The sequence below is a fragment of the Cupriavidus necator N-1 genome (genome assembly GCF_000219215.1).
GTDB classification, from domain to species: Bacteria; Pseudomonadota; Gammaproteobacteria; order Burkholderiales; family Burkholderiaceae; genus Cupriavidus; species Cupriavidus necator.
Window position 1 is genome coordinate 1638856 of sequence record NC_015723.1, and the last position, 57671, is coordinate 1696526.

Here is a 57671-nt window from a genome sequence, read left to right on the forward strand (position 1 = left end):
GCTATACCGGCGACTGAAGCGCGGCAAACCGATCATGACCATCCGCAATACCCTCTTCATCATGTGCGACCAGCTCCGGCGCGACCACCTGGGTTGCTACGGGCATCCGGCGCTGCGCACGCGCAATATCGATGCGCTGGCCGCGCGCGGCGTTCGATTCGACCGTGCCTTCGTCACTTCCGGGGTCTGCGGCCCGAGCCGCATGAGCTTCTATACCGGCCGCCATGTCAGCAGCCACGGCGCAACCTGGAACCGCGTGCCGCTGTCGGTCGGCGAAGTCACGCTGGGCGAATACCTGAAGCACAGCGGCCGCGCGCTGGCGCTGGCGGGCAAGACCCATATGATGCCGGACAACGCCAACCTGAAGCGGCTGCACCTGGATGGCGGCACCGAGCTGGAAACGCTGCTGCGCAGCGGCCACTTCACCGAAGTCGACCGCCATGACGGCCACCACGCCGAGCCGCACAGCGCCTACGCCGACTGGCTGCGCCAGCAAGGCTACGATAGCGCGGATCCGTGGACCGACTACGTGATCAGCGCCGAGAACGAACGCGGCGAGATCGTCTCCGGCTGGCACATGCGCAACGCCGGCCTGCCCGCGCGCGTGGCCGAGCCGCATTCCGAGACCGCGTACACGGTGGACCAGGCGATGCAGTACATCGCCACGCGCGGCGATGATCCATGGGTGCTGCACCTGTCGCTGGTGAAGCCACACTGGCCCTACCTGGCGCCCGCGCCCTACCACGCCGCGTATTCGCTCGACGACTGCCTGCCGCTGCAGCGCCACGAGGCCGAGCTGGAAGACCCGCACCCGGTGCTGTCGGCCTACCGCACTCAGGAAGAATGCGCCAACTTCATGCGCCAGGAAGTGTCGGACACGGTGCGCCCCGCCTACCAGGGCCTGATCCAGCAGATCGACGACCGGCTCGGCCAGCTATGGGAGCAACTCGAACGCCTGGGCCGCTGGCAGGACACGCTGATCGTCTTCACCGCCGACCATGGCGATTTCCTGGGCGACCACTGGCTGGGCGAGAAGGAGCAGTTCTATGACACCGTGCAGAACATCCCGCTGATCGTCTACGATCCCTCGCCGCAGGCGGATGCCACGCGCGGCACCGCGCAGGCCAGCATGGTCAGCGCGGTCGACGTGGTGCCTACGGTGCTGGACGCACTAGGCCTGCCGCCGGCCGACCACCGCATCGAGGGCCGCTCGTTGCTGGACCTGACGCGCGCGGGCGAGCGTGCCGATGCCGGTAGCTGGCGCGATTTCGTCGTATCCGAACTGGACTACGCCTATCGCGGCGCTCGCGTGGCGCTGGGCCGCCATCCTGGCGAGTGCCGCGCCTGGATGGTGCGCGACGCGCGCTGGAAATATGTGCACTGGCAAGGGTTCCGGCCACAGCTGTTCGACCTGCAGAACGATCCGCAGGAATATTTCGACCTGGGCAGCGACCCCGGCCACGAAGCCGTGCGCAGCGCCATGCGCTTGCGGCTGCTGGAGTGGTTCTGCACGCTCAAGCCGCGCGTGACGGTGACCAACGAAGAGGTGGCGGCCAAGACCAATGTGTACAAGCAGGCGGGCGTGTTCTTTGGCGTGTGGTGACTACGCGCCGCGCCACCTGCGGTCCGGCGACGTGCCCCTGCCCGGATGGCGTATCCTTTGAAGCGAGGGATGGGGGGGCCGTTGTTCGGACCGGCAACCGGAGCGATCATGAAAATCACCTGGATCCTTGTGGCGGACGAATCCCTCGCCCGCATCTTCGCCTCGCACGCCTCAACCGCGCCAATGGCGCTGGTTGAGGAAATCACTGACGCGGCAGCACATGGCGACCGCGCGGACCTGCGCCGCGACGCCTACGGCCGGCGCGGCCACGCCGCGGTACAGGGCGACGCCGGGCACCCCGGTGCCCACCAGGCCGGGCCGTCCACCGTCACATCCTCGGCCGGCGAGGATGAACTGCACCAGGAAGCACAGCTGTTTGCCCGTCGCGTGGCGGACTATCTTGCCGATGCGCGCAACAAGCAGCGCTTTGACTCCCTGGCGCTGATCGCGGCGCCGCGCTTCCTGGGCCTGCTGCGCAAAGCCCTTCCCGCCGGCGTCACGGACGTCGTCACGAAGGAAATTGGCAAGGACTTCACCCACGTGCCCAACAACGACCTGCAACAACGGCTGGCCGACGAAAACATCATTCCCGCGCGCCGCGATGCGCGCGTCATTACCGGCCGGGACCGGTCGTGAAGCCTCGCAGCCGCCGGTGCCAGGCCACTGGCGGCTGCGTCGGCGTCGGCGTCAGCGGGCCGTGCCCGAACCGCTGGCTGCACCGCTGCTGCCGCTGGATGTGCCGCTCGGGCTGGTCGTACTGGTCGCGCCGGACGTGCCGGTAGAAGTGCTGGAGCCAGGCGTGCCGTAGCCGCTGCGGCTGCGGTTCTGTTCCGTGACCGAGCCCGAGCCGGACAGCGAGCCGGAACCGGTGGTGCTGCCGGTGGCGGTGCAACCCGCCAGGATGCCAAGTGCGAGCAGGGCAGTGCCGATGCCTAGGGTTGTTTTCATGTCTTCCTCCATCTAGCAGGTTGGCGGCAAGCCTTGCTGCACGGCGCAGGCTGCCGGCGAGCGCGCCGGAACGCAGCTCTGCAGCGGAAGACGCAACTGACGTACCAGTGGGGCTATGCGGCCATCGGCGCCGACTGTGTTAGCAACGCAGCGCCCGGCAATGCAGGAAAGTGACATGACTGCGACCCGGCCGCAGTAATAAGTGCGCGCCGCGGATAAAAGTTACCGCGCCGGCGCAGTTCAGTATCGCCTAAGATGCCAGGCATCTGCCCTATCGCGTCAGTGTCCACTTGTAGGCATAGCGGTCCGGACGGAACATCAGTTCGCCGCAGAACAACGGTGTGTCGTCGATGTCACGCGGCGTGCTGCGCAGGCGCAGCAGCGGTTCGCCCTCGGCAACACCGAGCCGGCGCGCCACGTCCGCGGGCGCGGCAACGGCGGTGGCTTCCATCGCCACTTCCTTGAACCGGTATCCCAGCCGGCTTTCAAACAGCGACATGGCGTCGTTGGTTTCCAGGTCCTCCTGCACCAGGCGGCGCATCAGCGGCTCAGGACCCATCAGGGTGAAATGCGCGACGGCCGCGTCGTCCCAGTACCGCACAGTGGCCACGCTCAGCACCTTCTCGCCCGGCTGCAGACGCAGCGCCGCGGCCACATGGGCCGGCGCGCGCACCAGCCGTACCGACACCAGCTTGCCGTAGGCAAGCTGGCCACGGGCGCGTCCGGTTTCATAGAAGCCGGTCAGCGCGCCAAGGCTGGGCGTGTCTGAGGGACGGGTCACGAAACTGCCCTTGCCGTTGACCTTCTCGATCAGGCCGGCGTTGTGCAGCCCGGACAAGGCCTGGCGCACGGTGATCCGGCTGACCGCGAATTCCGTCACCAGCTCCGCCTCGGAAGGCAGCTTGGCACCGGGCGCCCATGTGTTGCTGGCAATCCGCTGGCGAATCTCGTTTTCGATCTCTTTGAACCTGGGCAGCGCCACATGTGTTCCGCCCTGGGCGGCTCCAAATTCTGGGTGGAACGGATTATACCTATCATGACAGGCCGCGGCGCGACCCTATTGACCTGTCATAACAGGTAATGGCAGTATCACCCATCGGCAATTGCGTGCGTCCCCAGGAAAGCACCGCCACAAGGCCGCTCAGGAGACACAGAAATTGAAACCCAACGCATTGCAAAGCACCGCCAGCCCCGCGGCCGAATTCGACGACATCGTGATCGGCGCCGGGTCTGCCGGGTGCGCCGTTGCTGGGCTCCTGGCCGAGGACACGGACGCAACGGTGGCGCTGCTCGAGGCCGGGCCGCAACTACGCCTACTAACCGTACCGCAACCGGGCCTGAACGGCCGCCGCTCCTACCAGCCGCGCGGTCGCGGCCTGGCGGAAGAGAAGTCCTGACCGACGCTTTCGGCCCCGACAGCAGCAATGAAGCCGCCATCCGCGACTTCGTGCGCGCGCATGCGGACACGGTCTACCACCCGGTCGGCACCTGCAAGATGGGCGTCGACAGCATGGCGGTGGTCGACCCGGATCTGCGCGTGCATGGCGTGGAGGGCCTGCGCGTCGCAGACGCATCGATCATGCCGACGCTGATCGGCGGCAACACCAACGCCCCCGCCGTCATGATCGGCGAAAAGGCGGCGGACCTGATCAAGGCCTCGCTCCGCTGAGCCGGCTATCCCCCTGCATTGGCAACCACAACACCGAGGAGACACCCCATGCAAGCCACTGCCGCAACCACCATCAGCCCGGAAGCCTACCGGGCGCTGGACAACGAAGCCTTTCCCTTTACCGTGCGCCGCTGCACGCCGACGATCGGCGCCGATGTCGAGGGCATCGATTTCCGCGAGCCGCTGGACGAGGAGAACTACCTCTCGCTGCGCCGCGCGCTGCTGAAGTACAAGGTGCTGTTCTTCCGCAAGCAAGCCATTACGCCCGCCCAGCACGTAGCCGTGGCGCGCCGATTCGGCGAGCTGGAAGTGCATCCCATGCTTACCAACCACCCGGAACATCCCGAACTGGTTGTATTCGGGCGCGATGGCAAGACGCGTGGCCGCGAGAACCTTTACCACTCGGACGTTACCTGGCGCGAGGTCCCGTCGATGGGTTCGATGCTGCGCTGCCTGGAATGCCCGGAAGTCGGCGGCGACACCATCTGGATAAACATGGCCGCCGCCTACGAGAACCTGCCTGAAGACATGAAGGCGCGCATCGCCAACCTGAAGGCCGTGCACGACGCGATGCCGACCTTCGGCTCGGCGCTGAACGAAGCGAAATATGCGGAGATGCGCGCCAAGTTTCCGCCGATGGTGCACCCGGTGGTACGCACGCACCCGGAAACCGGCGAGAAGATCCTGTTCGTCAACGAAGCCTTCACCACGCATTTCGCCAACTTCGCCAAGGAACAGCCGTATCGCATCGGTTCTGACTACCGGCCCGCGGAGCTGGACATGATGCAGTACCTGTACCGCCAGGCCGCCGCGCCGGAGTACCAGGTGCGCCTGCGCTGGCAACCCGACACCATCGCGCTCTGGGACAACCGCTCGACGCAACATTACGCGGTGCAGGACTACTTCCCGGCCGTGCGCCATATGAACCGCGCCACCATCATTGGCGACCGTCCGGTCTGACCGTATCCACCCACAAACATCCGAGGCAACCGGCATGAACGTCATCGACAAGTTCTATATCAACGGCAAGTGGGTGCAGCCCGCAGCGGGCGCGACCCAGGCCGACATCATCGACCCGGCCACCGAAGCGGTCGCCGGCAAGCTCGCCATGGGCACCGCGGCAGACGTGGACCACGCCGTGGCCGCAGCGCGCGCGGCCTTCCCGGCGTGGTCGGTGTCCACGCGTGAAACGCGCATCGCCCTGCTCGAACGCATCATCGCCGCCTACCAGGCGCGCACGGGCGACCTGGCGCAGGCGGTGCGCCAGGAGATCGGCGCACCGATCACGCTGGCCACCAACCTGCAGGCCGCGATCGGCCTGGCACAGTTGCAGGCAACGCTGCAGGCGCTGCGCGACTTCGAGTTCGAAACCACGCGCGGCATGAGCTGCATCCGGCGCGAGGCCATCGGCGTGGCGGCGCTGATCACGCCGTGGAACTGGCCGCTGAACCAGATCGCGGCCAAGGTGGCGCCGGCGCTGGCGGCGGGCTGCACCGTGGTGCTCAAGCCATCCGAGATTGCGCCGCTGGACGCCCGGATCTTCGCGGAGATCATGGATGCCGCGGATACGCCGCCGGGCGTCTTCAACATGATCTATGGTGGGCGCCGCGCTGTCGTCGCATCGCGACGTCGACATGGTCTCCATCACCGGCTCGACCCGCGCCGGCGTGGAAGTGGCCATCAGCGCCGCGCCCACGGTCAAGCGCGTGGCGCAAGAACTGGGCGGCAAGTCGCCGATGATCATCCTGGACGATGCCGACCTGCAGGCAGCGGTGACCAGCGGCGTGGCGCAGTGCATGGCCAACACCGGACAGACCTGCATCGCGCCGACGCGCATGCTGGTGCCGCGCTCGCGCTATGAACAGGCCGTGCAGATCGCCGCCGCCGTGGCCAACGCGGTCAAGGTAGGTGACCCGTCCGACCCCGAAACCAAGATGGGCCCGATCTCCAACCGCGGCCAGTACGACAAGGTGCAGCGCCTGATCGGAGTGGGCATCGAGGAAGGCGCGCGCGTGGCCGCAGGCGGCCCCGGCCGCCCCGACGGGCTGGAACGCGGCTTCTATGCGCGCCCGACCATCTTTGCCGACGTGCGCAATGACATGACCATCGCACGCGAAGAGATCTTCGGGCCGGTGATGTGCCTGCTGCCGTACGACACCGAAGACGAGGCCGTGGCCATCGCCAATGACACCGAGTTCGGCCTGGCCGCCTACATCGCGTCGTCCGACCCGGCGTGCGCGCGCAGGCTGGCCGCCCGCCTGCGCGCCGGCAGCGTGCGCATCAACGGCGCGACGATGGACCTCACCGCACCGTTCGGCGGCTACAAGACGTCCGGCAACGGGCGTGAATACGGCCCCGAAGGCATTGCCGAGTTCCTTGAAACCAAGACGGTGACTGGCTGAGCCTGCACGCTCCCAGCCTGCAGTCTCCGGACCGCCCGGTCGTGCGGCGACACGCTGCCGGCCGGCGGTGTCGCTTGTAAGGCACCTCACTACCGCGCTTGTCTGACATGCGCAGGCGGCGGCGTCCGACAGCCGCCACTTGTCGGCCAGCTATCTTCATAGCAGCGCCAGGCCTTTTGCCGGGGCGCCCGGCCATGTCGACCATCCCCGATTCCGCGGCTCCTTCGCTGCCCCCTGCCCCGCCCGTTCCGTTGCCCGCCGACGGTACCCCGCATGCTGGCGCCGACGCGCCTGGCACCGTGGCTGCAATGCCTGACACTGTCGTGCCAGGTGACGCCGTCACCGCCTCGCTGCAGCGCGCCAGCATCGCGCTGGTGGTGCTGGCCACGCTCTTTTCGCTGTACGCCGTGCATATCGCACGCGACTTTCTCATTCCGGTCGTGCTCGCGATCGTTCTGGCCTACCTGCTGGACCCGCTGGTGTGCGCGTTGCAGCGGCTGGGCCTGCCGCGCGCGCTGGCAGGCACCGTGGTGCTGCTGGCCGTGCTGGGCGTCCTGCTAAGCGGCGCCTACCTGTTGCAGGGGCAAGTGGAATCGATCGTCAACAGCCTGCCCGATACGGCCAGAAAGCTGTCGCGCTCGGTGGGCGCGCTGATGAGCGGCGACGATTCCATGTGGCAGAAGGTACGCCGCGCCGCCACCATCCTCAGCGGTACCGGCCAGCCCCCGCCCGCGCGCGGCACGCAGGTGGTGGTGGAGCAAACGCCCGCCCAGGTCCACAACATGCTGCTGGCCGGCTCGGTCAGCATCTTCACCATGGCCGGACAGGCGGTGGTGGTGGTCTTCCTGCTGTACTTCCTGCTGCTGGCCGGCGATACCTTCAAGCGCAAGTTCATCAAGATGGCCGGGACCACCATTTCCGAGAAGAAGATCAGCGTGCATATGCTGGACGAGGTCAACCTCGCCATCCGCCGCTATATGGGCATGCTGCTGGTGACCAATGCGGCTCTGGGCGCCTGTACCTGGCTGCTATTGAAGTGGCTCGGCGTGCACAACGCCGGCAGTTGGGCGATTGCGGCTGCGGCGCTGCACCTGGTGCCCTACTTCGGCGCCATGGCGATCGCGGTCTGCCTGGGAGTGGTGACGCTCATGCAGTTCGGCACGCTCGGCATGGCGGCCGCGGCGGCGGTCGGATCGCTGCTGATCGCCACGCTGATCGGGTCGGTCGTCACCACCTGGATGACCGGCCGCATGGCGCGGATGAACGCGGTGGCCGTGTTTGTTGCACTGCTCCTGTTCACCTGGCTCTGGGGCGCGTGGGGCATGTTGCTCGCCATCCCGCTGATCACAATCGCCAAGGTGGTTGCCGATCACATTGAAGGACTGGAAGTGGTGGCAGAATTCCTTGGTGAATAGCCGTTACGCCGCCGCCCAACGGCACTATCGTTCCGCCGCTATACTGGAAAAGCGAATGCTGCACCACAGCATTCTTGCTACGCCGGGGATAGTGCGGAGGAAAACAATGATGTCTTTATGCGACCTGTGCGAGTCGCAGCTGGACCGGCCTGGCCACGTGCCACCGCATCCCAGGCTGGTGAAGTCGGCGACCTTGCGCACCGCCAGTGGCCAGAATGCGTTTGTGTACCGTTGCGAGCACTGCGGCCAGACCCTGCTGCTGGCCTCGCCCGATGGCGAGGCGCCCGACCGCTGGACCCGGCTGGATGCCGACGGATGGAACTGAGCGGGATAGCCCCCGGCCTGACTTGCGCTCGCGCAAATCAACGGCTTGCGTATGTGGACATAATTCCCCCAGCATCTCCCAACCTCAAGCCATGGCCAAGAAATTTCCCCTGCATCCCCGCCACCCCGAGCGCATCTGCTGGGGCTGCGACAAGTACTGCTCCGTAGACGACATGGGCTGCGGCAACGGCTCCAGCCGCACGCAGCACCCCATTGAACTGCTCGGCGACGACTGGCTTGAATGCGGCGACTGGGGTATCGAGGCACCGTCCGCGGCCTCACCTGCCGGCCCGCCCAAGACTTCCACCTAGTCAGCCGGACTACAATCGTTGTCTCAAGCATCCACAAGACGCCCGGCATCGCCGGCATCCACCGAGACAACCATGCTGAACCTCCAGGACTCCTCTCTGCTGCGGCAGCAGTGCTATATCGACGGCCGCTGGGTCGACGGCGAGCGCCGCATCGACGTCACCAACCCAGCCACCGGCGAGCGCGTGGGACAGGTCCCGCAACTGGGCGCCGAGGAAACCCGCCAGGCCATCGAGGCTGCCAACCGCGCGCTGCCGGCCTGGCGCGCCCGCACCGCCAAGGAGCGCTCGGCGCTGCTGCGCAAATGGTTCGAACTGATCATGGCCAGCCAGGAAGACCTGGCGCGCATCATGACCGCCGAACAGGGCAAGCCGATCGCCGAAGCGCGTGGCGAAATCGCCTACGCGGCCTCGTTTATCGAATGGTTTGCCGAGGAAGGCAAGCGCGTCTATGGCGACACCATTCCGGCGCCGGTCAGCAACCAGCGCATTGTCGTGACCAAGGAACCGGTGGGGGTATGCGCGGCCATCACGCCGTGGAATTTTCCCGCTGCCATGATCACGCGCAAGGCCGGCCCGGCCCTGGCGGTGGGTTGCACCATGGTGCTCAAGCCGGCATCGCAAACCCCGCTGACAGCGCTGGCGCTGGTGGCCCTGGCCGAGCGCGCGGGCATCCCGGCCGGGGTGCTGTCGGTGGTGACCGGCTCGGCCGGCGCCATCGGCGGCGAGATGAGCAGCAACCCGCTGGTGCGCAAGCTCACCTTCACCGGGTCGACCGAGGTTGGCCGCATGCTGATGGCCCAGACCGCGTCGACGATCAAGAAGGTGTCGATGGAACTGGGCGGCAATGCGCCCTTTATCGTGTTCGACGATGCCGACCTGGACGCGGCGGTGGAAGGCGCGATCGTGTCCAAGTACCGCAATGCCGGCCAGACCTGCGTCTGCGCCAACCGCATCTACGTGCAGGCGGGCGTGTATGAGGCGTTTGCGCAGAAGCTGGTGGCGGCAGTGGCGGCCCTGAAGGTCGGCAACGGCATGGACGATGGCGTGCGCATCGGCCCGCTGATCGACGACAAGGCCGTGGCCAAGGTGGAAGAGCATATCGCCGACGCGCTCGGCAAGGGCGCGCGCCTGCTGCAGGGCGGCCAGCGCCATGCGCTGGGGCATTCTTTCTTCCAGCCGACCGTACTGGCCGACGTCGGCCCCGGCATGCTGGTCGCGCACGAGGAAACCTTCGGCCCGCTGGCGCCGCTGTTCCGCTTCGAAACCGAGGATGATGTCGTCGCCATGGCCAACGACACCGAGTTCGGCCTGGCCAGCTACTTCTATGCCCGCGACCTGGGCCGCGTCTGGCGCGTCTCCGAACGCCTGGAATACGGCATGGTGGGCGTCAATACCGGCCTGATCTCCAACGAGGTGGCACCGTTCGGCGGCGTCAAGCAGTCTGGCGTGGGCCGCGAGGGCTCGCACTACGGCATCGAGGATTATCTGGTCATCAAGTACACCTGCATGGCCGGTATCTGACCTGGCCGCGCCTTAGAACCTCTTAGCACGCCGTGTCCGCGCACACGGCGCGCCGGGGCTCGGGGCACCTCCGGCAGGTGTCGCGAAAGCACGCGATCCGGTCATGGACACGCTACATCTGCTCCAGCTGGTAGCTGGCGCGCAGCGCTGTAGCAGGTGCCGAACTCATACAGGGCGCCATCCGCCGCGCGAGACAGTCCTTCCAATGCCTGCGCCAGCTCCCGCCCTTCCACGCTGCGGTGGCGGCGCAGGCGCCAGGACAGAGGCTCCTGGCCCTGCGCAAGCAGGCTCTGCTCAAGATAGCCAAGCTGCTCGGCAACGGCCTGCGCGCCATGCAGCGCCGACAGGTAGGCACACACCACCGCGAGCCGCTGGTTCATCTCACCGCCCCGGCCCAGCAGTTCGCGCGCACAGGTACGCAGGGTATCCGCGTCGAACGATTTGCCTTCGTCGGCGGCCTCCTGCGCATAGGCGGCCAGCGGCAGCACCGTGACTGCCAGCCCTGGCGGCAGCACGCTGGTGAAACGGCTGGCGATGGCGTGCTGCAACGTGCTGTCCAGTTCGCAGCAGGTCGGCACAGCGGCATCGACATAGAATTCCAGCGCCGGCAGCCGCCCGTGGCCCATCGACACCACGGCACGCGCAGGCGGGTGCCCGGCCATCGCAAGCACCTCGAGGCCGGCCTCGACACAGCGCTGCTCATCGGGCTCTGCCCCCAGTGCCTGGACAATATCCTGCATCTGCAGCGTGCCCGTGATTTCCATGCGGGTAGCCCCGGGCAGGTGGTCCCCCTGCGGCCGGGGTCGGTCGCCATTCGCTTCCATTCGACTTGCGTCATCGCATTGCCCGTCATACAGCCTCCGATTTTGGTTCCACTACCCGCGCTGCGCGGCCATCACGATTGCCGCGTGCATGTTCTGCAGGGCATGCAATGGTTCGGCGCCGGTCAGCGCGGCCAGCAGCATGCTGTCTTCCAGCCGGAAACGGCACAGCACCAGGTACAGGCACTGGCCTTTGCGCAGGCGCACCGTGCGCTGGATGCCCTGGGCGCCGCCCGGCAGCCCCCGTGCGCCTCCCAGGCAGAAGCGGGCCAGATGGCAACCTGCGCTGCACGGCATGCCGTCGCACGGCAGGTGGCATTCGTCTAACTGTGTCATTGGCGCCCCTGGACGGAAGACCTGAAAGCCCTTCTGCCACCATTCTATGGAGCCAGCTTCTGCGGGCAATCCGCACATTCTGATTTGCCGTACGGAAGCTTCCGATCCTGAGCCGCGCCCGGGGCGCCTCCTGCCGCACCGGCATCCCGGCGATTCGCCCTGCCAGGCTGCGGGCGGGGGTATCCTTGCTGCAATACCAGGACCGGATGCGCTGGCGGCCACGCCGGCAGGACGCGTTCAGGACATGCCATGACAAGACACCCCGACGACCCGCAGCAACCTGCCGGAAGCGCACCTCGCCCCGACGCTGGCGAGCCATCGGGCGGGCGTTCGCACGACATCCGGGCCGACCTGCTGCCGGATGTGCCTTACCAGACCCTGGTGGACTCCGTTCAGGACTACGCCATCTTCACGCTTGACGTCGGCGGCCATGTCTCCAGCTGGAACAAGGGCGCGGCGCGCATCAAGGGCTATGCCCGCGAGGAGATCCTGGGCAAGCACTTCTCGCAGTTCTACACGCCGGATGCGATCGCCCGGAACTGGCCGCAAGCCGAGCTGAAGGCCGCGGCCGAACTGGGCCGGTTCGAGGACGAGGGGTGGCGCGTGCGCAAGGACGGCAGCCGCTTCTGGGCCAACGTCGTCATCACCGCCCTGAAGGACGCCGAGGGCCGGCTGATCGGCTTCGCCAAGGTCACGCGGGACATGACCGAGCGGCGCCGTGCCGCCGAGGCCCTGCGCCAGAGCGAAGAGACCCTGCGGCTGCTGGTGGAGGGGGTCAAGGATTACGCCATCTTCATGCTCGATCCCGACGGCCATATCGTCAGCTGGAATTCCGGTGCTTCTTATATCAAGGGCTACCGCCGCGACGAGATCATCGGCCGTCATTTCTCGGTGTTCTATCCGCAGGAGGATGTCGCCGCCGGCAAGCCGTCACGGCACCTGGCGCTGGCGCGGCGGGTCGGGCGCGTGGAGGACGAAGGCTGGCGCGTGCGCAAGGATGGCTCGCTGTTCTGGGCCAATGTCACCCTGACAGCGGTTTACGACGAGTCACGCACGCTGCGCGGCTTTGCCAAGGTGACGCGGGACATGAGCGAGCGCCGCCGCCGCGAAGAGCTGGAACGCTCCAGCCAGCGCATGAATGAGTTCCTTGCCACGCTTTCGCACGAACTGCGCAATCCGCTGGCGCCGGTGCACAGCGCGCTGGCGGCGATGCGGCTGGCGCCGCAGGACGCGGCGCTGGCAAACCGGAGCCTGGCCATGATCGAGCGCCAGGTGACCCACCTGAGCCGGTTGGTGGACGACCTGCTCGACATCGGGCGCATCACCTCCGGCCGGATCGAGCTGCGCATGGAGCCGGTCGAGTTCAACGAGATCATCGCGCTGGGCATCGAGGCAGCGCGGCCGGCGCTGGATGCCAAGTTGCAGTGCGTCGACGTGCAGACCCATGCCGGCTCGATCCCGATGCACGCCGACAAGACGCGGCTGGTGCAGGTCATGCAGAACCTGGTGCTCAATGCGTCGAAGTTCTCGCCGCCCGGGTCGTCGGTGACGATCGCCACCACGATCCAGAACCGCACACTGCAGGTCCAGGTGAAGGACCAGGGCCGCGGCATCGGGCCACACGCCATCGACGACATCTTCAACCTGTTCATGCAGGAAAGCCGCCCGGGCGCCGACGTGCAGGGAGGGCTGGGCATCGGCCTGTCGCTGTGCCGGTCGCTGGTAGAGCTGCACGGCGGCACCATCGATGCCGCCAGTGCCGGGCCGGGACAAGGCAGCACCTTCACGCTGCGCCTGCCGCTGCCGGCCTCGCGCAAGGAAGACGCCCGCCCGGGCGCAGCACTGCCGGCCCAGGCTCCGGTTGCGCCCGAGCTGCAGGCGCAGCGCATCCTGCTGGTCGACGACAACCGCGACGCCGCCGACAGCCTGGCCATGCTGCTGGAACTGTGCGGCCACGAGGTGACCATTGCCTATGACGGCGCCGAGGCCCTGCACGTGGCGCCGCGCTGCCGCCCGCATATCGCGCTGATCGACCTGGCCATGCCCGGCATGGACGGCTTCGAGGTGGTGCGCGCCATGCGCGGCCTGGCCGGCACCGAGCTGACCCGCTTCGTGGCGCTGACCGGCTTCGGCCAGCCGGCGGACCGGCAGCACACCGAGGCAGCCGGCTTCGACGCGCACCTGGTCAAGCCGGTGGAGCTGGAAACGCTGTTCGGCACCATCGCCCGGCTGCGCCAGCCGGAGTGACCCGCTCCGGCACCGAACCCGACCTTCGCCAATCCCAAACACGCGCCTGCCGGCACTGCGACACACTGACGGCCATTCCATCGCACCAGATCACAGAAAGGAGACAGCGATGCAAGGTTGGATCAGGCGTGCAGCCGCGGGGCTGGTATTTGCGTTCACGGCCACGGCCGCCGGTACCGCGCTGGCGGACTATCCCGACAAGCCAGTGCGGCTGGTGGTGCCCTTCCCGCCGGGCGGCGCCACCGACCTGCTGGCGCGCGAGATCGGCAACGCGCTGTCGGCGCGGCTGCACCAGCCGGTGGTGATCGACAACCGGCCCGGCGCCGGCGGCAACCTGGCGGCCATTGCGGTGGCGCGGGCCCCGGCCGACGGCTATACGTTGCTGTTCGGCACCTTTGGCTCGCTGGCGGTCAACAAGAGCCTCTATGACAAGCCTGGCTACGATCCGCTGAAGGATTTCGCACCGGTGGCTTCGGTCGCCTACCTGCCCAACGTGCTGGTGGTGCATCCCAGCGTGCCGGCGCGCACTGTGCAGGAGCTGCTGGCGCTGGCGCGCAAGGAGCCGGGCAAGCTGACCTACGGCTCGTTCGGCAACGGCTCGTCGTCGCACCTGGCGGGCGAGCTGTTCACCCACCTGGCGGGTGTCAATATCACGCACATTCCTTACAAGGGCAGCGCCGCGTCGATGACCGACCTGATCGGCGGGCGCATTACCATGATGTTCGACAGCGTCTCGACCGCGCTGCCGTATATCCGCGACAACCGCGTGCGCGCGCTGGCGGTGACCACGCAGAAGCCCTCTGACCAGCTCCCCGGCGTGCCCACGCTGGCCGCCGCCGGCGTGCCCGGGTACGAGCTGACCGCGTGGTTTGGCGTGGTCGCGCCGGCCGGCACGCCCAAAGCCGTGATCGACCGCCTCAACGGCGAGATCGTGGCGGCGCTGAAGCAGCCGGACCTGGCCGCCAGGCTCGCCAGCCAGGGCACCGTGCCCTTCCCCGCCACGCCGGCCCAGTTCGGCAGCTATATCCGCGCGCAGTACGAGAAGTGGGACAGCCTGATCAAGTCGGCCAATATCAAGCTGGACAACTGATGGCCTGAGTTCAGGCCGTGTCCGGCGCGCCGAAGCGCCACGACAGCCGCCGCGCCGCCTGCCCCACCAGCGCGGCAGTGGCGCCTTCGGTGCGGCTGTCAAAGCTGCCGCTCGACCCCATCACGGCAATCACCAGCGCCAGGCTGCCGGTGTGATCGAACACCGGCGCCGCCAGCGTGTCGATGCCCGGCACCGGGTGGCTCAGCGCATTGTCGAGCCGGGCCGCGCGCACCTGTGCCAGGCGCCCGGCGTAGGCCGGTGCCAGCTTGCCGCCGGGTTCAAGCACTTCCGCCGCGGCGGCGCCGGCCATGCGCAATTCGTCCTTTTCCAGCAGGCCCGCCAGCACGTTGGCTGGCAGGTATGCCGCGGCGGTGCGGCCGATCGCGGTATGGACCAGCGACAGCACCGTGCCCACCCGCAGGCTCACGTGCTGCGGCCGCGCCGATTCCTCCAGCCGGACCACCGTGGGCCCCAGCGGCCCCAGCACCGCCATGGCCACGCTCAGGCCCGTGGCGCCGGCCAGCTCGACCACCTCCGGTTCCGCCTCGCGCGTCGGCGACAGCCGCTGCAGCGCGATCAGTCCCAGCTCCAGCGCCAGCGGTCCGCACAGGTAGTTGCCCGCGGCGTCGCGCGCCAGCAGGCCGGTCTTCTGCAGGCTGACCAGGTGCGGGAACGCCTTGGCCGGCGGCATGCCCGCGGCCAGCGCCAGGTCGCGCAGCGCCAGCGGCCGGCCGGCAGCCACCAGCGCTGCCAGCAGCTGGCCGGTGCTGTCCAGCGACTGGATGCCGCGCTGCGGCTTGCTGCCTTCCAGGTCTTGTTGGGCTTCTGTCGCGCGGGTCATGCCGTGCGCTCCTGTTCATCGCGCAGCGCGGCGCCGATGTCCGTCGCCGCGGCCAGCAGGGCCTGCGCCGCCGCGCCGCGCCAGTCCACGTCGATGGCACCGGTCGATCCCACCAGCGTCAGCACCAGTCGCAGCACGCCAGCGGCGTCGAGCACCGGCACGCTGAGGCTGCTGACGGCCGGGCTGGGCGTGTCGATGCTGCGCTCGATGCCGCGCTCTCGGATCTCTCCCAGGCTGGCGCTGAAGGCGGCCAGGTCGGACCCGGTCGCGCCCGGCTGCTGCGCGCGCCACAGCGGCTGCCACAGTGCCGGCGGCTGGAAGGCACAGAACACGCGCCCGGTGGCCGTGGCGGCCAGTGCCATCACCGTGCCCACGTGCAGGTTGACATGCAGCGGCGCGCTGGCCGGCACATAGCGCACGATGGTCGGGCCCTGCGGCCCGGCAATACTGATTGCCACGCTGAAGCCAGACGCCTGCGCCAGCGCATCCACCCGGGGCTGCGCGGCGCGCCAGGCGGCGTCCTGCTCCAGGTGCAGCATGCCCAGCTGCAGCGACAGCGGACCGGGCTCGTAGCGGCCGGAGAGGTGGTCGCGCTTGATCAGGCCGAGGCGCGTCAGGCTGACCAGGTAGGCATGCGCCTGGGCCGGCGCCAGCTGCGCCGCCTCGGCCAGCGCGGCCAGCGGCATTGGCGCGCGCGCGGCGGCCAGCGCCGCCAGCAGGCGCCCGCCCACCTCCACGCTCTGGATGCCGCGCTGCGCCTTGTCTGCGCGCGCAGCGGGCTCGCCCGCCTGCGTTCCTGCTTCCCCAGCCTTGCGCCTGGCCATTGCCATCCTGTGTGATCGGAAAACCCGGATATTAATCGAACGCCTCCCCTTGCCGTGCACACAGGGGTTTACCCGCATGACTCTGACCTGCTTCCGATGGCGCTCGCGGCACGTCCAAGTAATTTGTCATAGGCTAATCATTTAGCTATTGATTAATTTTCCAACGTTTCCTAAGATGGCACTACCCCGTCCGAACACGGCGACCCACGTCGTGAGACATCCATAGAAACGGGGGCGAGACAGCCCGCGCGGCCAGCGCAACGCAGCCACGTGCCCCGACCGGTGCCGTCTCGCCTCCCCACACAAAGGAAAGACGCCATGTCCAAGGCATTCGCATCGCAGGCCGACCTGGAAGCCAAGCAGGTCACCTTCACCCAGCTGTCAGAGAACGCCTGGGCCTACACCGCCGAAGGCGATCCCAATTCGGGCGTGGTCATTGGCGACGACGGCGTGCTGATCGTCGACACCACCGCCACGCCGGCCATGGCGCAGGACCTGATCGCCCGCATCCGCACCATCACCGACAAGCCCATCAAGTACGTGGTGCTGTCGCACTACCACGCGGTGCGCGTGCTGGGCGCGTCGGCCTACTTTGCCGAGGGCGCGCAGCAGGTCATCGCCAGCCGCGGCACCTACGAGATGATCGTCGAGCGCGGCGAGGCCGACATGAAGTCCGAGATCGAACGCTTCCCGCGCCTGTTCGCCGGCGTCGAAACCGTGCCCGGCCTGACCTGGCCGACGCTGGTGTTCGAGAAGGAAATCACGCTGTTCCTGGGCAAGCTGGAAGTGCGCATCGCCCACCTGGGCTCGGGCCATACCAAAGGCGATACCGTGGTCTGGCTGCCGCAGCAGAAGGTGCTGTTCTCCGGCGACCTGGTCGAATACGACGCTGCCTGCTACTGCGGCGACGCCCAGCTGGAAGACTGGCCGGCCACGCTGGACGCGCTGCAGGCACTCAAGCCGGAAAAGCTGGTGCCCGGCCGCGGCCCCGCGCTGACCACGCCGGAGGAAGTGAAGAAGGGCATCGCCTACACCAAGGACTTCGTCACCACGCTGTTCCAGGCCGGCAAGGAAGCCGTGGCCGAGAAGCTCGACCTGAAGGCCGCGATGGCGCACACCCGGCGCGCGATGGACCCCAAGTTTGGCCAGGTCTTTATCTACGAGCACTGCCTGCCCTTCGACGTCTCGCGCGCCTATGACGAGGCCAGCGGTGTCCGCCACCCGCGCATCTGGACCGCCCAGCGCGACCAGGAAATGTGGGCCGCACTGCAGGACTGACCTCCAAAAAGAATAAGTCGGGCAACAAGCTATGGATGGAGACACAGGCATGAGCAGCATCGATTACCAGCGGCTGTCGTTCGAGTACCAGCCCTGCGCCGAGCAACAGAAAGGGGCCGATCCGGCCATCCACCCGGTCGTCGTGGTCGGCGCCGGGCCGATCGGCCTGGCCACCGCCATCGACCTGGCACAGCGCGGCGTGCGCGTGGTGCTGGTGGATGACGACTGCACGCTGTCCACCGGTTCGCGCGCAATCTGTTTTTCCAAGCGCACGCTGGACATCTTCGACCGGCTGGGCTGCGGCGAGCGCATGGTCGACAAGGGTGTGCGCTGGCACGTCGGCAAGGTGTTCCTGCGCGACCAGCAGGTCTACAGCTTCGACCTGCTGCCCGAGAGCGGCCACCGCCGCCCGGCCTTCATCAACCTGCAGCAGTACTACGTCGAAGGCTACCTGCTGGAGCGCGCGCAGGCGCTGCCCAATATCGAGATCCGCTGGCGCAACAAGGTGGTCGGGCTGGAGCAGCGCGGCACGCCAGAGGCCGGCGTGGTGCTGACCATCGAGACGCCTGAAGGCTGCTACCCGCTGGGGGCGCGCTACGTGGTGGCCGCCGACGGTTCGCGCAGCCCGATGCGCAAGCTGCTGGGCCTGGACAGCAAGGGCCGCACCTTCCACGACCGCTTCCTGATTGCCGACGTGAAGATGGAAGCGGATTTCCCGAGCGAGCGCTGGTTCTGGTTCGACCCGCCCTTCCACCCCAACCAGTCGGTGCTGCTGCACCGCCAGCCGGACAACGTCTGGCGCATCGACTTCCAGCTCGGCTGGGACGCCGACCCGGTGCTGGAGAAAACACCTGAGCGCGTGATCCCGCGGGTGCAGGCGCTGCTGGGCAAGGACGTGAAGTTCGAGCTGGAATGGGTCAGCGTCTATACCTTCTCCTGCCTGCGCATGGACAGCTTCCGCCACGGCAACATCCTGTTCGCCGGCGATGCCGCGCATGGCGTGTCGCCGTTCGGCGCGCGTGGCGCCAACAGCGGCATCCAGGACGCCGAGAACCTGGCCTGGAAGCTGGCCTATGTGCTGCAGGGCCATGCCTGCGACAAGCTGCTGGACACCTACGCCAGCGAGCGCGAATACGCCGCCGACGAGAACCTGCGCAACTCCACCCGTTCCACCGACTTCATCACGCCCAAGAGCGCGGTCAGCCGCGTGTTCCGCGATGCGGTGCTGACGCTGTCCAGGCGCCATGCGTTTGCGCGCACCCTGGTCAACAGCGGGCGGCTGTCGGTGCCCGCGGTGCTGCAGGACTCGCCGCTGAACACCGCTGACGACGCCCAGGGCTATGCCTGCAAGCTGGTGCCCGGCACGGTCTGCTGCGACGCGCCGGTATCCGGGGCGCAGGGCGCGGGCTGGCTGCTGTCGCACCTGGGCGGGGACTTCACGGTGCTGCTGTTCGGCAACCCTGACGCCATCGACGCGGGCACGCTCGCCGACCTCGCCGCGCTGAAAGACAGCGGCGTGCCGCTGCAGCTGGTCTACGTGACCGACGCCGCGCAGCCGGCGGTGACCTGCACCAATGCCACCGTGCTGCGCGACGACAAGGGCCTGGCCGCCGCGCGCTACGGTGCCACGCCCGGCACCTGCTACCTGATCCGCCCGGACCAGCATGTCTGCGCCCGCTGGCACCGCCCCGACCCGGCCGCGATCCGCGCCGCGCTGGCGCGCGCCACCGGCGCCGACCTGCGCGCCCCGCAGCCCGGCCGCATGGCCGCCTGAGACCGGCCAGACCTGCACCGCGGAGACTCCCATGCCCAATACGCTCAACACCCAACCCAACCTGGCGCGGCCCGACGACTTCTACGAAGCGCTGATCGAGATGCACCGCGACCTCGACGAGGCGCAAAGCCAGGCCGCCAATGCGCAGCTGATCCTGCTGCTGGCCAACCATATCGGCGACCACGATGTGCTGCTGGCCGCCATGGCCGCCGCGCGCGAAGGCGTGACTGAAATGCCGGCCGCCACGCCCGCCTGACCTGATACAGGCGCGGCACCGCCGCGCCTGTCCTGCTCTTTTCCCAGCACCATCCCGGGCCAACGCGCGCAAGACGCTGCCCGCTGGCGGAACCCTCCGGCTGCCCGCCGCCGCAGCCACCACTGTACGGAGACAACGTTCATGAGCCATCCGGTCTCAGGGGATCTTTCGTCCCTATCCAGCCTGACGTCCCCCACCCTGCCCCCCGCCGCACTGGCTGCGCACGATGAAGATGCGCTCTACCGCAAGGTCTGGCTGCGCATCATCCCGTTCCTGTTCATCTGCTACGTGGTGTCGTTCCTGGACCGCATCAACATCGGCTTCGCCCAGTTGCAGATGAAGCACGACCTGGGCTTCAGCGACGCCATGTACGGCTTGGGCGCCGCTGTCTTCTACGTCGGCTACGTGCTGTGCGAAGTGCCCAGCAACATGCTGCTGGCGCGCTTTGGCGCGCGGCGCACGTTCACGCGCATCATGGTGCTGTGGGGCCTGGCCTCGGTGGCGATGATGGCCGTCTCCACCCCAACGCAGTTCTATACGCTGCGCTTCCTGCTGGGCGTGTTCGAAGCCGGCTTCTTCCCCGGCATCGTGCTCTACCTGACCTACTGGTTCCCGGCGCGCCGCCGTGCCGCGGTGATGGCGATCTTCTTTGCCGGCGTGGCGGTGGCGGGTGTGCTGGGCGGGCTGGTGTCCGGCTGGATCATGCGCGACATGGCCGGCGTGCTCGGCCTGCAGGGCTGGAAGTGGATGTTTGCGATCGAGGGCGCGCCCGCAGTGCTGCTGGGCCTGGTGGCCGCGCGCTACCTGGTGGATGGCCCGCAGCAGGCCAGCTGGCTAACCGACGGCGAACGCGCCCACCTGGCGCGCGACACCGCCGCGCAGGCACATGCCGGCGGCCATTCGCTGCACGCGTTGCGGCAGGTGCTGAGCAACCCGCGCGTGTACCTGTTCGCCTTTATCTATTTTTCGCTGACCTGTGGTTCGCTGGCGCTGAGCTTCTGGATGCCGCTGATGATCCGCGACTTCGGCATCACCGACGTGATGTCGATCAGCCTGTATTCGGTAGTGCCCAATGCCGTGGGCGCGGTCGGCCTGATCCTGATCGCGCGCCATTCCGACCGCACCGGCGAGCGCCACCGCCACTTCCTGCTGTGCACGGCAGGCGGCGCGCTGGCCCTGGCGGCGCTGACGCTGCACCTGCCCAGCCTGGCGGTCATGCTGGCCATCCTGTCGGTGGCCGCGGTGCTGATCTTTGCCGCGCTGCCGGTGTTCTGGTCGCTGCCGCCCAGCTACCTGCCGGGCGCGGGCACGGCCGCCGGCATCGCCTTCATCAGCAGCATTGGCATCACCAGCGGCATCGTCAGCCCGTGGGTGATCGGACAGATCAAGACCCAGACCGGAAGCCTGGACAATGCCCTCTACCTGCTCGCGGCGCTGCTGCTTGCCAGCGGACTGGCCATGTGGCTGGGTGTGCCAAGGCAGCCCGCGCGGCCGGCCTGAACCGGGCCGCAGGCGTCTTCAAAACCGGAATGTCCGCACCCGCGGGGTGCGGCGTTCAGTGGGATCGGCCGCAGGGGATGACGGAGGCGATTTCCTCGCGCATCACCTCAACCACGTCGTCGATCTCCAGCCCTTCGGCCGTCACCAGCACGTCCTGTCCGCGGCCGATCGCGTAGACCACGCCGCGCCAGCGGCCGGGCTCGACGGCCTCGCACAGGCGGATATTGAATTCGGTGTCCTGATCCTGGCTATACACCGTCACCAGGTCGCCCACCTGGGGAGTGCGCACCGCTTCTCCGTCGAACGCCCGGGCCACCACGGTCACCGGCGACTGCGTCAGCCCCCTGGCAAATCTTGCACGCATGGTCCGCTCCTCTTTTTGCGATCCAAGTCCAGCTTACAAGAGGCCGCACAAATAACCAGGGATTTCCATCGAAAAGTGGAACCTGATGCCCTTTGCGGCTGTCAGACGGCGCCGGATAGACAGCGCGAACAGATGCGCCACAATGAAAGCACCGAGTGTCGAGGAGACCCAACATGGGCAGCAACATACACGTCGTGCCGCATGACGAAGGCTGGGATGTGATCCACGAGGGTGCGCGCTATGCGGAATCGCACCACGCCACCCAGGAAGAAGCCGTTGCGGCCGGTACCACGAAGGCGCAGAGCGAGCATGTCGAGCTGCTGATCCACGGCCGCGACGGCCAGATCCGCTCGCGCAGCAGCTTCGGCCACGATCCGCGCACCATTCCGGGCTGATCCCCGGCCACCCCGTCAGGCCCCGCAGAGGACTCCGGCGCTGTTATCCCGGATACCGATGCGACATGCCACACCACCGGGCTGACCCCCACGCCGCCGCCGCGATTGCGGCTGCGGCGGTTCCGTTACCGCCCATCGACGACCCGGCGGCGAGCCCATTCTGCGGTCCGTTTGCCAATGCCACCGGCGTGCTGGCCGATATGCTGGCCCGACACCGCGTGGTGCTGCTGGGCGAGAGAACGCATGGCACCAGCGATTTCTATCACGCCCGCGCTGCGCTGACGGCGCACCTGGTGGCCCGGCACGGCTTCCGCATCATCGCGGTCGAGGCAGACTGGCCAGATGCCGCGGCAGTCGACCGCCACGTGCGCGGCCGCCCGCCACTGCCAGCCGAATCGCCCGGCGCAGCCTTTACACGCTTCCCGGTCTGGATGTGGCGCAACCTGGAGGTGGCGCGCTTTATCCGCTGGCTGCACACGCACAATGAAGCGTTGGCGCCTGCGCAGCGCGCTGGATTCTTCGGCCTGGATATCTACAGCCTGCGCGCTTCCATGGCCGCAGTGCTGGCCTACCTGGAGGGCGTAGATCCGCAGGCCGCCCGAGCGGCGCGCGAGCGCTATAGCTGCCTGGAACCGTGGGGCAGGGATCCGGCGCGCTATGGGCGCGCCGTGCTGCACGGCACGCATGCCGACTGCGAGGATGCCGTCGTCGCACAGTTGCAGGCGCTGCTGGACAAGCGGCTGGCCTATGCCCGGGCGGGCCACGAGGACTTTCTCGATGCCGCGCAGAACGCGCGCCTGGTCGCCTCAGCCGAGCGCTACTACCGTGTGATGTACCACGGCAGCGACGACAGCTGGAACCTGCGCGACACACCTCAGTAGATGCGCATGCCGTGGCCCGGATGCGCTTGCGCTGCGGCCGTCCGCGCCACGTGCAAGTGGTTGACCAGATCCTTCACGCCGAAGATCTCGTCGGCAATATCCTCGATCCGATACTTCTGCAGCCGGTCCGGCACACTGCCCTCCAGCGTCACCACGCCCTGCTCGACCCGGACTTCGACATCGCTCAGGTCCAGCCGCGCGCTGCGCGAGAGCTGCTCGCACAGGTCTTCGAGAATGCGCTCGTCCGTGCGCTGGTAGTTGCGCGGCCCCACCGGCCGCGCCCGCTGCGGCCCGCCCCGGTAGAGATCCATACGCTCGTTGTAGCCAGTGAACTGGCGGTAGGGATCGGCCAGGCCCCGCGTGCGCGGCGCCGGCGCGTCCGGCGGCATGCGCTCCGGCCGCCATTCCCGCGCCCCGCGGCGCCCGCCAGACTCGCCCGGATCCACTGGCTGGTCATAGTCGTAGACCCCGTAGGCGCCCATATAGTGGCTGCGCATATCGGCTTCAGGCACGGCGCTCTCATGCCATGGCTGGCCGCGCCAGTTGTCTCTGCGATCCATCGTCGTCTCCGCTAGCCCCGATTCGTCAGTCCGTCTGCATCCCGCTACTTCTGCCGCGGCGGCACCAGCCCGCGGTCCGGCGCGCGCAATTCGCCCTTGCGCAACTGCCGCACCGCACACGCGAGCGCGCGCGCCACGTTGTCCACTTCGCCCTGTACGCCAGGGTCTTCGTCCAGTGCCACGTGGCTGGTGGCATAGGGCTCGTAGTAGCCGATATACCGGTCCAGCCGCGCCTGCGGGCCCGCATCGATCAGGCCCATCCAGTCCAGCCAGTCGGCCAGCGCGCGGCGCACGCCCTCGGTGCCGGCCACGTCGCCGTGCACCACCAGCCCGTAGGCGCGCCCGGACAGGTGCTTGGGATAGTCCCAGCCGGACAGCTCCAACGCCTTGGCGCGCACCACGTCCTTGCCATGCGTGCTGGTGGGGTCGGGATTGCCGCCGTCGGCACAGACCAGCCGGTCCATCATCAGCTTCAGCGGACTGGCAGCCTGGTACCAGTACACGGGCGTCACGATCAGCACGCCGTGGCAGGCCGCCCAGCGCGGATAGATTTCGTTCATCCAGTCGTTGACCTGGCCCAGCGCATGGTTGGGATAGCAGCTGCACGGCCAGTGGCATAACGGCATTGCCGTCGACACGCACGCCTTGCACGGATGGATGCGCAGGTCGGCATCTGAAGCGAGCAGGCTCAGGTCGAGCAGATCGACCTCGATGCCGTCCGCCTCCAGCCGTTCCCGTGCGCGCCCGGCCAGGCGCCAGGATTTCGACATCTCGCCCGGGCAGGTGTAGTCGTTGCGCGCCGCGGCGCACACCAGCAGCACGCGCGATGGCGTGGCGGGATCGGCCTGGCGCTGCTGAGCGCTGCGCACGGCCTCGCTGGCGGCGCGCCACTCGTCGGAGAGTTCATAGTCCGGATCGGCATGGCCAGGCCCGGCCTTATGTGTCCGGGGTGCCTTGCGGCCTTCCTGATAGGCATACCAGGCGATGCGTTCGAGACGGTCCAGCGCCTCATCCTCCTGCCGGTATGCGGGATCCGTGAAGCGCGCAAGAAAGCGCTGGCGGAAAGTGTCGCGCGGCAGCGGGGTGGTCACCTGTCCCTTGCGCACATCTTTCGGGTTGCCGTGATGGCGCGGCGCACGCGGCGCATCCTGCGATGGCCGGGCTGGCTTGGGCGGCTGCTCGGGCATGACGGTCTCCGTACGGGATGCATGTCCCGCAGACATGCAAGATGAGCGCCATCCCCGGGCGGCATGCATTGCGCGCGGCGCCCTGCGTGGCGGCCGGCCGCGCGTGCAATTCGTTCGTTGCCTTGTAAGAAATGCGGTCTCGGGCCGGCGGCTACGGGCTTGCCGGCGGCGTCCGGTACTGCTGCTGCAGCACGCGAAACAGCTCGTGGCTGACCTGCACCCCACGGTACTGGCGGCGCACCACGGCGCGCAGGCGCGCGCCCAGCACCTGCGCGCGCAGGGCCCGCGCATAGCGCCGCTGCACGGCGTGCTCGCGCTTGCTGACCGCTTGCAGGATGGACCGGTCCGAGCCGTGCTTGCCGATGGCGCGTCCGGCCGACGCAGCCGAAGCTGCCGTCATGTCGGGCAGCTGCCCCAGGTCAAGCAGGCACGCCTGCAGTTCCCGCGCCGCTTGCGCAAACGCATTGGCGCGGCTGGTGAGCAGCGATTTCAGGTGGGGATTGGCGGCGGCCAGCGCTGCGCCGCGGCAGCCAAGCTCGCCTTCGCGCGATGCCGCAATCAGCGCATTGAGCAACAGGATCTTCTTCTTCGCCATGACACACCTGCCCTGGTCCGCGCGCGGACCCGTGAAGTCACCGATCGGGGCCGGCTGCCGCCGGCGGTTGCTCGCTCGCGCCGGACGTGCGCCGCACACCGGGCTCGTGCAAGGATAGCGGCTCGTCCCGCGCGCCGCCAGTGGCGGCAAGCGCGCGGTGCGAGGCGGGCGGCCACGCCTTGCGGGCCTCGCGCGTGCCGCGCAGGTTCATCGCGATCAGCGCCAGCTGCAGGACGACCAGCGCGTAGGCGCCGCCGTGCCAGCCCCAGGCAATCCACAGCACGTTGCTGGCAAGGAAGACCCAGAAGCCGGCCCGCCGGCGCGCGGTCCGGCGTGAGCCGACCAGCCAGGTGGCCACCACCGTCACCACCATCGCCGGCCATTGCGCTGCCTCCAGCCACCAGTCCATGCGTCTCCTTCCGCGGCCTTCCCACCGTGCCGGGAACCACACGCGCTGCCCAACAGGGGCAAGAAGCGTACCGGCGGGGACACCGCGCTTCATCGGCCCCACTGCCCTGCGCGTTCTTTCCATCGGCACGGCGCGCACCGGTAGTTTTTACAAGCAGTACGGCATCGCGCACATGAGGTGCCGCGGCGCTTGCCCTTGAGGGGCCTTGGCCGGGCGCGCAATGGCGACTGGCCGGGCGCGCTGGCACGCACTTCGCATGGCTGTGCCATCCCGCCGGCGTGCCGCGAGGTGCCGGACCGGGATTTTTGTTGCTCCGTCGGAGCGAAACACCGGGAGGACTTTGTGCGGATCTGCCAGATCGACCTGACCGGAACGCCCGATGCCGATGAACACGCGCTCCAGCGCGTGGCGGCACTGGGCTTCGACCACGTACTGATCGGCGGCTGGCCGCACCTGCCCGGCGAAGACGCTTTCGCAGCTTGCGCCCGGCACGGGCTGGCCCCGCTGCTCGACATTTCACTGGACCGCTATGCGGCCGACCCCGCCGACGGCGCCGGGCCAGCACCCGACCTTGCCTGGATCGACAGTGCGACGCCAGCCTTCGCCCCACACGAGACCGACAGCCACATCCCCGGCGCGCGCCTGCGCTGGCGTGACCAGCGCGCGTCCGACGCGTTGGTGCAGTGGTGGGCGGCACGGCTGCGCCAGGCCTGGGAGGCAGGCGCGGCGGGCTTCTGCTGCCGTGCGCCGGCACGAGTGCCCGGCCGGCATTGGGCCGCGCTGACCGGCACGTTGCGCAGCGATGCGGTGCCGGCACAGGCGCGCGGTGCACCGTGCTTCCTGGCGTGGACGCCAGGCCTGACGCCGGCGCAACTGGATGACCTGGCGCCCGCCGGCTTCGACGCTGCCTTCTGCTCGCTGCCATGGTGGGATTTTCGCAGCCCCTGGCTGACCGAGGAGTTCGCGCGGCTGCGCCCGTTTGGCCGGGTGCTTGCCGCCCCCGCGCTGACGCCGGCAAGCCATGACGCGCTCAGCGCGCGGCGTGCGCTGTGGACCGCCGCGGCGATCGGCGACGGCATCCTGGTGCCGGCCGGCTTCGAGACCGGCGGCGCGCTGGCACGCGACCCGCTGGCCGCGGATGGCGCCGTGCATCAGGGTGCGCCGTACGACATCACCCATGAGCTTCTGGAAACCAATACCTGGCTGGCTGCGCGCGATCCGACACCGGCCCTCGCCGTGCGGCTGCTGAGCGGACCCGACGCGCCGCTGACGGTGCTGGCACGGCTGCCTGTGCCGAACGGCGCCTGCGCCCCGCCCGACGCGGCAGGCAACCGTAGCGACCCTGCGGTACCCGATGGCGCCGCCGCCCTGGCAGTGGTACTCAATCCGGATCCCGCAGCGCCGGGCACGCTGGGCGCCGACCGCGTGCTGAGCGCGCTGCCGCACGCCAGCGCACACCTGGAATCGTCACTGGGTGGCCCGGGCGGGACGCTCGATGCCAACCACCGGCTCGATGCGCTGGCCAGCATCACGCTGGCGCCCGCCGATATCCGCCTCTATGAAGTGCCGCCGGTGCCCCTGACGCGGCCCGGCATGCCGGCCGCCGACGCGCGCGCGCCGCACGGCCATGAAACGCTGGCCGCCACCGGCCTGGGCAGCGTGGTGGCGGCGATGGAGGCCCCGCGTATCGCCATCGAGCACGTCGAGCCCGCCTGCAACGAAGGCCGCTTCGCCGTGCGGCGCGTGGTGGGCGAGCGCGTGACCGTCAGTGCCGATATCTGGATGGATGGCCACGACAAGCTTGCCGCCGCGGTGTTGTGGCGTGCGCCGGGCGAGACTGGCTGGCACGAAGCGCCGATGCAGCCCGTGATCAACGACCGCTGGGAAGGCAGCTTCCCGCTGGTAGCGCTGGGCCGGCATGAATTCACGGTCGAGGCCTGGCGCGACACCTTCGCCAGCTGGCTCGACGAGATCGGCAAGAAGCGCGCGGCCGGCCTCAACGTGGCACTGGAGATCGAGGAAGGCGCGCGGCTGGTGGCCGATGCGCTGCTGCAGCCTGCCAGGAACGGGAAGCAGGGCAATGGCAGCAAGGACAACCGGAAAGTACCCACGAACAGCGAGCTCTCAGCCATCGTCGACGAACTGACCACCGCTGCCGGCGATGACGCCCGCCGGCAGGAGATCCTGCTGTCGCCACGCACGGCGGCCACGATGCAGGCAGTGATGGCAACCCCGGCGGGGCGCCCGTTTGCCTCGCGTCATCCGGTGGCCATGCCGGTTGAGGCCGATCGCCTGGCCGCGCGCTACGCCAGCTGGTACGAGCTGTTCCCGCGTTCGCAAAGCAACGACGAGACCCGCCACGGCACCTTCGACGATGTCATCGCCAGGCTGCCCGCCATTCGCGCGATGGGCTTCGACGTGCTTTACTTCACGCCGATCCACCCGATCGGACGCACCCACCGCAAGGGCCGCAACAACAGCCTGCGTGCCGAGCCGGGCGATCACGGCAGCCCCTACGCCATCGGCGGCAAGGAAGGCGGCCACGATGCGCTGCATCCCGAGCTCGGCACCTTTGAAGACTTCCGCCGCCTGCGCGACGCGGCGGCCAGACATGGCCTGGAGCTAGCACTGGACTTCGCCATCCAGTGCTCGCCCGACCATCCGTGGCTGCGCGACCACCCGGAATGGTTCGCACACCGCCCCGACGGTTCGCTGCGCTATGCCGAGAACCCGCCCAAGAAATACGAGGACATCGTCAACGTCGACTTCTACGCCGCCCCGCCGGCGGGCGCCGCGCTATGGCAGGCCCTGCGCGACGTGGTGATGTTCTGGGCCGACCAGGGCGTGCGCATCTTCCGCGTGGACAACCCGCACACCAAGCCGCTGCCGTTCTGGGAGTGGATGATCGCCGACGTGCGCGCGCGCCACCCCGACACCATCTTCCTGGCCGAGGCCTTCACCCGGCCGAAGATGATGGCGCGGCTGGCCAAGCTGGGCTTCAGCCAGTCGTACACGTACTTCACCTGGCGCAATGCCAAGTGGGAGCTGACCGAATACCTGACCGAGCTGACGCAAAGCCCGCTTCGCGACTTCTTCCGGCCGCACTTCTTCGTCAACACACCTGACATCAACCCCTACTTCCTGCACCAGGGCGGTCGCCCCGCGTTCCTGATCCGCGCGGCGCTGGCCACGCTGCTGTCGGGGCTGTGGGGCATGTACAGCGGCTTCGAGCTGTGCGAGAGCGCGCCCTTTGTGCTGAACGGCAAGGTGCGCGAGGAATACCTTGATTCCGAGAAATACCAGCTGCGCGTGCGCGACTGGCAGCAGCCCGGCAATATCGTTGCGGAAATCTCACGGCTCAACGAGATCCGCGCCGGGCACCCGGCGTTGCAGAACCACCTGGGGCTGCGCTTCTACCATGCCGGCAGCGACGCGGTGCTGTGGTTCGCGCGCTTCATGCCGGGCACCGACTACCTGTTCGGCGACGACGTGCTGCTGGCCGCAATCAACCTGGACCCGCACACGGCGCACGAGGCCGATATCGAAATCCCGTTGTGGGAATGGGGGCTGCCCGACCAGGCCGGCCTGGCGGTGCACGACCTGATGCAGGGCCGGCGCTTCGAGCTGCGCGGCAAGCTCCAGCGCATCCGGCTGGATCCGGCGCAACTGCCCTTCACGGTCTGGCATGTGCGCCCGCTGGAGCGTCCCGCTCCCCGCCCACCCGTAGCGCCGGCCTCGACCGACCCGCACGGCGCCTGACAGGGATACGTGGAGACACGGATGAAACGCCTTACCGAAACCGGCAGTGCCGCCCTGCTCAACGCCGATCCGCTCTGGTACAAGGACGCGATCATCTACCAGCTCCACATCAAGTCCTTCTACGACGCCAACGGCGACGGCGTGGGCGATTTTGCCGGGCTGCTGGCCAAGCTCGACTACCTGGTCAACCTGGGTGTGGACACGGTCTGGCTGCTGCCGTTCTATCCGTCGCCGCGACGCGACGACGGCTACGACATCGCCGACTACCGCAACGTCCACCCCGACTACGGCACGCTGGCCGAGGCGCGCCGCTTTATCGCCGCGGCGCACGCGCGCGGACTGCGCGTGATCACCGAGCTGGTGATCAACCACACCTCCGACCAGCATCCATGGTTCCAGCGCGCGCGCAACGCCAAGCCCGGCTCGGCGGCGCGGCGCTACTACGTGTGGTCGGACCATGACCAGGCCTACGCCGGCACCCGCATCATCTTCTGTGACACCGAGAAGTCCAACTGGAGCTGGGACCCGGTGGCGGGCGCCTACTTCTGGCACCGCTTCTACTCGCACCAGCCGGACCTGAACTTCGACAACCCGCAGGTGCTCAACGAGGTGCTGTCGGTGATGCGCTACTGGCTCGACATGGGCGTCGACGGGCTGCGCCTGGACGCGGTGCCCTACCTGGTCGAGCGAGAAGGCACCAGCAACGAGAACCTGCCCGAGACCCATGCCGTCATCCGCCATATCCGCGCCCACCTGGACGCGCGCTTCCCCGGCCGCATGCTGCTGGCAGAAGCCAATATGTGGCCTGAGGACGCGCAGCAGTACTTCGGCCTGACCGGCCCGGAGCCGGAAGGCGACGAATGCCACATGGCCTTCCACTTCCCGCTGATGCCGCGCATGTACATGGCGATCGCGCGCGAAGACCGCTTCCCGATCACCGACATCATGCGCCAGACGCCGGAGGTGCCGCCCAACTGCCAGTGGGCCATATTCCTGCGCAACCATGACGAACTGACGCTGGAGATGGTGACCAGCAGCGAGCGCGACTACCTGTGGGAGGTCTACGCCACCGACCGGCGCGCGCGCATCAACCTGGGCATCCGCCGCCGGCTGGCGCCGCTGATGGAGCGCGACCGCCGCCGCATCGAGCTGATGAACAGCCTGCTGTTCTCGATGCCGGGCACGCCGGTGATCTACTACGGCGACGAGATCGGCATGGGTGACAACATCCACCTGGGCGACCGCGACGGCGTGCGCACGCCGATGCAGTGGTCGCCCGACCGCAACGGCGGCTTCTCGCACGCCGACCCCGAGCGGCTGGTGCTGCCGCCGCTGCAGGGGCCGCTGTACGGCTACGAGGCCGTCAACGTCGAGGCGCAGGCGCGCGACCCGCATTCGCTGCTGAACTGGATGCGGCGCATGCTGGCGCTGCGGCGCAAGCACCGTGCCTTCGGCCGCGGAGCGCTGCGCTTCCTGTTTCCCGGCAACCGCAAGATCCTGGCCTACCTGCGTGAATACGAGGGCGAGCACATCCTGTGCGTGGCCAACCTGTCGCGCGCGCCGCAGGCGGTGGAGCTGGACCTGTCTGCCTTCAACGGCCGCGTGCCGGTGGAGATGATGGGCGCCACGCCGTTCCCGGCCATCGGCACGCTGACCTACCTGCTGACGCTGCCGCCCTATGGCTTCTACTGGTTCGTGCTCAGCGACGAGGCACAGCCGCCGTCGTGGCACGTGGAGGCGCCTGAGCAGATGCCAGACCAGATCACCCTCGTGATGCAGAACATTGGCCGGCCGGAGCTGACCGACGCCTCGCGCCGCATCATGGCCAGCGATGTGCTGCCGCACTACATCGGCCGGCGCCGCTGGTTCGGCGCCAAGCACGAGCGCATTGAGCGCATCGACCTAGCCTATATGTTGCCATTTGCGCGCGGCAGTAGCGGCGAAGATGTCTACCTGGGTGAGGTCGAGGTGGTCCTGCCTGGCCGCACCGAACGCTACCAGCTGCCGCTGGGCATCCTGTGGGACCGGGAGAGCGCCGACAGCGTGTCGCAGCTGGCACACGGCCTGTCGATGGCGCGCGTGCGCCAGGGCAGCCGCGTGGGGCTGGCCACCGACGGTTTCGTGGTCGAGCCCTTTGCGCGCGAGGTGGTGCGCGCGCTGCGCAATGACGTGCAGATGCACGCCGGGAACGACATCATCCACTTCCGCGCCGAGCCCGGCCTGGCCGCGCTGGAACTGGAACTGGAGCGCGCCCCGATCGAATACATGTCGGCCGAGCAGTCCAACAGCTCGCTGTCCTACAACAACACCGCCGTGCTCAAAATGGTGCGCCGGGTCTCTGGCGGCATCCACCCCGAGGCCGAGATGACGCGCTACCTGACGGCGCAGGCTTATGCCCACGCGGCGCCGCTGCTGGGCGAGGTGGTGCGCACCGGGCCAGATGGCGTGCCGCATACGCTGATGCTGCTGCAGGGCTATGTCCTGAACCAGGGCAATGGCTGGGACTGGACCCTGGACTACCTGGGCCGCGCCATCGATGACGCGCTGCCCGCGCAGGAGAGCGAGGACGAGTTTGCCGAGGCCATGAACGGCTACGCCGCGCTGGCTGGCACGCTCGGCCGCCGGCTGGCCGAGCTCCATGCGGTGCTGGCACGGCCCACCGGCGACGACGCCTTCGCGCCGTTGCCGGCCACCGAAAGTGATGCGCGCGCGTGGCGGGCAAGCCCTGGTGCGCTGCAGCGCGCGCTGACGCGGCTGGAGCCTCTGCCCGCCACCGTGCCGGGACCGGTGCGCCAGGCCTGCGAGACCGACGTGCAGACCCTGATGGCCGCGCGCGACGCGCTGCCCGCACTGGTCGAACAGCTCTCCGCCGCCGCGCCTGGCAGCCTGCAGACGCGCATCCACGGCGACTTCCACCTGGGCCAGGTGCTGATTGCGCAGAGCGACACCTACCTGGTCGACTTCGAGGGCGAGCCCGGCCTGCCGCTGGACTGGCGCCGGCGCAAGACCTCGCCGTTGCGCGATGTGGCCGGGCTGCTGCGCTCGCTGGACTACGCTGCGGCCACGGTCGGCACCGACCGCCAGGAGCGCACCCACAGCGAACTGCCGCCGCAGCTGGCCGAACGCCGCGCGCTGCTGCTGGAGCGCTTCCGTACCACCGCCAGCGAAGCCTTCCTGAACTGCTACCACCAGCACATGCAGGACTCGGGCACACCCTGGGTCGCGCCCGGCCAGCTGCAGCCGTTGCTGGACCTGTTCCTGCTGGAACGGGCGGCCTATGAGGTCGACTACGAAGCCGCCAACCGCGTGGCGTGGATCGACCTGCCGGTCAGCGGCCTGGCGCGCCTGCTGCGCAAGCTGCTGGCGCCGGGAGACCAGCCATGACCCCCGCCCATGGTACGAAGCCTGGCATGCTGCCGGTCCACGAGCTCGAGGCCTTGCTCGGTGCCCGCCACCATGACCCGTTTGCCGTGCTGGGTCCGCACCCTGACGGCGACGGCACGCTGGTGCGCGTCTGCCTGCCGGGGGCGACGTCGGCGCAGCTGACCGATGCGGGCGGCACGCCACTGGCGGAGATGGCGCTGCTGCACGGCGGCGGCGTCTTCGCCGCGCGGCTGCCACGCGAATACAAGGGCAGTGCGCCCGATTACCGGCTGCGCGTGCAATGGTCCGACGGCACCGGGCAGTGCAGCGCCGACCCTTACGCCTTTGGCCTGCTGCTGGGCGAACTGGACCTGCACCTGATCGCCGAGGGCCGCCACTTCGAGCTGGGCGCCTGCCTGGGCGCGCAGTGGCAGCGCGTGGACGGCATCGACGGCGTGCGCTTTGCCGTGTGGGCGCCGAACGCGCAGCGGGTCTCGGTGATCGCTGACTTCAACGGCTGGCACCCGGCGCGGCACCCGATGCGGCTGCGACACCCCAGCGGCATCTGGGAGCTGTTCATCCCCGCCGCGCTGGGCGCGCAGCCCGGCAGCCGCTACAAGTACGACCTGCTCGACCCGCACGGCACCGAGCTGCCGGACAAGGCCGACCCGCTCGCGCTGGCCACCGAGGCACCCCCGGCCACCGCCTCGATGGTGACCGGACCGGACCAGGGCGCGCCCCCCTTCGCCTGGCATGATGCCGACTGGATGGCGCGCCGCAGCGCCGCTGATCCCTATGCCGCGCCGATGTCAGTCTATGAAGTCCATGCCCTGTCGTGGCTGCAGGCGGCCAACGACCCGCAACGCGGCTGGGACATCCTGGCCGAGAGGCTGGTGCCGTACGTGCAGGAACTGGGCTTTACCCATATCGAGCTGCTGCCGATCACCGAGCACCCGTTTGGCGGCTCCTGGGGCTACCAGCCGCTGTCACTGTACGCACCCACCGCGCGGCTGGGGCCGCCGCAGGCCTTCGCCGCATTTATCGACCGATGCCACCAGGCCGGCATCGGCGTGATCCTGGACTGGGTGCCCGCGCACTTCCCGACCGATCCGCACGGGCTGGCGCGCTTCGACGGCACCGCGCTCTATGAGCACGAGGACCCGCGCGAAGGCTTCCACCAGGACTGGAACACCCTGATCTACAACCTCGGCCGCAACGAGGTGCGCGGCTTCCTGCTGGCCGGCGCGCTGCACTGGCTGGAGCACTTCCACGCCGACGGCCTGCGCGTGGACGCGGTCGCATCCATGCTCTACCGCGACTATAGCCGCGAGCCCGGCCAATGGGTGCCGAACCGCTTCGGCGGCCGCGAAAACCTGGAAGCCGTCGACTTCCTGCGTGAACTGAACGCCGTGGTCCACGAACGCTGCCCCGGTGCGCTGACCATCGCCGAAGAATCCACCGCGTGGCCCGGCGTAACCGCCAGCGTCTCCAGCGGCGGGCTTGGCTTCGACTTCAAGTGGAACATGGGCTGGATGCACGACACGCTGCATTATCTCGGGCACGAGCCCGTCCATCGCGCCTGGCACCACCAGGACATGACCTTCGGGCTGGTCTATGCGTGGTCCGAGGCCTTCGTGCTGCCGCTGTCGCATGACGAGGTGGTGCACGGCAAGGGCTCGATGATCGGCAAGGTGCCCGGCGACGAGTGGCAGCGCTTTGCCGGCCTGCGCGCCTACTACGGCTTCATGTGGGCGCACCCGGGCAAGAAACTGCTGTTCATGGGCGGCGAGCTGGCGCAGTGGCAGGAATGGAACCACGATGCCGAGCTTGACTGGGCCTTGCTGGACCACCCCATGCACCGCGGCGTGCACACGCTGGTGCGTGACCTGAATCGCCTCTACCGCGAGCTGCCTGCGCTGCATGCGCTGGATCACCGCCCGGAAGGCTTCCATTGGGTAGTGGGCGACGACAACCACAACAGCGTGTTCGCGTGGCTGCGCCGCGCGGGCCCATACAGCCGCGAGGTGGTACTGGTTGTGGTCAACATGACCCCGGTGCCGCGCCATGGCTACCGGCTCGGGGTGCCGTACGCCGGTGCCTGGCAGGAATGCCTGAATACCGATGCCGCCGTGTATGGCGGCAGCAATGTCGGCAACGGCGGCGCGGTAGCGGCAGTGGACGTGCCTTCGCACGGGCAGCCGGCTTCGCTCGCGCTGACGCTGCCGCCGCTGGCCACGCTGGTGCTGCGCTTCGATCCGGGTGGCGGCATCCAGGGCGCATCGCCATGAGCCGCCAGTTCGCGGACCGGCTGCTGCCGGGCAAGCCGTATCCCCTCGGGGCCCACTGGGACGGCCTGGGGGTCAATTTCGCGGTGTTCTCGGCCCATGCCTCGCGCATCGACCTGTGCTTGTTCTCCGACAACGGGCGCAAGGAGCTGGCGCGCCTGCGGCTGCCGGAATGCACCGACGAGATCTGGCACGGCTACCTGCCCAATGCGGCGCTCGGCACGCTGTACGGCTACCGCGCGCACGGCCCCTACGATCCCGCGCACGGCCACCGCTTCAACCCGCACAAGCTGCTGCTGGACCCGTATGCGCGCCAGTTGAGCGGCCCGGTGCGCTGGTCCGATGCGCTGTTCGGCTACCGCCTGCAAAGTGCGCGCGGCGACCTGACACCGGACCGCCGCGACAGCGCCCCCACCATGCCCAAGGCGGTGGTGGTCGACGAAAGCTTCCACTGGGGCGACGACCGCCCGCCCGCGGTGCCGTGGCCGTCCACGGTCATCTATGAAGCCCACCTGCGGGGCCTGTCGATGCTGCGCGACGACCTGCTGCCCAACCTGCGCGGTTCCTTCGCCGCGCTGTGCGACCCGCGCTTTATCGACCACCTGGTGCAGCTCGGCATCACCACCGTCGAGCTGCTGCCGGTCCACGCCATCCTGCAGGACCGCTTCCTGCTGGAGCGCGGACTGCGCAACTACTGGGGCTACAACACCATGGCGTACTTCGCGCCCGAGCCCGCCTACCTGGGCACCGGACAACTGCAGGAATTCAAGGTGGCGATGCGGCGCCTGCACGCGGCCGGCATCGAAGTGATCCTGGACGTGGTCTACAACCATACCTGCGAGGGCAACGCGCTGGGGCCGACGGTGTCGTGGCGCGGGCTGGACAACGCCAGCTACTACCGGCTGGTGCCGGGCGACGAGCGCCACTACATCAACGACACCGGCTGCGGCAATACGCTCAACCTGTCGCATCCGCGCGTGCTGCAGATGGTGATGGACTCGTTGCGCTACTGGGTGCAGTGCTACCACGTCGATGGCTTCCGCTTCGACCTGGGCACCACCCTCGGGCGCGAGGGCAATGGCTTCGATGCGGGCTCGGGCTTTTTCGATGCGCTGATGCAGGACCCGGTGCTGAGCCGCGTCAAGCTGATCTCCGAGCCGTGGGACCTGGGCCCGGGCGGCTACCAGCTTGGCAACCACCCGCCCGGCTTTGCCGAGTGGAACGACAAGTTCCGCGACGTGGCGCGCCGCTTCTGGCGCGGCGACGCCGGCCACCGCGGCGAACTGGCGGCGCGGCTGGCGGCCTCGGCCGACCTCTTCGACCGCCGCCACCGGCGCCCGTGGGCCAGCATCAACTTCATCACCGCGCACGACGGCTTCACGCTGGCCGACCTGGTCAGCTACAGCAACAAGCACAACGAGGCCAACGGCGAAGACAACCGCGACGGCACCGACGACAATGCCAGCGCCAACTGGAGTCCCGACGGCAGCGTCGAAGGCCCCACCGACGACCCCGCCATCCTGGCCTGCCGCGCGCGCGTGGCGCAGGCGCTGATGGCCACGCTGCTGCTGTCGCAGGGCACCCCGATGCTGACCGCCGGCGATGAATGGGGCCGCAGCCAGCAAGGCAACAACAACGCCTACTGCCAGGACGACGAGATCTCGTGGCTGGACTGGAAGCAGGCCCAGACGCCCGGCGCGCAGCCGCTGCAGCACATGGTGCGCCGCCTGCTGGGCCTGCGCCGGCGGCTGCACTCCCTGGCCGGCGACCGCTTCGCGCACGGGCGCGAGGAGCCGGCGCGGGGCATTGCCGATATTGCCTGGTTCGATACAGACGGCAAGCCGCCCACGCCCGAGGAATGGGCCGACCCGGAGATCCGCACGCTCGCGCTGCGGCGCGCGGCAGCGCCGCCCCAACCGGAGCGTGCGCAGCTGGGCTCGCTGGCTCAAGAGGAGGAGACCGATGCCGACACCGTGCAGGTGACCTTGCTGCTGCTCAACGCCGGCGATGCCGATGCCTCCTTCCTGCTGCCCGAGCCCGCGCTGGCCTGGACGCTGCTGTTCGACAGCAGCCGGCCCGACGCCACCGAGGCCGAACTCGCGGGTGAGGCGGTCGCCGACAGCCAGGTGGTGGCGGGCCACTCGCTGGTGCTGCTGGCGGCCCAGGCGCGCAGCCGCCAGAGCGCGCCCCAGGAAAGCCCGCCCCTGGGCGCGCCGCAGGAGGTACAAGCGTGAGCCGGCGCGCCACCCGCCACGACGCGCCCACGCCGCTGCATGCGCTGGCGCTGTGCGCGGGCCTGCTGCCCCGGTGGACGGATGCCTGGAACCAGCCCCAGACTGTCTCCGACGCCGCGCTGCGGCGCGTGCTGGACGGCCTGGGCCTGCCCGGCGCCACCACTGGCCAGTGCGAAGCGTCGCGCGCGTGGCTTGCCTCCGATGACGCCGCGCATGCACTGCCGCCGCTGGTCACCGCCGAGCGCGGCAAGCCGGTGGCGGTGCCGTGGCCGCATACGCTGCCGCAGCGGTCCTACCGCATGACGCTGGAAGACGGCGCCATCGTCACTGGCACCGCGGTGCGTGGCAACCATGACAGCGCGCGCAACAGCGACGGCACCATGCTGCTGCCTGCCATCGACGTATGCGGCTACCACCGCCTGGAACTGGGCGATGCGCACACCGTGCTGGCGATCGCGCCGCCGCGCTGCTACGGCGTTGCCGATGCGCTGCGGCACGCCGGCCGCGCGGGCGAACTGAGCCGGCCCTGGGGCCTGGCAGTGCAGCTCTATGGCCTGCGCCGCGGCGCGCCCTGCGGCATGGGCGACCTGAGCGCGCTGGCGCAGTGCTGCATCAGCGCGGCCGGCGCCAGCGCCGACGCGGTGGCCATCAATCCGCTGCACGCCGGCTTTGCCGCCCTGCCCGAGCGCTATAGCCCGTATGCGCCGTCCAGCCGCCTGTTCCTGAATCCGCTCTATGCCGACCCCGCCGTGCAATTCGGGCAGGCCGCGGTGGACGCGGCCGTCGCCGCGCTCGGCGCGGGCGAGGCGCTGCAAGCGCTGGAAGCCCGCAGCGAGATCGACTGGATCAGGCTGACGCCGCTGCGCTACGCCCTCCTGCGGTGGCTATGGGAGCGCAGCGAAACGCTGCTGCCGCGCGCGGCGCTCGATGACTGCGCCGCCTTTCGCGCGCGCGGCGGCACTGCGTTGCACGCGCACGCCTGCTACGAAGCCATCCAGGCCCGGCGGCTGGCCGACAGCGCCAACGGCATGAACCACAACGCCGCGCCTGACTGGCGCTGCTGGCCGGTCACGCTGCGCTCGCCCGGCGATGCCGCCGTGACGGCCTTTGCACAGGCCCATGCCGATGAGGTCACCTACCACGCTTTCCTGCAATGGATCGCCGCCGACGGCATGGCACGCGCGCAGCGCGCGGCACGCGGCGCGGGCATGGCGGTCGGCATCGTTTCCGACCTGGCGGTGGGCGCCGACCCTGGCGGCAGCCAGGCCTGGACGCGGCAACAGGAGATCCTGGCGGGCTTCCATGCCGGCGCGCCGCCGGACCTGTACAACCCGCTCGGGCAGGACTGGGGCGTGGCGGTGTTCTCGCCGCGCGGGCTGCGCCGCCGCGGCTATGCGGCCTTCCTGGAGATGCTGCGCGCCAACCTGGCCCATGCCGGCGGGCTGCGCATCGACCATGTGCTGGGGCTGGCACGCATGTGGCTGGTGCCGGCCGGTGCCCCGGCCAGCGAAGGCGCCTACCTGCGCTATCCGCTGCAGGATCTGCTGCGGCTGGTGGCGCTGGAATCATGGCGGCACCGCGCGATCATCATCGGCGAAAACCTGGGCACGGTGCCGCCGGAGCTGAATGCGGCGCTGTCGGCCCGTGGCGTGCTGGGCATCGACGTGCTGTGGTTCCAGCGCGAAGAGCGCGCGCCAGCCGATGCCGCGGAGGCAGCTCAGCGGGTGCCCGCCCCTGCGCCCGACGCCGTGCCGGCCTTCCTGCCTCCCGCAGCCTGGCCGCCCGATGCCGTCGCCACCACCTCGACGCATGACCTCCCCACAGTCACCGGCTGGTGGGCCGGCCGTGACCTGGCGTGGCGCGACCGGCTGCACCTGCTGGCGCCCGGCGAAACCCTTGCAGTGATGCAAGCCGGCCGTGCGCGCGAGCGCGGCGCGCTCTGGCAGGCGCTGTGCGAAGCGGGGCTGTGCAGCGGCGCCGTGCCGGGCCCTGCCCATGCCCCGCTCGATGCCGTGCTGGCGTGGCTGGGCACGGCGCGCACCGCCATGCGCCTGGTGCCGCTGGAAGACCTGCTGGGCGAGGCCGAGCAGCCCAACCTGCCCGGCACCACCAGCGTCCATCCCAACTGGCAGCGCCGGCTCGATGCCGATGTACGTGCGCTGTTCGATACCCCGGTGGTGCGGGCGCGGGCTGACGCCTTGCGCGGCGGCCGGCACGGCGCACGCCATCCGCCGCCGCGCGCGTAGCCATCGGTCGCCCGCAATAAGTGCCGCCTGCAAGACCAGCGCCGCGATCTCCCTGCAGGGATTGCTCCATCCACTAAGCTTGACGCACGCACATGCGCAGGAGCCTCGCCATGAAGGAATCTATCCGGCCCGAGCATGCCGATGACACCCGTACCGCCCTCTCCGGCGCCAGCCTGCGCCGGGCCTTCCTCGACCACGTCTTCCATACCCAGGGCAAGCTGCCCGGCCACGCCAGCCAGAACGACCTCTACCAGGCCGCGGCGCATACCGTGCGCGACCGCCTGGTGCAGCGCTGGATCAGCACCGCCGAGGCCTACCTGGGCCAGCCCTCGCGCACCGTCGCCTACCTGTCGGCGGAGTTCCTGATGGGCCCGCACCTGGGCAACAACCTGATCAACCTGGGCATCTTCGACGAGGTGCGCGAGGCCATGGCCGCTGCCGGGCTGGATCTCGACCGCATCCTGGAGCAAGAGGTCGAGCCGGGGCTGGGAAATGGCGGCCTGGGCCGGCTGGCGGCCTGCTTCATGGATTCGCTGGCGACGCTGGAAATCCCCGCGCTCGGCTATGGCATCCGCTACGAATACGGCATCTTCCAGCAGACCATCATCGACGGCATGCAGGTGGAATCGACCGATACCTGGCTGCGCAACGGCAACCCCTGGGAGATCCAGCGCTCAGAGTGGGCCGTGCAGGTGCGCCTGGGCGGCCACACCGAACACTACACCGACGACCGCGGCCACTACCGCGTACGCTGGGTGCCGGCCAAGACCGTGGTGGGTGTGCCGTTCGACTCGCCGATCCTGGGCTACCGCGTCAATACCGTGAACACCCTGCGGCTGTGGCGCGCAGACGCCACCGAGGCCTTCGACTTCCATACCTTCAACCGCGGCGACTACCTGGGCGCGGTCAGCAAGAAGGTCACTTCCGAGAACCTGACCAAGGTCCTCTACCCCAACGACGAGACCAGCCAGGGCAAGGAGCTGCGGCTGGAGCAGCAGTACTTCTTCGTCGCCTGTTCGCTGCAAGACATGCTGCGGCTGCTCGCCGTTGACGGCATCCCGGTGACGCGCTTCCACGAGAAGTTCGCGGTGCAGCTGAACGACACCCACCCGGCCGTGGGCATTGCCGAGCTGATGCGGCTGCTGGTCGACGACCATGACCTGCCCTGGAACGAGGCCTGGCACATCACGCAGAATGCCTTTGCCTACACCAACCACACACTGCTGCCCGAGGCGCTGGAGCAGTGGCCGCTGCCGCTGTTTGCCCGTGTGCTGCCGCGCCATCTCGAAATCATCCTGGAGATCAACGCGCGCTTGCTGGACGAGGTGCGGATCCGCTTCTACGGCGACGAATCGCGCCTGGCGCGGCTGTCGCTGATCAATGAGTACGGCGAACGGCAGGTGCGCATGGCCAACCTGGCGTGCGTGGGCAGCCACGCCATCAACGGCGTAGCCGAGCTGCACTCGCGCCTGATGCGCGAGGACGTGCTCAAGGATTTCTACGAGATGTGGCCGGAGAAGTTCACCAGCATCACCAACGGCGTGACGCCGCGGCGCTGGCTGGCGCTGTCCAATCCGCGCCTGACGCGGCTGGTGTCGGAGGCGATCGGCGACGGCTGGATCTCCGACCTGGCGCAGATCCGCGCGCTCGAGCCGTATGCCGAGGACGCGGGCTTTCGCGAACAATGGCACGCCGCGCGGCACCAGAACAAGGTGGCGCTGGCCGAGCTGGTCCGCGACACCACCGGCGTGGTGGTGGACCCGTCCTCCATGTTCGACGTGATGGTCAAGCGCATCCACGAATACAAGCGCCAGCACCTGGCGGTGCTGCATGTGATCGCGCTGTACCACCGCATCAAGTCCGACCCCGGCACCGAGGTCCAGCCGCGCACCTTCCTGTTCGGCGGCAAGGCTGCGCCGGGCTACGCCTATGCCAAGCTGATGATCCGCTTCATCACCTCGGTGGCCGACGTGGTCAACCGCGACCCGCAGATGCGCGACCGGCTCAAGGTGGTGTTCCTGCCCAACTTCAACGTCACCTACGGGCAGCGCATCTACCCGGCGGCCGACCTGGCCGAGCAGATCTCGCTGGCGGGCAAGGAAGCGTCCGGCACCGGCAACATGAAGTTCGCGATGAATGGCGCGCTCAATATCGGCACCATGGACGGCGCCAATATCGAGCTGCGCGAAGCCGTGGGCAACGACAACTTCTTCCCGTTCGGCCTGACCGCGCCGGAAGTCTATGCGCTGCGTGCAAGCGGCTACGACCCTGCCGCCTACTACCACAGCAACCCGCAGCTGCGCGCGGTGATCGACCTGGTCCAGCAGGGCTTCTTCTCGCGCGGCGACCCGGCGCTGTTCCGTCCGCTGTTCAACCCGCAGCAGATGCACGATCCCTACCTGCTGATGGCCGACTTCGCCTCATACATCGAGTGCCAGGAGAAAGTCTCGCAGGCCTTTGCCGAGCCGGCGCGCTGGCAACGCATGTCGGTGCTGTCATGCGCGCGCTCCGGGCGCTTTTCATCGGATCGGGCGATCCGCGAGTATTGCGAGCGCATCTGGCACATCGAGCCGGTGCCGGTCCGGCTGCTGCACCGCGCCAGCGGCGCGCCCTGGCAGGGTGAATCTCCGGTGCGCGCCGCGTAAGCGATGTGACGGGCACTGCGGGCGTGGGCTAGCGCACGTCCGCACTGCGCCGGAAGTTTCTACAATGGCCCATGTAACAAAGCCCGCGCTGGCGGTAGCCCCCGCCAGCATGCGGCCTCGCAAAGCGTCGTTCTGCGGGCATGGAGTTCGCATCGTGCCAAAACCGGCCATCCGGCCGGCTCTCCCTTGGCACTTCCCACAGCTGTCCGGAAGCCAGGAGCCGAATTTGCACGCCAACCCGTTTCTTCTCGCCCCCGGCGCCCGCTCCGCCATGCCCAGCCTGGCCCCGCACGACTGCTTTGCGGCGCCCGCTGCCTTCAGGCAGCCGGGCCTGCCCTGCAACGACGAACCTGCGCACGAGTACCTGTTCGGGCCGGCCTGGCTGCCAGACGGCCGCGTGCGGTTCCGCCTGTGGGCCCCGGACGCAGCCGAGCAAGGCCAGGCGGTACGGCTGGAGATCGCCGGGCTCGGTCCGGTGCGCATGGCGGCCGGCGCCAATGGCTGGTTCGAGGCCATCGTTGCGTGCAGCAAAGGGGCACGCTACTGGTTCCGGCTTGACGACGGCACCACCGTGCCCGACCCGGCCTCGCGCGGGCAGGCCGACGATGTGCACGGGCCCAGCATCGTGCCCGCTCCCGACGCCGCTGGCGCCTTTGCGTGGGCGTGCCCCGACTGGCGCGGGCGCCCGTGGCATGAAGCCATCATCTATGAGATGCACGTGGGCCTGTGCGGCGGCTTTGCCGGCGCGGCTCGGCAGCTGCCGCGGCTAGCGGCGCTGGGCTTCACCGCGGTCGAGCTGATGCCGCTGGCGGAGTTCCCCGGCGCGCGCAACTGGGGCTATGACGGCGTGCTGCCATTCGCGCCGGAGTCCGCCTACGGCACGCCGGACGAACTGCGCGCGCTGGTGGACCGCGCCCACCAGCTCAGCATGATGGTGCTGCTGGACGTGGTCTACAACCACTTCGGGCCGGAGGGCAACTACCTGCACCGCTACGCCAGCGCGTTCTTCCGCGCGGACCGGCAGACCCCATGGGGGCCGGCCATCGATTTCCGCCGGCCGCAGGTGCGGCGCTTCTTCACCGAGAACGCGCGCTACTGGCTGGAGCAGTTCCGCTTCGACGGCCTGCGCCTGGACGCCGTGCACGCGATCGAGGACGAAGGCTGGCTGGCGGCGCTGCCCGGCGAGCTGCGCACCATGCTGGCCGAAGGCGACGGCGCCAACCGCCATCTCCACCTGGTGCTGGAGAACGACAACAATGATGCCGAATTGCTGGCCAAGGGCTACGACGCCCAGTGGAACGATGACGCGCACCATGCCCTGCACGTGCTGCTGACCGGCGAGGGCGACGGCTACTACCGCGACTACACCCGCTGCGCCGATGAGGGCGAGGATGCGGCTGCGGGGCGCGGCGAGCCCGCGCTGCGCCACCTTGCACGCGTGCTGGGCGAAGGCTTTGCCTACCAGGGCGAGCCGTCGGCGCACCGCGCTGCCGCCGCGCCGGGCGTGTCGTCAAGCGCGGACAGCGTGCGCCGCGGCCAGCCGAGCGCGCACCTGCCGCCCACGGCCTTCGTCTGCTTCCTGCAGAACCACGACCAGACCGGCAACCGCGCCCTGGGCGACCGGCTGGCCGGCCTGGCCGACCGCAATGCGCTGCGCGCAGCGGTGGCGCTGCAGCTGCTGTGCCCGCAGGTGCCGCTGGTGTTCATGGGCGAGGAAACCGGCTCGCAGCGGCCCTTCCTCTACTTCACCAGTCACCCGCCCGAACTGGCACAGGCCGTGCGCGACGGCCGGCGCCGCGAGTTTGCGGCTTCCGCGGCATTCCGCGACGATGCGCGCGCCGCGGCCATCCCCGACCCCAACGACCCGGCCACCTTCGAGGCGTCGCGCCCCGAGCTGGAGGACGACGGCGACTGGACACCGTACTACCACGAACTGCTCTCCGTCCGCCGCCGTGAACTGCTGGACCGGCTGGCCGGCTGCCAGTCGGCGGGCGTCGATATCCTGGGGCCGGCTGCGCTGTGCGCACGCTGGCGGCTGATGGACGGCATGGAACTGAGCCTGTGGCTGAACCTGGGCAGCGAAGCCGTGCCATGCACACGCCCGTGCCGCGACATGAGCGCGGCGCTGCATGAAAGCCTGCCCGGCGCCGCGGCCGAGCTGTCCGCCGGCATGCTGCCGCCGCTGGCCTGCGTCGCCACCATGTGCGAGCCCGCCGCGGCGCGCGCAAGATAATGCCCGCCGGCTTGCCGGAATCCCAGCCAGGCAGCCATGGCGATGGCGGCGACCATGACCTGCCCCGCGCCACCGCCCGGCTGCAGCTGCATCCGGGCTTCACCTTTGCCGATGCCGCCGCCGTCGTTGACTACTACGCCGCGCTCGGCGTCAGCCACCTGTACCTGTCGCCAGTGTGCAGCGCGCGCCCGGGCTCCACCCATGGCTACGACGTCACCGACTTCACCCGCGTGCGCGACGAGCTGGGCGGCGAGCCCGGCCTGAAAGCGCTGGCCGGGCGCGCCCGCGCCGCCGGCCTCGGCCTGGTGCTGGACATCGTGCCCAACCACATGGCGGCCGACGCCACCCACAACGGCTGGTGGCGCGACGTGCTGACCCACGGACGCGCCAGCCGCTGCGCCGCCAGCTTCGACATCGACTGGACCCCGCGCGACCCCGCCCTGCATGGCAAGGTGCTGCTGCCGATGCTGGGTCAGTCCTACTGGGACACGCTGGTGTCGGGCGAGCTGCAATGGGTGCCCGCCAGCGCAGAGGATGCCGCCCACCTGCGCTATTTCGAGCACTCGCTGCCGCTGGCGCCAAGCAGCGTGGATGCCGCGGCCGCAACCCAGCCCGGCTGGTACGACCCCGCGCAGGCCGAAGGCCGCACCCGGCTGCACGCACTGCTGGAGCGCCAGCACTACCGGCTGGCCTGGTGGCGCACCGCCGCCGCGGCACTGAACTGGCGGCGCTTTTTCGAGATCAGCGATCTCGTCGGCGTGCGCGAGGAAGACCCGCAGGTATTCGACGCCGTCCACGCGCTGGTCTTCCGCCTGCTGCGCGAAGGCTGGATCGACGGCGTGCGTGTCGATCATGTCGACGGCCTGGCCGATCCCGCTGGCTACTGCCGCCGGCTGCGTGCCGAACTGGACCGGCACGCCGCCGCGCGCCCGCCGTTGCTGCGGCTGGCGCACCCGTGGCTGGTGGTCGAGAAGATCCTGGGCCCGCGCGAACGCCTGGCGCCGGACTGGCAGGTCGATGGCACCACCGGCTACGACTTCATGGACGATGTGGCCGCCGTGCTGCACGACGGCAACGGCGAGGCGCCGCTGGGCGCGCTGTGGGCATCGGCCAGCGGCGATGCGCGCCCGTATGCCGCCCATGTCGAGGCGGCGCGGCACGAGGTGCTGGAGCGGCACCTCGTGACCGAGTACGAAGGCGCGGCCGCCTGCCTGCACGACTGCGCGAAGCAGGAGCCCGGCACACGCGACCTGACACGCGCGGCGCTGCGGCGCGCGCTGGCCGCGCTGATGGCGGCGGTGCCCGTCTACCGCAGCTACTTTGACGCGCAACCCGGCGCGCGCGACACCTCGGCCGCACAGGCCGACGACGCCATGCTGGACCAAGCCATGCAGGCGGCGCGCGCCGGCCTGGCCCCGGACGAGGCCGTGGCACTGGCCTTTATCGGCGGCTGCCTGCGCACGCCAGCCCCGCCCGACAGCGAAACCGGCGTGCTGCGCCGCCGCCTGCAGCAACTGATGCCCGCCCTGGCAGCCAAGGCCGGCGAAGACACGGCGTTCTACCGCTACGGGCGGCTGCTGTCGCGCAACGAGGTGGGCAGCGACCCCGCCACGCTGGCGTTGCCGCCGGCGCAGTTCCACGCGCGCATGGCGGCGCGGCGCCTGGCCTGTCCTCATGCCATGCTGGCCACTGCGACTCACGACCACAAGCGCGGCGAGGACACACGCATGCGCCTGGCCGTGCTGAGCGAGATGCCCGACGCCTGGGCCGATGCCGTGGCGGCATGGGAACGCGCGTGCGCACCGCTGCTGTCGACCCTGCCGCAGGCGCCCGACCCCGGCGACCGCCTGATGCTGTACCAGACTCTGGTCGGCGCGTGGCCGATGGAGGACATCGGCAAGCCTGCAGGCAGCAACACCGTCGACGCTTTCCTGGAGCGCGTGTCGGCGTGGCAGCTCAAGGCCATCCGCGAAGCCAAGCGCCACGGCAACTGGACCTGCCCGGACGCGGAATACGAAGCCGCGTGCGAGGCCTTCCTGCGTGCCATCGCGGCGAACTGGCCGTTGGGTGTGCTGGCGCATATCGGCCAGTTTGCGCAGCATATTGCCGTGGCCGGCGCCGTCAACAGCCTGGCACAGGTGCTGGTGCAGCTGACCGCACCGGGCATCCCCGACCGCTACCAGGGATGCGAAGGCTGGGACCTGAGCCTGGTGGATCCGGACAACCGGCGCCCGCCCGATTTTGCGCAACTGCGCGCGCGCCTGGGCTGCAGCGCTGGCTGGGCCCACTGGCTAACGCGCTGGCGCGACGGACGCATCAAGCAGCAGCTGATACGTCAGGTGCTGGCAGTACGCCGCGCCCAACCACGGCTCTTTGCCGACGGGCAATACAGCACGCTGGCGGCGCAGGGCGCGCTGGTGCCGCAGGTGCTGGCCTTTGCCCGCACCGCGGATGCGCACCAGGCCATCACGGTGGTGACGCGGCTGGCGGCCACGCAGGTCGACCCGACCATGCCGCGCATCCCGCCCGCGGGCTGGGGTGACACTATCCTGAACGTGGGTGCGCCGCAGCCCAGCCGCTGGACCGATGCGCTGACCGGCCATGTGCTGGACGCGCCCATGGGCCGGCTGCGCCTGCGCGAGGTACTGGGCGGCTTGCCGGTGGCGCTGCTGCTGCGCCAGCCATAAGCGGTCCCGGGCAACGCGAACGGTCGCGGTCTCAGGACTTCTGCGCCGCCGTGTGCAACACGATCGGCGTCAGCGGGCCGTGCGGATGGTGCGGCGTGCCATGCGGCGAGGCCTGGCCGTGCTGCGGCGGCTGCGCGCCGTCGTCCTTCGGCTCGCGCCTTGCCTGGCCGGGCGAAGCACCGCGTTCCTGCGGCAGGTAGGGCCGTATCACGACGGCCACGTAGTCGTCCTCCTTGGGCGTGACGACGATATACGCCAGGCCCGACATCACCAGGCCCACCTCACCCAGCTCGGTCGCGATGCGCGCCACGATAAAGCGCTGCAGCAGCAGCGGGTTGACGCTGTCGTCAATCGCAAGTGCGGCCGTGCAGATGGTCAGGAAGCAGCGCTCGACCTCGCGGCACACCACCACCACCTCATCGAGGACGTAGCCCGAGCGGCTGGCGCGCACCAGCACCGATACCCCCGAGCTGGGCGCGGCACGGTGCCAGCCCGGCTTGACCTTGAAACTGGGCAAGGCCAGGCCGGAGCCGGTGTCCTGGGCCACGGTATTGAAGCGCTGGGCGAAGTCCGTGGGCGTCATCGCAAGCAGCTGGCGCTCCACCGGCGCCGAAGACACCGAGACGGACGAGGCCAGGACGACAGTGGACAGGATGCTGGCTAGGTTCATGACTACCTCGCAACGGATGAGCCGCTCCCCCCGGCTGCGCTGTCGGGCCCGGCGACACGCGGCGCACAGGGTGCCGCCGCGGCATCGGGCCGGCGTTGCGGGCTGTGCTCGCCGGCACTTGCCGCTCGCCAGTTTTTGCCAGCATTTCCTCCACTATAGACACGACGGCACGCAATCACACGACAGCGCGCAAGCATCGCGCCGATCATGCAGCGACGGCCTGCCGGCACGCGCACGGATGCCAGGAGACGGCACATGCAGTTTCTGCCGCGGCTGTAAAAACTCGCCGCGTGTGCCGCGCCGGCAGCGCCGCGCCTGCGCCGCAAGCCGCACAGGACCCAGCCAGGCACCGCCGGCGCCGGGGCCGGGAACGGAGCTTGCAGGTCTAAGGCAGATGCGGAGCAGGAATCGCCCTGCCCCGCCAAGTACAGGAGGATCGTCATGACACCACGCTCCCGCATCGCCCGCCTGGCGCTGCCTCTGGCGGTGCTGGCGATGGCCGCCTCCCAGGCCGTCACGGCCGCCCCGGCCGATGCGCCGGCGGCGCCGTCGTCCACGGGACGCACCGCCGCGCCGCGCGACACCGAAGCCGCCAGCGACCGCGCCATCACTGCCGAAGTTCAGGCCCGCCTGGCAAACACGCACGTGCTGGACCGCGCCCGGATCCGTGTATCCACCACTGACGGCGTGGTCAAGCTGGAAGGTACCGTGCGCGACGATAAACAGCGTACGATGGCAATGGAACTGGCTCGTTCGGTGCGCGGCGTGAGCGCCGTGTCAGACGAGCTGCGCGCCGGTACCGACTGACCGGCAGCGCCATGCCAACCTCCATGGAGACGCCATGAGCACCCATCGCCAGCCCGACCATGACATCACGCGGCGCCGCAGCGAGCGCCCCGATCCGCACAAGGGCGGCCCCGACACCGAGCATGAACGCGGCAAGCCCGGGCGCGACCGCCGCCATGATGTCGAACGCGAGCACGACATTCCGGACGAGAACGGCGAGCCGCCTTCAGTCAGGCGCCGCGGCGGCCAGTCAGAAGAAAGCGAATCGCCGGTGGAGAACTACTGAATCCGCCGGGCCAACCGAACAGGAGGCACGATGAGCAAGACCGTACGTACCCACCGTACCGGCCCACGCCACGGTGACCGCGTGGGCGGCACAGCGCCCGTGCCGCGCGAAGGCGCGCAGGCCTCCGCCGGCCGCCGTTCGCGCGAGAACACCGCGTCCGGCGCCGCGCGCGCCGACGCGGGCCATATCCCGAGCACGCTCGACCCCGATCTCGAACAGGAAACCGACGATATCGAGGAAGAAATCGAGCAACGCGAGAATGAGGCCCACACGGCGCAGGATGAGGAAAGCCCCGAGGAAGAGATCGCCGATGAAGTGGTGCATGCCGCCGAAGACCTGCCGGCCGAAGTGCCGGTCGACAAGGCCGACCACACCGATGAGCGCGAGGAGCGCCCACCCCGCGCATCGCGTTAGATAGCGCCCGGCAAGGGCGTATCAGGGCGGCAAGACGAACGGCCGGCCCCGGTGCGCCCGGGACCGCCGTCTTTGTTTCAGGACGCTCATCGAAGCCGCCGTTATGTCGGCGCTGTGGGCACCTCAAAACGAGCCAGCAACGGCAGATGGTCGGAGGCCACGCGCGCCAGCGGCGAACGGTGGCTGGCCACCGACACCAGGTGCGCGCGCGGCGACACCCAGATGCGATCGAGCGCAAACACCGGCCAGCGCGACGGGAAGGTGGCGGTGTGCGGAGTGTGCTCGAAATACGCATGCAGCCAGCGCAACGGCCGGCCCCACAGGAACCACTCATTGACGTCACCGAGCAGGATGGTCGGCAACGGCGGCGCCGCGGCCACATAGTTGAGTAACTGCTGCACCTGGCGCCGGCGCTCGCCGGGGCGCAGGCCCAGGTGGGTGGCAATCACGCGCAGCGCGCTCTCCCGGCCTGACGCCGTGCACGCCAGCGTGACATCGATGGCACCGCGCGGCTCGCAGCCCTTCACCGTCAGGTCGATCTGGTTCACCGCCTGCGGCGCAAAGCGCGCCAGCAGCGCATTGCCATAATCGGCATTGCCGCGCACGCGCGTAAAACCCGAGACCACGTGCATGCCGGTATGGCCGGCCAGGTATTCCAGGGTATGGTCGTTGCTGCTGCCGGATTCCACCTCCTGCAGCGCGACGATATCGGCGTCCAGTTCTTCCAGCACCGCTGCGACGCGGTCCGGCCGATAGCGGCGGTCGGTGCCCACGGCGCGGTGGATGTTGTAGCTGGCCACCATCATGCTGGCAATGCCGGCCGCGTCCGCCGGCCGCGCGCAGTGCAGCGCTGCCCGCGCGCCGGCGACCGCAAGCGTGTCGCCGGGGTCACGCGCCTGGGCAGGATTTACAAGAGACGGTAAGTCCGGTTGCATTCGCATGGCCGGCAGCGCTGGCCGCCAGGCTCAGCTGCCATCCAGGAACGGGTTCGGCTTGCCGACGCGGCGGCCGAGGTCGGGGCTTTCCCAACGTGGGCCGCCCATGTACGGATCCGGGGCGCGCTGCATGGTCGTGTCAGGCACGCCAGGCTGCGCCGGCATGGTCGAAGGCTGGGCCTCTGGCGCGGGCGCCAGGTCGGTCCGGGTGGGCGCGTTGGCGCCCTGGGAATACGGGTCGAACTTGTCAGTGCTGCGCGCGCCTTGAGAATACGGGTCATAGGTGCCGCGCGGCGTGCCCGGCGCCTGCGCCATGGCGGGAATTGCGGCAGCGGCCAGGGCCACGGCTGCAAGGAGTCGGAAGGGGCGGATATGCTTCATGGTTACCTCCGTTGCACGCGATGTGCGCGCCAGTAGCCATGATCAAGCGAAAGGCGTGCCCGTACGCCCTTCGCTGTGCCAACCCTGCGCAAACCCCTTACGCGATGCCCACCTTGCCTGCTTCGGCATTGCCCCGCGCCAGCACCGGCACCAGCGCCGCGCCGGTATGGCTGGCCGCGGTGCGCGACAAGGCCTCCGGATCGGCCGCGCCGACAATGGTGCCGCCGCCCGCACCGCCTTCGGGCCCAAGATCGATGATCCAGTCGGCCTCGGCAATCACGTCGAGGTCATGCTCGATCACCACCACGCTGTGCCCGCCGTCCGTGAGCCGGTGCAGCACGCGGATCAGGCGCGCCACGTCGGCCATATGCAGGCCCACGGTGGGCTCGTCCAGCACGTACAGCGTATGCGGCGCCTTCTGGCCGCGGCGCGTGATGTCGTCGCGCACCTTGCTCAGTTCAGTCACCAGCTTAATGCGCTGCGCCTCGCCGCCGGACAGCGTAGGCGACGGCTGGCCCAGCGTCAGGTAGCCCAGGCCCACGTCCTTCATCAGTTGCAGCGGATGCGCGATGTTCGACATGGCCGAGAAGAACTCCACCGCCTCGTCGATCTCCATCGTCAGCACGTCGCCGATATTCTTGCCGCGCCAGGTGACCGCCAGGGTCTCGGGGTTGAAGCGCTGGCCGTGGCAGACATCGCACGCCACCTTCACGTCCGGCAGGAAGCTCATGCCGATGGTGCGCACGCCCTGCCCTTCGCACGCCGGGCAGCGCCCGTCGCCGGTGTTGAACGAGAAGCGCGACGCCGTGTAGCCGCGTGCGCGCGCTTCCAGCGTATCGGCAAAGAGCCGGCGAATGGTGTCCCACACCCCGATATAGGTGGCCGGGCATGAGCGCGGCGTCTTGCCGATCGGGGTCTGGTCCACTTCCAGCACGCGGTCGATCGATTCCCAGCCGGTGACGGCGTCGCAGCCATGCCAGTTGTGCTCGACGTTGAGCGGCTTCCTGGCGCTTGACTTCGCTGCCTTGGACTCGTCTTTCGCAACGTTGCGCGCGCGCCGGGTCGCCGGCGACGACAGCACCGAACGGCCCACCGCATCGAGCAGGTTGGTCATCAGCACATCGCGCGCCAGCGTGGACTTGCCCGATCCGGACACGCCGGTGATGGCCACCAGCCGCGACAGCGGAATGCGCGCCGTCACCTTGCGCAGGTTATGCAGCGATGCGCCATGCACGGTCAGCCATTCCGGCGGATCGGCGGGCTTGCCGGCGGCGCCGGGCTTCACCCTGCGCCTTGCCTGCAGCGGATGGATGATGGGGTGCGCCAGGAACTGTCCGGTGGTTGAGTCCGGCGACGCCGACAGGTCGGCCACGCCGCCCTGTGCCACCAGCGTGCCGCCGCGCTTGCCCGCACCGGGGCCGATATCGATGATGTGGTCGGCACGGCGGATGGTGTCTTCATCATGCTCGACCACCACCAGCGTATTGCCCTTGTCGCCCAGCTTGCGCAGCGCGTCCAGCAGGATCTGGTTGTCGCGCGGATGCAGGCCGATGGTGGGCTCGTCCAGCACGTAGCAGACGCCCTGCAGGTTGCTGCCCAGCTGCGCGGCCAGGCGGATGCGCTGGGCCTCGCCGCCAGACAGGCTTGGCGCGGCGCGGTCCAGGCTGAGATAGCCCAGCCCCACTTCCTCCAGGAACTGCAGGCGGCTGCCGATCTCGCTGATGACATCGCGGGCGATCTCGGCATCGCGCCCCGTGAGATGCAGGCCATCGACCCAGCGGCGGGTATCGGACACGGTCCACTGCGCCACGTCGACGATGGCGTTCTCGTCAAAGGTCACCGCGCGCGCGACCAGGTTCAGGCGCGTGCCGTGGCAGTCCGGGCACGGCGTGTCGACCACGCCTTCGGGTTCCTGCTCTTCCGACGGCAGGCTCTGCTCGCGGCCGCGGTTGTCGTCCGCCAGCACGGTATCGTCGAACGCCGCGCGCTGCTCGCGCGTCAGTGCCAGCCCGGTGCCCACGCAGGTGGTGCACCAGCCGTGCTTGCTGTTGTACGAGAACATGCGCGGGTCCAGCTCAGGGTAGCTGGTGCCGCACACCGGGCAGGCGCGCTTGGTCGAGAACACCTTGACCTCGCCCACGTGCGCGGTGCCGCCGTTGTGCATGGCGTCGTGCAGGCCGTCCAGCGGCGCCAGCAGGTGCATCACGCCCTTGCCGGCCTCAAGCGTTTGCGCCAGCAGCGCGCGCAGCTCGGCCTCGTTCTCGGCCGACACCACCAAGTCGCCTACCGGCAACTCGATAGTGTGCTCGCGAAAGCGGTCCAGCCGCGGCCACGGGTCGACCGGCAGGAATTCGCCATCGACACGCAGGTGCGTATTGCCGCGCGCCTTGGCCCACTTGGCCAGGTCGGTATAGACGCCCTTGCGGTTGACCACCAGCGGCGCCAGCAGCCCCACGTGCTGGCCGCGATGGTCGCGCAGCAGCTGAGCGGCGATGGACTCCGGGCTCTGCGATGTCACCGGCGCGCCGTCATGCACGCAATGCTGGATGCCCAGCTTGACGTACAGCAGGCGCAGGAAGTGCCAGACCTCGGAAGTGGTCGCCACCGTGCTCTTGCGGCCGCCGCGCGACAGGCGCTGCTCGATCGCCACCGTGGGCGGGATGCCATAGACCGCATCCACCTCGGGCCGGCCCGCCGGCTGCACGATGGAGCGGGCGTAGGCATTGAGCGATTCCAGATAGCGGCGCTGGCCCTCGTGGAACAGGATGTCGAAGGCCAGCGTCGACTTGCCCGATCCGGACACACCGGTGACCACGTTGAACTTGCCGTGCGGGATATCGACGTTGAGCGCCTTCAGGTTGTGCTCGTGCGCATTGACGATGCGCACCACGTCCTCGCCCTCCACCGCGCGGCGCGCGCGCCGTGCCTGCAGCGCGGCCTGCAGCGGCACGCCTTCTATCTCGGCGCGCTCGGCTGCCAGCGTGCCGGCTTCGCCGAGCGCCGCGTCATAGTGGATCAGCGCCTGGCCGGTATGCGATTCGGCGCAGCGCTTCACGTCTTCCGGGGTGCCGGTGCAGACCACGCGCCCGCCGGCGTCGCCGCCCTCGGGGCCAAGGTCGAACAGCCAGTCAGCGGCGCGGATCACGTCCAGGTTGTGCTCGATCACGATCAGCGAATGGCCGCTGTCCAGCAGCTTGCCGAAGGCGCGCATCAACTTGGCGATATCGTCGAAGTGCAAACCCGTGGTCGGCTCGTCGAACATGAACAGCCGGCGCGGGATGGCGCTGGGCCGGGTCCGCGACGGCGTTGCCTGCGCCGCTTCGGCAAGGAAGCCGGCCAGTTTCAGGCGCTGCGCCTCGCCCCCCGACAGCGTCGGCACCGGCTGGCCCAGCTTCATGTATTCCAGGCCGACATCAACAATGGGCTGCAGCACGCGCAGCACCGCGGGGTCGACGGCAAAGCAGGCGGCGGCTTCGCTGACCGTGAGCTCCAGCACGTCGGCAATGCTCAGCAAGCGCGGCGGCTGGCCGGGGGCGGCGCGCTCGATCTTCACTTCCAGCACTTCGGGGCGATAGCGGGTGCCGTCGCAGTCCGGGCAGCGCAGGTAGACATCGCTCAGGAACTGCATCTCGACATGCTCGAAGCCCGAGCCGCCGCAGGTCGGGCAACGCCCGTCGCCCGAGTTGAAGCTGAAGGTGCCCGCGGTGTAGCTGCGCTGCAGCGCCATCGGGGCCTTGGCGAAGATCTTGCGGATCTCGTCGAACGCGCCCACGTAGCTGGCCGGATTGGAACGCGCGGTCTTGCCGATCGGCGACTGGTCGACAAAGACCACATCGTCGACTAGGTCGGCGCCGGTCAACTGGCGGAAGGCGCCCGGCGACTCGGTGGCCTTGCCGAAGTGCCGCGCCATGGCCGGATGCAGCACGTCCTGCAGCAGCGTGGACTTGCCCGAACCCGACACGCCGGTCACGCACACCAGCCGCTGCAGCGGGATCTCGACCGTGACATCCTGCAGGTTGTGCTCGGTGGCGCCTTCCAGCACGATGCGCGGCAGGTTGGCATCCACCGGCCGGCGCTGCCAGTGCGAGGCATCGGCCACGCGGCGGCGCCCGCCCAGGTATTCGCCGGTCAGCGTGCCGGCATTGCGGATATCCGCCGGCGTGCCGTCGAAGATGATATTGCCGCCACGCTCGCCGGGGCCCGGGCCCATGTCGATCAGTCGGTCGGCAGCCAGCATCACCGATGGATCATGCTCAACCACCACCAGCGTGTTGCCCGCATCGCGCAGCCGGTGCATGGCCTCGACAATGCGGTTCAGGTCGCGCGGGTGCAGGCCGATGCTGGGCTCGTCCAGCACGAACAAGGTGTTGACCAGCGAGGTGCCCAGCGCCGTGGTCAGGTTGATGCGCTGCACCTCGCCGCCGGACAGCGTGCGGCTCTGGCGGTCCAGCGTCAGGTAGCCCAAACCCACGTCGCACAGGTATTTCAGGCGCGTACGCACCTCGGCCAGCAGCAGCTTGAGGGCATCGTCCAGCATCGCGCTGGGCAGCGTCAGTCCGTCGAAGAAACGGCGGATGCGCTCGATCGGCAGAAGCATCAGGTCATGCACGGTCAGGCCGGGCAGCGCCTCCAGCTGGGTGCGGTCCCAGTCCACCCCGCGCGGCAGGAAGCGGCGCGGCGGCGCCAGCACGGCGTCGGCATTGTCCTTCGAGCCCAGGCGCCACAGCAGCGACTCGGTCTTCAGGCGTGCGCCGCCGCAGGTTTCGCACGGCGTGTAGCTGCGGTACTTCGACAGCAGCACGCGGATGTGCATCTTGTAGGCCTTCGACTCCAGGTAGTTGAAGAACCGCATCACGCCGTACCAGTGCTTGTTCCACTGGCCGGTCCAGTCCGGCGAGCCATGGATGACCCAGTGGCGCTCGGCCTCGGTCATCTCGGCCCAGGGGGTGTCGCGCGGGATGCCGGCCTTGGCCGCGTAGCGCATCAGGTCATCCTGGCACTCCTTCCACGCCGGGGTCTGCATCGGCTTGATCGCACCGCCGCGCAGCGTCTTGCGCGCGTCGGGGATCACCAGGCCAAGATCGACGCCGATCACGCGGCCGAAGCCGCGGCAGGTCTCGCACGCGCCGTAGGCGGAGTTGAACGAGAACAGCGCCGGCTGCGGGTCCGCATAGCGCAGGTCGCTGTCCGGGCTGTGCAGACCGGTGGAGAAGCGCCATACGGGGCCTTCGTCGCCGTCAGCCAGCACATAGATGTTGACGCGGCCGCCGCCGCGCTTAAGCGAAGCTTCGATCGCCTCCACCACGCGCACCTTCTCGGCATTGCCGATGCGGAAGCGGTCCGCCACCACATCGAGCAGCTTGCGTGCGCCGGTGGGCGACTGCACCACGCGCTGCGCCTGCACGCGCGTATAGCCGCTGACGGACAGCCACTGCTGGACCTCTTCGTCGGTGGCGGACTCGGGCAGCTCGACCGGAAAGGTCACCACGAGTCGCGCATCGTGATGCGGCTGGCCCTCGGCCGTGCGCGCCAGCAGCTCGGCGTAGATGGTTTCGGGCGAGTCATGGCGCACCGGCAGCGCGGTCTGCTTGTCGAACAGCTCCGCCGCGCGCGCATAGAGCAGCTTCAGGTGGTCGTTCAGCTCCGTCATCGTGCCCACCGTCGAACGCGAGCTGCGCACCGGGTTGGTCTGGTCGATGGCGATGGCGGGCGGCACCCCGTCCACGCGCTCCACCTGGGGCCGGTCCATCCGGTCCAGGAACTGGCGGGCGTAGGCGCTGAAGGTCTCGACGTAGCGGCGCTGGCCTTCGGCATAGAGCGTGTCGAACACCAGGCTGGACTTGCCCGAGCCAGACGGCCCGGTCACCACGGTCATCTCGCCGGGTCGCAGGTCGAGATCGACATTCTTGAGGTTGTGCTGGCGGGCGCCGCGGATGCGGATTAGCTGCTTGCTCGACACGATTTCTCTTTTCGAATCAGGACGTTAAGGAGGGGTCAGGAGGCGGCCAGACCACTGTACATCCATACAGTCTATCAGGTTGGAAAAGAATTGGTATCGATCACGTCGCCCGGAATCAGACAAGTGACGGTGCGGCGCGAGAGGCGAGCGGCTTTCATGGACGTTCGCCCCATGCCAATGCCTGACTTTCGCTGTATTGCTATTTATCGATTACCGATATACGATATGATCCAGTCATTCAGATGTTCCGACACCGCTGAACTGTTCGCGGGCCGCTGCGTACCACGCTTCGGCAATATCCGCGCCGTGGCCGAACGCAAGCTGCGGCTGCTGCAGAGTGCGTCGACGCTGGAGTTCCCGCGCTCCCCGCCGGGCAATCGCCTGCAGTTACTGGCGGGCGACCGCAAAGGCCGCTACAGCATCCGCATCAACGAACAGTGGCGAATCTGCTTCATCTGGACCCACGACGGCCCGGCGGCCGTTGAGATCATCGACTATCACTGAGGAAGACTGACATGGTTCGCTTCAAGGACGGCATGCGTCCCATCCACCCGGGCGAAATCCTGCGCGAGGATTTCCTGGTACCGCTCAACATGAGCGCCAACGCCCTGGCCCTCGCGCTGCGCGTGACCGCGGCGCGCATCAACGACATCGTCCGCGAGCAACGTGGCATCACGCCGGACACCGCCCTGCGCCTGGCGCGCTATTTTGGCGGCGATGCGCAGTCGTGGTTGAACTTGCAGCTGGACTATGGCCTGAAGGTCGCGCAGCGCGACCACGGCGAGCGGATCATGGCGGAAGTGGCGCCGCGCAATGCGGCGGCGGCCGGTCAGCCGGCTGCGGAAAAGTAGAGAACGGTGTTACCGGGGCGACGCTGGGCACGCCGCCCGGTCCATCACCCTATCGCATCAGCGTTTCCGCCAGCGCCCGGAAGGCGCGGAACGTGATCGGATTGTTGGCCGCGTTGCCGGCCACGGGGTGCGACGCGTAGCGCACGATGGTCAGCTCGGCCTTGGGGTCGATATAGATGCGCTGGCCATGGATGCCGGCGGCCTGGAACATGCCGTGGCTGTCGTGCGAGACCCACCACATGTCGCGATAGCTCCAGCCCGGCAGCACCGGCGCGCTGGCCGACCTGGCAAACTGGTCCCGGTCGCCGCCGCCGCGGATATCCGCCACGACCGAGGCCGGAATGATCTGCTTGCCATTGAAGCGCCCGTTGCCGCGGATGGTCTCG

Annotated in this window: 46 protein-coding genes and 2 pseudogenes (2 of these 48 only partly in view); 32 read left to right on the forward strand and 16 right to left on the reverse strand. The window is 69.0% G+C overall.

The window, feature by feature from the left end:
* From CNE_RS25495 to CNE_RS25505, 3 genes are all read left to right on the forward strand, one after another.
* Positions 1 to 17, forward strand: the final stretch of a protein-coding gene (locus CNE_RS25495) for a Bug family tripartite tricarboxylate transporter substrate binding protein (protein ID WP_013953180.1). 961 nt of this gene lie to the left of the window's left edge; 17 of the gene's 978 nt are visible here — the last part of the coding sequence; its start codon lies off the left edge, out of view; it ends in the stop codon at positions 15 to 17.
* A gap of 17 nt (positions 18 to 34) precedes the next feature.
* On the forward strand, positions 35 to 1603 hold the full coding sequence (locus tag CNE_RS25500) for a sulfatase-like hydrolase/transferase (protein WP_013953181.1): 1569 nt from the start codon (positions 35 to 37) through the stop codon (positions 1601 to 1603).
* A gap of 108 nt (positions 1604 to 1711) precedes the next feature.
* Positions 1712 to 2239 carry a host attachment protein gene (locus CNE_RS25505; protein ID WP_013953182.1) on the forward strand — a complete coding sequence of 176 codons (528 nt, stop codon included), beginning with the start codon at positions 1712 to 1714 and terminating at the stop codon, positions 2237 to 2239.
* A gap of 51 nt (positions 2240 to 2290) precedes the next feature.
* Here CNE_RS25505 and CNE_RS41575 read toward each other — a convergent pair whose 3' ends face one another.
* Both CNE_RS41575 and CNE_RS25515 read right to left on the reverse strand, forming a co-directional pair.
* Positions 2291 to 2551 carry a hypothetical protein gene (locus tag CNE_RS41575; protein WP_013953183.1) on the reverse strand — a complete coding sequence of 87 codons (261 nt, stop codon included), beginning with the start codon at positions 2549 to 2551 and terminating at the stop codon, positions 2291 to 2293.
* Positions 2552 to 2822: 271 nt separating this feature from the next.
* Positions 2823 to 3533, reverse strand: a complete 711-nt coding sequence (locus tag CNE_RS25515; protein WP_013953184.1) for a GntR family transcriptional regulator — start codon at positions 3531 to 3533, stop codon at positions 2823 to 2825.
* A 175-nt stretch (positions 3534 to 3708) separates the two neighbouring features.
* Here CNE_RS25515 and CNE_RS25520 point away from each other — a divergent pair, with 175 nt between their 5' ends.
* The 8 genes and pseudogenes from CNE_RS25520 (at position 3709) to gabD (ending at position 10193) form a co-directional block, all read left to right on the forward strand.
* Positions 3709 to 3948 carry a GMC family oxidoreductase N-terminal domain-containing protein gene (locus tag CNE_RS25520; RefSeq protein WP_148271665.1) on the forward strand — a complete coding sequence of 80 codons (240 nt, stop codon included), beginning with the start codon at positions 3709 to 3711 and terminating at the stop codon, positions 3946 to 3948.
* Positions 3930 to 4220: pseudogene (locus CNE_RS25525) on the forward strand (GMC oxidoreductase); the annotation flags it as partial. The gene CNE_RS25520 and the pseudogene CNE_RS25525, both read left to right, overlap by 19 nt.
* A gap of 48 nt (positions 4221 to 4268) precedes the next feature.
* A complete protein-coding gene (locus CNE_RS25530; protein WP_013953185.1) occupies positions 4269 to 5180 on the forward strand; it encodes a TauD/TfdA dioxygenase family protein in 912 nt (303 codons plus the stop codon).
* A 34-nt stretch (positions 5181 to 5214) separates the two neighbouring features.
* A pseudogene (locus CNE_RS25535) lies at positions 5215 to 6622 on the forward strand (aldehyde dehydrogenase family protein).
* 194 nt (positions 6623 to 6816) lie between these two features.
* Positions 6817 to 8037, forward strand: coding sequence for an AI-2E family transporter (locus CNE_RS25540; protein WP_013953186.1), 1221 nt, complete (start codon positions 6817 to 6819; stop codon positions 8035 to 8037).
* A 109-nt stretch (positions 8038 to 8146) separates the two neighbouring features.
* The gene (locus tag CNE_RS25545; protein ID WP_041228903.1) at positions 8147 to 8362 is read left to right on the forward strand and encodes a hypothetical protein; all 216 of its coding nucleotides are present in this window, start codon (positions 8147 to 8149) and stop codon (positions 8360 to 8362) included.
* Between the two features lie 91 nt (positions 8363 to 8453).
* Entirely contained in the window at positions 8454 to 8672 is a 219-nt protein-coding gene (locus CNE_RS25550; protein ID WP_013953188.1) for a DUF3079 domain-containing protein, read from the forward strand.
* A gap of 72 nt (positions 8673 to 8744) precedes the next feature.
* Positions 8745 to 10193, forward strand: coding sequence for an NADP-dependent succinate-semialdehyde dehydrogenase (gene gabD, locus CNE_RS25555; protein WP_013953189.1), 1449 nt, complete (start codon positions 8745 to 8747; stop codon positions 10191 to 10193).
* A 101-nt stretch (positions 10194 to 10294) separates the two neighbouring features.
* On the opposite strand, the gene CNE_RS25560 is transcribed toward gabD, so the two are convergent.
* Entirely contained in the window at positions 10295 to 10957 is a 663-nt protein-coding gene (locus CNE_RS25560) for a hypothetical protein (protein WP_013953190.1), read from the reverse strand.
* Between the two features lie 111 nt (positions 10958 to 11068).
* Positions 11069 to 11350, reverse strand: coding sequence for a flagellar transcriptional regulator FlhD (locus CNE_RS42250; RefSeq protein ID WP_013953191.1), 282 nt, complete (start codon positions 11348 to 11350; stop codon positions 11069 to 11071).
* A 249-nt stretch (positions 11351 to 11599) separates the two neighbouring features.
* Here CNE_RS42250 and CNE_RS25570 point away from each other — a divergent pair, with 249 nt between their 5' ends.
* Together CNE_RS25570 and CNE_RS25575 are read left to right on the forward strand one after the other, a co-directional pair.
* Complete coding sequence (locus tag CNE_RS25570) at positions 11600 to 13597, forward strand: PAS domain-containing hybrid sensor histidine kinase/response regulator (protein WP_013953192.1); 1998 nt, start codon at positions 11600 to 11602, stop codon at positions 13595 to 13597.
* A 109-nt stretch (positions 13598 to 13706) separates the two neighbouring features.
* Entirely contained in the window at positions 13707 to 14687 is a 981-nt protein-coding gene (locus tag CNE_RS25575; RefSeq protein ID WP_013953193.1) for a Bug family tripartite tricarboxylate transporter substrate binding protein, read from the forward strand.
* A gap of 10 nt (positions 14688 to 14697) precedes the next feature.
* Here the strand turns inward: CNE_RS25575 and CNE_RS25580 are convergent, their stop codons facing one another.
* Both CNE_RS25580 and CNE_RS25585 read right to left on the reverse strand, forming a co-directional pair.
* Positions 14698 to 15528, reverse strand: a complete 831-nt coding sequence (locus CNE_RS25580) for an IclR family transcriptional regulator (protein WP_013953194.1) — start codon at positions 15526 to 15528, stop codon at positions 14698 to 14700.
* Entirely contained in the window at positions 15525 to 16352 is an 828-nt protein-coding gene (locus CNE_RS25585; protein WP_013953195.1) for an IclR family transcriptional regulator, read from the reverse strand. Before CNE_RS25585 ends, CNE_RS25580 begins: the two co-directional genes overlap by 4 nt.
* Before the next feature lie 318 nt (positions 16353 to 16670).
* On the opposite strand from CNE_RS25585, the gene CNE_RS25590 reads away from it, so the two are divergent.
* From CNE_RS25590 to CNE_RS25605, 4 genes are all read left to right on the forward strand, one after another.
* Positions 16671 to 17630: an MBL fold metallo-hydrolase gene (locus tag CNE_RS25590; protein ID WP_013953196.1), complete on the forward strand. Its 960-nt coding sequence runs from the start codon at positions 16671 to 16673 to the stop codon at positions 17628 to 17630.
* 49 nt (positions 17631 to 17679) lie between these two features.
* On the forward strand, positions 17680 to 19404 hold the full coding sequence (locus tag CNE_RS25595; protein WP_013953197.1) for an FAD-dependent oxidoreductase: 1725 nt from the start codon (positions 17680 to 17682) through the stop codon (positions 19402 to 19404).
* 31 nt (positions 19405 to 19435) lie between these two features.
* Positions 19436 to 19660: a DUF2783 domain-containing protein gene (locus CNE_RS25600; RefSeq protein WP_013953198.1), complete on the forward strand. Its 225-nt coding sequence runs from the start codon at positions 19436 to 19438 to the stop codon at positions 19658 to 19660.
* A 141-nt stretch (positions 19661 to 19801) separates the two neighbouring features.
* Complete coding sequence (locus CNE_RS25605) at positions 19802 to 21160, forward strand: MFS transporter (protein WP_013953199.1); 1359 nt, start codon at positions 19802 to 19804, stop codon at positions 21158 to 21160.
* 55 nt (positions 21161 to 21215) lie between these two features.
* Here CNE_RS25605 and CNE_RS25610 read toward each other — a convergent pair whose 3' ends face one another.
* Positions 21216 to 21524 carry a hypothetical protein gene (locus tag CNE_RS25610; protein WP_010814535.1) on the reverse strand — a complete coding sequence of 103 codons (309 nt, stop codon included), beginning with the start codon at positions 21522 to 21524 and terminating at the stop codon, positions 21216 to 21218.
* A 173-nt stretch (positions 21525 to 21697) separates the two neighbouring features.
* Between CNE_RS25610 and CNE_RS25615 the strand changes: the two genes are divergently transcribed.
* Together CNE_RS25615 and CNE_RS25620 are read left to right on the forward strand one after the other, a co-directional pair.
* A complete protein-coding gene (locus CNE_RS25615) occupies positions 21698 to 21919 on the forward strand; it encodes a DUF2188 domain-containing protein (protein WP_010814536.1) in 222 nt (73 codons plus the stop codon).
* 65 nt (positions 21920 to 21984) lie between these two features.
* On the forward strand, positions 21985 to 22800 hold the full coding sequence (locus CNE_RS25620; RefSeq protein ID WP_013953200.1) for an erythromycin esterase family protein: 816 nt from the start codon (positions 21985 to 21987) through the stop codon (positions 22798 to 22800).
* Here the strand turns inward: CNE_RS25620 and CNE_RS25625 are convergent.
* From CNE_RS25625 to CNE_RS25640, 4 genes are all read right to left on the reverse strand, one after another.
* Positions 22794 to 23360, reverse strand: coding sequence for a BON domain-containing protein (locus CNE_RS25625; protein ID WP_013953201.1), 567 nt, complete (start codon positions 23358 to 23360; stop codon positions 22794 to 22796). The two genes, CNE_RS25620 and CNE_RS25625, sit on opposite strands and share 7 nt — an antisense overlap.
* A 44-nt stretch (positions 23361 to 23404) precedes the next feature.
* Positions 23405 to 24547: a flavodoxin family protein gene (locus CNE_RS25630; protein ID WP_080569598.1), complete on the reverse strand. Its 1143-nt coding sequence runs from the start codon at positions 24545 to 24547 to the stop codon at positions 23405 to 23407.
* A 151-nt stretch (positions 24548 to 24698) separates the two neighbouring features.
* Positions 24699 to 25142, reverse strand: coding sequence for a PA2169 family four-helix-bundle protein (locus CNE_RS25635; protein ID WP_013953203.1), 444 nt, complete (start codon positions 25140 to 25142; stop codon positions 24699 to 24701).
* Between the two features lie 37 nt (positions 25143 to 25179).
* The gene (locus tag CNE_RS25640) at positions 25180 to 25551 is read right to left on the reverse strand and encodes a hypothetical protein (RefSeq protein WP_041228657.1); all 372 of its coding nucleotides are present in this window, start codon (positions 25549 to 25551) and stop codon (positions 25180 to 25182) included.
* Between the two features lie 342 nt (positions 25552 to 25893).
* Between CNE_RS25640 and CNE_RS25645 the strand changes: the two genes are divergently transcribed.
* The 8 genes from CNE_RS25645 (at position 25894) to treY (ending at position 47003) form a co-directional block, all read left to right on the forward strand.
* Positions 25894 to 29310 carry an alpha-1,4-glucan--maltose-1-phosphate maltosyltransferase gene (locus CNE_RS25645; RefSeq protein WP_041228658.1) on the forward strand — a complete coding sequence of 1139 codons (3417 nt, stop codon included), beginning with the start codon at positions 25894 to 25896 and terminating at the stop codon, positions 29308 to 29310.
* A gap of 21 nt (positions 29311 to 29331) precedes the next feature.
* A complete protein-coding gene (treS, locus tag CNE_RS25650) occupies positions 29332 to 32694 on the forward strand; it encodes a maltose alpha-D-glucosyltransferase (RefSeq protein ID WP_013953206.1) in 3363 nt (1120 codons plus the stop codon).
* Entirely contained in the window at positions 32691 to 34961 is a 2271-nt protein-coding gene (glgB, locus tag CNE_RS25655; protein ID WP_013953207.1) for a 1,4-alpha-glucan branching protein GlgB, read from the forward strand. Before treS ends, glgB begins: the two co-directional genes overlap by 4 nt.
* Positions 34958 to 37192, forward strand: coding sequence for a glycogen debranching protein GlgX (glgX, locus tag CNE_RS25660; RefSeq protein ID WP_013953208.1), 2235 nt, complete (start codon positions 34958 to 34960; stop codon positions 37190 to 37192). Before glgB ends, glgX begins: the two co-directional genes overlap by 4 nt.
* Positions 37189 to 39438 carry a 4-alpha-glucanotransferase gene (malQ, locus tag CNE_RS25665; RefSeq protein WP_013953209.1) on the forward strand — a complete coding sequence of 750 codons (2250 nt, stop codon included), beginning with the start codon at positions 37189 to 37191 and terminating at the stop codon, positions 39436 to 39438. The genes glgX and malQ overlap by 4 nt, the downstream gene beginning before the upstream one ends.
* Before the next feature lie 110 nt (positions 39439 to 39548).
* A complete protein-coding gene (locus tag CNE_RS25670; RefSeq protein WP_013953210.1) occupies positions 39549 to 42083 on the forward strand; it encodes a glycogen/starch/alpha-glucan phosphorylase in 2535 nt (844 codons plus the stop codon).
* A gap of 226 nt (positions 42084 to 42309) precedes the next feature.
* Positions 42310 to 44316: a malto-oligosyltrehalose trehalohydrolase gene (treZ, locus tag CNE_RS25675; RefSeq protein WP_013953211.1), complete on the forward strand. Its 2007-nt coding sequence runs from the start codon at positions 42310 to 42312 to the stop codon at positions 44314 to 44316.
* Positions 44316 to 47003 carry a malto-oligosyltrehalose synthase gene (gene treY / locus CNE_RS25680; RefSeq protein ID WP_013953212.1) on the forward strand — a complete coding sequence of 896 codons (2688 nt, stop codon included), beginning with the start codon at positions 44316 to 44318 and terminating at the stop codon, positions 47001 to 47003. The genes treZ and treY overlap by 1 nt, the downstream gene beginning before the upstream one ends.
* Before the next feature lie 31 nt (positions 47004 to 47034).
* Here treY and CNE_RS25685 read toward each other — a convergent pair whose 3' ends face one another.
* Positions 47035 to 47673: a hypothetical protein gene (locus CNE_RS25685; protein WP_013953213.1), complete on the reverse strand. Its 639-nt coding sequence runs from the start codon at positions 47671 to 47673 to the stop codon at positions 47035 to 47037.
* A 441-nt stretch (positions 47674 to 48114) separates the two neighbouring features.
* Between CNE_RS25685 and CNE_RS25690 the strand changes: the two genes are divergently transcribed.
* Genes CNE_RS25690 through CNE_RS25700 form a run of 3 tightly spaced genes read left to right on the forward strand, consistent with a single transcriptional unit; the run spans position 48115 to position 49159 of the window.
* Positions 48115 to 48480, forward strand: coding sequence for a BON domain-containing protein (locus CNE_RS25690; protein ID WP_013953214.1), 366 nt, complete (start codon positions 48115 to 48117; stop codon positions 48478 to 48480).
* Positions 48481 to 48514: 34 nt separating this feature from the next.
* Positions 48515 to 48745 (forward strand): hypothetical protein, encoded by a 231-nt coding sequence (locus tag CNE_RS25695; protein WP_013953215.1) that lies wholly within the window; start codon positions 48515 to 48517, stop codon positions 48743 to 48745.
* A 30-nt stretch (positions 48746 to 48775) separates the two neighbouring features.
* On the forward strand, positions 48776 to 49159 hold the full coding sequence (locus CNE_RS25700; protein WP_013953216.1) for a hypothetical protein: 384 nt from the start codon (positions 48776 to 48778) through the stop codon (positions 49157 to 49159).
* A gap of 101 nt (positions 49160 to 49260) precedes the next feature.
* Here CNE_RS25700 and CNE_RS25705 read toward each other — a convergent pair whose 3' ends face one another.
* From CNE_RS25705 to uvrA, 3 genes are all read right to left on the reverse strand, one after another.
* A complete protein-coding gene (locus CNE_RS25705) occupies positions 49261 to 50100 on the reverse strand; it encodes an endonuclease/exonuclease/phosphatase family protein (RefSeq protein WP_013953217.1) in 840 nt (279 codons plus the stop codon).
* A gap of 24 nt (positions 50101 to 50124) precedes the next feature.
* Entirely contained in the window at positions 50125 to 50475 is a 351-nt protein-coding gene (locus CNE_RS25710; protein ID WP_013953218.1) for a hypothetical protein, read from the reverse strand.
* A gap of 97 nt (positions 50476 to 50572) precedes the next feature.
* Positions 50573 to 56434: an excinuclease ABC subunit UvrA gene (gene uvrA / locus CNE_RS25715; protein ID WP_013953219.1), complete on the reverse strand. Its 5862-nt coding sequence runs from the start codon at positions 56432 to 56434 to the stop codon at positions 50573 to 50575.
* Positions 56435 to 56659: 225 nt separating this feature from the next.
* On the opposite strand from uvrA, the gene CNE_RS25720 reads away from it, so the two are divergent.
* Both CNE_RS25720 and CNE_RS25725 read left to right on the forward strand, forming a co-directional pair.
* Positions 56660 to 56938: a type II toxin-antitoxin system RelE/ParE family toxin gene (locus CNE_RS25720; protein WP_041228659.1), complete on the forward strand. Its 279-nt coding sequence runs from the start codon at positions 56660 to 56662 to the stop codon at positions 56936 to 56938.
* A gap of 11 nt (positions 56939 to 56949) precedes the next feature.
* Positions 56950 to 57285: a HigA family addiction module antitoxin gene (locus CNE_RS25725; protein WP_013953221.1), complete on the forward strand. Its 336-nt coding sequence runs from the start codon at positions 56950 to 56952 to the stop codon at positions 57283 to 57285.
* Between the two features lie 49 nt (positions 57286 to 57334).
* On the opposite strand, the gene CNE_RS25730 is transcribed toward CNE_RS25725, so the two are convergent.
* A protein-coding gene (locus CNE_RS25730; protein WP_013953222.1) for a serine hydrolase domain-containing protein crosses the window boundary here: on the reverse strand, positions 57335 to 57671 show its end. It continues 1034 nt past the right edge of the window; only the last 337 of its 1371 coding nucleotides appear in the window; the start codon falls outside the window, past its right edge — the gene reads right to left on this strand; it ends in the stop codon at positions 57335 to 57337.

Bases quoted from the DNA above. Each gene is read 5' to 3' on its own strand.
- CNE_RS25500 (WP_013953181.1), top strand. From the start codon at position 35: ATGACCATCCGCAATACCCTCTTCATCATGTGCGACCAGCTCCGGCGC.
- CNE_RS25505 (WP_013953182.1), top strand. From the start codon at position 1,712: ATGAAAATCACCTGGATCCTTGTGGCGGACGAATCCCTCGCCCGCATC.
- CNE_RS41575 (WP_013953183.1), bottom strand. From the start codon at position 2,551: ATGAAAACAACCCTAGGCATCGGCACTGCCCTGCTCGCACTTGGCATC.
- CNE_RS25530 (WP_013953185.1), top strand. From the start codon at position 4,269: ATGCAAGCCACTGCCGCAACCACCATCAGCCCGGAAGCCTACCGGGCG.
- CNE_RS25540 (WP_013953186.1), top strand. From the start codon at position 6,817: ATGTCGACCATCCCCGATTCCGCGGCTCCTTCGCTGCCCCCTGCCCCG.
- CNE_RS25545 (WP_041228903.1), top strand. From the start codon at position 8,147: ATGTCTTTATGCGACCTGTGCGAGTCGCAGCTGGACCGGCCTGGCCAC.
- CNE_RS25550 (WP_013953188.1), top strand. From the start codon at position 8,454: ATGGCCAAGAAATTTCCCCTGCATCCCCGCCACCCCGAGCGCATCTGC.
- gabD (WP_013953189.1), top strand. From the start codon at position 8,745: ATGCTGAACCTCCAGGACTCCTCTCTGCTGCGGCAGCAGTGCTATATC.
- CNE_RS25560 (WP_013953190.1), bottom strand. From the start codon at position 10,957: ATGGAAATCACGGGCACGCTGCAGATGCAGGATATTGTCCAGGCACTG.
- CNE_RS42250 (WP_013953191.1), bottom strand. From the start codon at position 11,350: ATGACACAGTTAGACGAATGCCACCTGCCGTGCGACGGCATGCCGTGC.
- CNE_RS25570 (WP_013953192.1), top strand. From the start codon at position 11,600: ATGACAAGACACCCCGACGACCCGCAGCAACCTGCCGGAAGCGCACCT.
- CNE_RS25575 (WP_013953193.1), top strand. From the start codon at position 13,707: ATGCAAGGTTGGATCAGGCGTGCAGCCGCGGGGCTGGTATTTGCGTTC.
- CNE_RS25580 (WP_013953194.1), bottom strand. From the start codon at position 15,528: ATGACCCGCGCGACAGAAGCCCAACAAGACCTGGAAGGCAGCAAGCCG.
- CNE_RS25585 (WP_013953195.1), bottom strand. From the start codon at position 16,352: ATGGCCAGGCGCAAGGCTGGGGAAGCAGGAACGCAGGCGGGCGAGCCC.
- CNE_RS25590 (WP_013953196.1), top strand. From the start codon at position 16,671: ATGTCCAAGGCATTCGCATCGCAGGCCGACCTGGAAGCCAAGCAGGTC.
- CNE_RS25595 (WP_013953197.1), top strand. From the start codon at position 17,680: ATGAGCAGCATCGATTACCAGCGGCTGTCGTTCGAGTACCAGCCCTGC.
- CNE_RS25600 (WP_013953198.1), top strand. From the start codon at position 19,436: ATGCCCAATACGCTCAACACCCAACCCAACCTGGCGCGGCCCGACGAC.
- CNE_RS25605 (WP_013953199.1), top strand. From the start codon at position 19,802: ATGAGCCATCCGGTCTCAGGGGATCTTTCGTCCCTATCCAGCCTGACG.
- CNE_RS25610 (WP_010814535.1), bottom strand. From the start codon at position 21,524: ATGCGTGCAAGATTTGCCAGGGGGCTGACGCAGTCGCCGGTGACCGTG.
- CNE_RS25615 (WP_010814536.1), top strand. From the start codon at position 21,698: ATGGGCAGCAACATACACGTCGTGCCGCATGACGAAGGCTGGGATGTG.
- CNE_RS25620 (WP_013953200.1), top strand. From the start codon at position 21,985: ATGCCACACCACCGGGCTGACCCCCACGCCGCCGCCGCGATTGCGGCT.
- CNE_RS25625 (WP_013953201.1), bottom strand. From the start codon at position 23,360: ATGGATCGCAGAGACAACTGGCGCGGCCAGCCATGGCATGAGAGCGCC.
- CNE_RS25630 (WP_080569598.1), bottom strand. From the start codon at position 24,547: ATGCCCGAGCAGCCGCCCAAGCCAGCCCGGCCATCGCAGGATGCGCCG.
- CNE_RS25635 (WP_013953203.1), bottom strand. From the start codon at position 25,142: ATGGCGAAGAAGAAGATCCTGTTGCTCAATGCGCTGATTGCGGCATCG.
- CNE_RS25640 (WP_041228657.1), bottom strand. From the start codon at position 25,551: ATGGACTGGTGGCTGGAGGCAGCGCAATGGCCGGCGATGGTGGTGACG.
- treS (WP_013953206.1), top strand. From the start codon at position 29,332: ATGAAACGCCTTACCGAAACCGGCAGTGCCGCCCTGCTCAACGCCGAT.
- glgB (WP_013953207.1), top strand. From the start codon at position 32,691: ATGACCCCCGCCCATGGTACGAAGCCTGGCATGCTGCCGGTCCACGAG.
- glgX (WP_013953208.1), top strand. From the start codon at position 34,958: ATGAGCCGCCAGTTCGCGGACCGGCTGCTGCCGGGCAAGCCGTATCCC.
- CNE_RS25670 (WP_013953210.1), top strand. From the start codon at position 39,549: ATGAAGGAATCTATCCGGCCCGAGCATGCCGATGACACCCGTACCGCC.
- treY (WP_013953212.1), top strand. From the start codon at position 44,316: ATGCCCGCCGGCTTGCCGGAATCCCAGCCAGGCAGCCATGGCGATGGC.
- CNE_RS25685 (WP_013953213.1), bottom strand. From the start codon at position 47,673: ATGAACCTAGCCAGCATCCTGTCCACTGTCGTCCTGGCCTCGTCCGTC.
- CNE_RS25690 (WP_013953214.1), top strand. From the start codon at position 48,115: ATGACACCACGCTCCCGCATCGCCCGCCTGGCGCTGCCTCTGGCGGTG.
- CNE_RS25695 (WP_013953215.1), top strand. From the start codon at position 48,515: ATGAGCACCCATCGCCAGCCCGACCATGACATCACGCGGCGCCGCAGC.
- CNE_RS25700 (WP_013953216.1), top strand. From the start codon at position 48,776: ATGAGCAAGACCGTACGTACCCACCGTACCGGCCCACGCCACGGTGAC.
- CNE_RS25705 (WP_013953217.1), bottom strand. From the start codon at position 50,100: ATGCGAATGCAACCGGACTTACCGTCTCTTGTAAATCCTGCCCAGGCG.
- CNE_RS25710 (WP_013953218.1), bottom strand. From the start codon at position 50,475: ATGAAGCATATCCGCCCCTTCCGACTCCTTGCAGCCGTGGCCCTGGCC.
- CNE_RS25720 (WP_041228659.1), top strand. From the start codon at position 56,660: ATGATCCAGTCATTCAGATGTTCCGACACCGCTGAACTGTTCGCGGGC.
- CNE_RS25725 (WP_013953221.1), top strand. From the start codon at position 56,950: ATGGTTCGCTTCAAGGACGGCATGCGTCCCATCCACCCGGGCGAAATC.